Genomic DNA, 56,863 nt, shown 5'->3' with positions numbered 1-56,863 from the left:
CGTCCTCAAGGCGGTGTTCTGCTTCGCCTTCCTGATGGTGACCGTGCTGTTCTCCATCGTGTGGGAGCGCAAGGTCGTCGCCTGGATGCAGCTGCGCATCGGCCCGAACCGGCACGGCCCCTGGGGCATGCTCCAGTCGCTCGCCGACGGCATCAAGCTGATGCTCAAGGAAGACGTCATCGTCAAGCGCGCCGACAAGGCGGTGTACGTCCTCGCGCCGGTCGTCGCGGCCATCCCGGCCTTCATGGCGATCGCGGTGATCCCCTTCGGGCCGGCCGGCAACGAGGTCTCGATCTTCGGCCACCGCACCGCCATGCAGCTCACCGACCTGCCGATCGCGATGCTGTTCATCCTGGCGGTCGCCTCGGTCGGCATCTACGGCATCGTGCTCGCCGGCTGGAGCTCCGGATCGACGTACCCGCTGCTCGGCGGATTGCGCTCGTGTGCCCAGATGATCTCCTACGAGATCGCGATGGGCGCCGCGTTCGCCTCGGTGTTCCTCTACTCCGGTTCGATGTCGACCTCGGAGATCGTCGCCCAGCAGGACGACCGCTGGTACATCGTGTTGCTGCCGGTCTCCTTCATCCTCTACATCGTCACGATGGTCGGCGAGACCAACCGCGCCCCCTTCGACATGCCCGAGTCCGAGGGCGACCTGGTGGGCGGCTTCAACACCGAGTACTCGTCGATCAAGTTCGCGATGTTCATGCTCGCCGAGTACGTGAACATGGTGACGGTCTCGGCGGTCGCCACCACGCTGTTCCTCGGCGGCTGGCGGGCCCCGTGGCCGATCAGCACCTTCTGGGAGGGCGCCAACCACGGCTGGTGGCCGCTGCTCTGGTTCGTGGTCAAGGTCCAGCTGCTGCTGTTCTTCTTCATCTGGCTGCGCGGCACCCTGCCCCGGGTCCGCTACGACCAGTTGATGAAGCTCGGCTGGAAGGTCCTCATCCCGGTCTCCCTGGTCTGGCTGATGCTGGTCGCCACCGTGCGGGCCCTCAGGAACGAGAACTACGGCTTCAGCGACATCGCCCTCTACATCGGCGGCGGCGTCCTGGTCCTGCTGCTGTTGTCCTTCCTCGTGGACATGTACCGCGACAAGGGCGGCAAGGCCGCCGAACCGCCCGTCGAGGAGGAGGCCGCCTTCGACCCGATGGCCGGCGGATTCCCCGTCCCGCCGATGCCCGGACAGCAGGTGCCGCCGGTGCCCAGGCGCCGTCCCCGCCGGGAGCGGGAGCTGATTGTCAGTGGCGGGCCCGATACTCACAGTGACGGACCTGTGGGCGGATCTACGGATGGAAAGGAGGCGTCCGATGGCTGAGGAACACAAGGAACAGAGGGAGACCACGGAACACGTGGAACACAAGGGGACCGACCCCGGTTTCATGAACCCCGTGGCCGGCTTCGGCGTGACCTTCAAGGCCATGTTCAAGAAGCGGCTGACCGAGCAGTACCCGGAGCAGCAGAAGACCACCGCTCCGCGCTTCCACGGACGGCACCAGCTCAACCGCCATCCGGACGGCCTGGAGAAGTGCGTCGGCTGCGAGTTGTGCGCCTGGGCCTGCCCCGCCGACGCCATTTACGTCGAGGGCGCGGACAACACCGACGAGGAGCGCTACTCGCCGGGCGAGCGGTACGGCCGCGTCTACCAGATCAACTACGCCCGCTGCATCCTGTGCGGCCTGTGCATCGAGGCCTGCCCCACGCGCGCGCTGACGATGACCAACGAGTTCGAGCTGGCCGACTCCAGCCGCGCCAACCTCATCTTCACCAAGGAGCAGCTGCTCGCCGGTCTGGAGGAGGGCATGGTCGACTCGCCGCACGCCCTCTACCCCGGCACCGACGAGCAGGACTACTACCGGGGTCTGGTGACCGAGGCCGCGCCCGGCACGGTCCAGCAGGTCGCCCACTCCAAGGGGGAGGTCGTCCAGGAGGGCGACTCCACCTTCGGCGGGACGGAACCGGCGTCGGAGGAGGTGATCCGCCGATGAGCGCGCAGCTCGCCGCCTACTCCACTTCCACCGGAGAGGCCGTCCAGTTCTGGATCCTCGGCACCGTCGCGGTGATCGGCGCCCTGTGCACCGTCTTCATGAAGAAGGCCGTGCACAGCGCGCTGTGCCTCGCCGGGACCATGATCGTCCTGGCGGTCTTCTACCTCGCCAACGGCGCCTACTTCCTCGGCATCGTGCAGATCGTCGTCTACACCGGCGCCATCATGATGCTGTTCCTGTTCGTGGTGATGCTCGTCGGCGTCACCGCGGCGGACTCGCTGAAGGAGACCATCAAGGGGCAGCGCTGGCTGGCCCTGCTGTCCGGGCTCGGCTTCGGCATCCTGCTGATCGCCGGCATCGGCAACGCCTCAGTCACCGAGTTCACCGGCCTCGCCCAGGCCAACGCGAACGGCAACGTGGAGGGCATCGCGTCCCTCATCTTCACCAAGTACGTCTTCGCCTTCGAGATCACCGGCGCCCTGCTCATCACGGCCGCCGTCGGCGCCATGGTGCTCACCCACCGCGAGCGCACCGAGCGCGCACGGACCCAGCGCGAGCTGTCCGAGCAGCGCGTCCGCGACGGCAAGTACCTGCCGCCGCTGCCGGCCCCCGGCGTGTACGCCCGGCACAACGCGGTCGACATCGCGGGCCTGCTGCCCGACGGCACCCCGTCCGAGCTGACCGTCAGCAAGACGCTGCGCGAGCGGGGCCAGATCCGCGACGTGTCGATGGAGGCACTGGGCGACCTGAAGGCGCTGGAACAGCGGGCCGAGGAGCGGCTGGAGCGCAAGGCCGTCGGCCCGGCGGGCTCCGGACGGCGCGAGACCGGGCGGTCCGACTCCCAGCGGTCCGAGGAGGCGTCGAAGTGAATCCCGTCAACTACCTCTACCTCGCGGCCCTGCTGTTCACGATCGGCGCCACCGGCGTGCTGATCCGGCGCAACGCGATCGTGGTCTTCATGTGCATCGAGCTGATGCTCAACGCCTGCAACCTCGCGTTCGTCGCCTTCTCCCGCATGCACGGCAATCTCGACGGCCAGATCATCGCCTTCTTCACGATGGTCGTCGCCGCCGCGGAGGTCGTGGTCGGGCTCGCGATCATCGTGTCCCTGTTCCGTTCCCGCCACTCGGCCTCGGTCGACGACGCCAGCCTGATGAAGCTGTGAGGGGCTGCTGAAACGTGGAGAACCTGATTGCGCTGCTGGTGGCGGCGCCCCTGCTAGGAGCGGTCGTCCTGCTGTGCGGCGGACGCCGGCTGGACCGCGTCGGCCACTGGATCGGCACCCTGCTGGCCGCCGTGTCCTTCGTGCTCGGCGTCGTCCTCTTCGCCGACCTGCTCGGCAGCGGCGCCGAGGACCGCACCCTGACGCAGCACCTGTTCAGCTGGATCCCGGTGGAGGGCTTCCAGGCCGACGTCGCCTTCCGGCTCGACCAGCTGTCCATGACGTTCGTCCTGCTGATCACCGGCGTCGGCTCGCTCATCCACCTGTACTCGGTCGCGTACATGGAGCACGACGAGCGCCGCCGCCGCTTCTTCGGCTATCTGAACCTGTTCCTCGCGGCGATGCTGATCCTCGTCCTCGCCGACAACTACCTGCTGCTGTACGTCGGCTGGGAGGGCGTCGGTCTCGCCTCCTACCTGCTGATCGGCTTCTGGCAGCACAAGCCCAGCGCCGCCACCGCCGCGAAGAAGGCCTTCCTGGTCAACCGCGTCGGCGACATGGGCCTGTCCATCGGCATCATGCTGATGTTCCTGTGGTTCGGCACCTTCGCCTTCGGGCCGGTGCTCGGCGGTCACGGGGAGGCCGGGCTGGCGGCCGGGGCGGACGAGGGCAAGCTCACCGCGATCGCCCTGATGCTGCTGCTCGCCGCCTGCGGCAAGTCCGCCCAGGTGCCGCTCCAGTCCTGGCTCGGGGACGCGATGGAGGGCCCGACCCCGGTCTCGGCCCTCATCCACGCCGCGACCATGGTGACGGCGGGCGTGTACCTGATCGTCCGCTCCGGCGCCATCTTCAACGGCGCGCCCGACGCGCAACTGGTGGTCACCATCGTCGGCGCGGTCACGCTGCTGTTCGGTGCGATCGTCGGTTGCGCCAAGGACGACATCAAGAAGGCGCTGGCCGGTTCGACCATGTCGCAGATCGGCTACATGGTGCTCGCCGCGGGCCTCGGCCCCATCGGCTACGTCTTCGCGATCATGCACCTGGTGACGCACGGCTTCTTCAAGGCCGGGCTGTTCCTCGGCGCCGGTTCCGTCATGCACGGCATGAACGACGAGGTCGACATGCGCCGCTACGGCGGACTGCGCAGGTACATGCCGGTCACCTTCGTCACCTTCGGCCTCGGCTACCTCGCCATCATCGGCTTCCCGGGCCTGTCTGGCTTCTTCTCCAAGGACAAGATCATCGAGGCGGCGTTCGCCAAGGGCGGCACCGAGGGATGGATCCTCGGCGCCTGCGCCCTGCTGGGCGCGGCCATCACCGCGTACTACATGACGCGCGTGATGCTGATGACGTTCTTCGGCGAGGAGCGCTGGCGCAACGCCCCGACGCCGTCGCCGGCCAAGCCCGACGTGGAGCCCGCCGCCGAGACGCGCGGCGCGTACGAGCCGCCGCACCCGCACGAGTCGCCGGGGCTCATGACGATCCCGATGATCGTGCTGGCCGTCGGATCGGTCGCGGGCGGTGCCTTCTTCAGCATCGGCGACCGCTTCCTGCACTGGCTGGAGCCCATCACCGGCCACAGCCACGGCGACGCGCCGATCAGCGCCGGTACGGTCACCGGGGCGACGGTGGCCTGCATGGTCATCGGCGTCGCCGTCGCCTGGGCGCAGTACGGGCGCCGTCCGGTCCCGGCCGTCGCCCCGCGCGGTTCGCTGCTCACCCGGGCCGCCCGCCGCGACCTGCTCCAGGACGACTTCAACCACGTGGTCCTGGTCCGCGGCGGCGAGCACCTCACGCGCTCCCTGGTCTACGTCGACCACACCCTGGTCGACGGAGTCGTCAACGGCACGGCGGCCTCGGTCGGCGGCCTGTCCGGGCGGATGCGCAAGCTGCAGAACGGCTTCGCGCGCTCGTACGCGGTCTCGATGTTCGGCGGTGCGGCGCTCCTCGTCGCCGCGACCCTGCTGATGAGGGCGGTCTGATACCGATGTCCTTTCCCTTGCTGACAGTCACGGCGGCCCTCCCGGCCGTCGGGGCGATCGCCACGGCAGCCGTGCCGGCCGCGCGACGCACCGCGGCCAAGTGGCTGGCGCTGCTGGTCTCGCTGGCCACGCTCGCGCTGGCGGTCACGGTCCTGGTCCGCTTCGACCCCGGCGGCGACCGCTACCAGCTCACCGAGTCCCACTCCTGGATCGCGGACTTCGGCGTCCGGTACGAACTGGGCGTGGACGGCATCGCGGTGGCGCTGATCGCGCTGACCGCCCTGCTGATCCCGTTCATCATCCTCGCGGGCTGGCACGACGCCGACCCGCTGGAGACCGGCAGCAGCCGGTGGCGGCCGACGCAGGGCTTCTTCGCCCTGATCCTGGCCGTCGAGGCGATGGTGATCATCTCTTTCGAGGCCACCGACGTCTTCCTCTTCTACATCTTCTTCGAGGCCATGCTGATCCCGCTGTACTTCCTGATCGGCGGCTTCGGCGACCGGGCTCACGAGCACGGCGAGAAGACCGCGGCGACCCAGCGGTCGTACGCGGCCGTGAAGTTCCTGCTCTACAACCTGGCCGGCGGTCTGATCATGCTGGCCGCGGTGATCGGCCTCTACGTGGTCGCCGGGAACTTCTCCCTCACGGAGATCGCCGAGGCGCGGGCCAACGGTTCGCTGGACATGGCGACCAGCACCGAGCGGTGGCTGTTCCTCGGCTTCTTCTTCGCCTTCGCGGTGAAGGCGCCGCTGTTCCCGCTGCACACCTGGCTGCCCAACGCCATGGGGGAGGCGACCGCGCCGGTCGCCGTGCTCATCACGGCGGTCGTCGACAAGGTCGGCACCTTCGCGATGCTCCGCTTCTGCCTCCAGCTCTTCCCGGAGGCCAGCAAGTGGGCGACACCGGTCATCCTGGTCCTGGCGGTCATCAGCATCATCTACGGCGCGCTGCTCGCGGTCGGCCAGCGTGACATCAAGCGGCTGATCGCCTACGCGTCGATCTCGCACTTCGGCTTCATCATCATGGGCATCTTCGCGATGACCAGCCAGGGCCAGTCCGGCGCCACGCTGTACATGGTCAACCACGGCATCTCGACCGCGGTGCTGATGCTGATCGCCGGATTCCTGATCTCGCGGCGCGGCTCGCGGCTCATCGCCGACTTCGGCGGTGTGCAGAAGGTCGCCCCGATCCTGGCCGGCACCTTCCTGATCGGCGGCCTGGCGACCCTGTCGCTGCCGGGACTCGCGCCCTTCGTCAGTGAGTTCCTGGTCCTGGTCGGCACGTTCACGCGCTACCCGGTGATCGGCATCATCGCCACCCTGGGCATCGTCCTCGCCGCGCTCTACACCCTCGTCCTCTACCAGCGGACGATGACCGGCCCGGTGAAGGCCGAGGTGAGCGGGATGCCCGACCTGCGGGTGCGCGAGCTGGTGGTGGTGGCACCGCTGGTGGCGCTGCTGATCTTCCTGGGCGTCTTCCCGAAGCCCGTGACGGACATCGTCAACCCGGCGGTGGAACAGACCATGTCCGACGTACACAAGACGGACCCCCAGCCTGAGGTGGAGGCGGCCAAGTGAGCGCAACAGCCGTCCACAGCCTGTGGACAACGGCGGCGACGGCGGCCGACCCGATCGCCAAGATCGACGCGCCGAAGATCGAGTACGGGCAGCTGTCGCCCGTCCTCATCGTCATCGGCGCGGCGATCATCGGCATCCTGGTCGAGGCCTTCGTGCCGCGCAGGTCCCGTTACTACGTCCAGATGTTCGTGTCCGCCGTCGCCCTGATCGCGGCGTTCGCCGCGGTCGTCGCGCTCGCCGCGCGCGGGTACGGCACGACCAAGGCCGGCATCACGGCGATGGGTGCCGTCGCCGTCGACGGACCGGCCCTGTTCCTTCAGGGCACCATCCTGCTGACCAGCCTGGTCGGCCTGTTCACCTTCGCCGAGCGGCGCCTGGACCCGGAGGTGCACGGCAACCGCGTCGACTCCTTCGCCGCGCAGGCGGCGGCCGTACCGGGCAGCGAGAGCGAGCAGAAGGCGGTCAAGGCGGGCTTCACCACCACGGAGGTGTTCCCGCTCCTGCTCTTCGCCGTCGTCGGCATGCTGGTCTTCCCGGCGGCCAACGACCTGCTGACGCTCTTCGTGGCCCTGGAGGTCTTCTCTCTCCCGCTGTACCTGCTGTGCGCGCTGGCCCGCCGCAAGCGGCTCATGTCGCAGGAGGCGGCGGTCAAGTACTTCCTGCTCGGCGCCTTCGCCTCCGCGTTCACCCTGTTCGGCATCGCCCTGCTCTACGGCTACGCGGGCTCCATGTCGTACGGCACGATCGCCCAGGTCGTCGACGGCACCGTCCAGAACGTCACCCCGGCGCTCGCCGACACCATGGGCAACGACGCGCTGCTGCTCGTCGGCTCCGCGCTGATCGTCATGGGCCTGCTGTTCAAGGTGGGCGCCGTGCCGTTCCACATGTGGACGCCGGACGTGTACCAGGGCGCGCCGACGCCCGTGACCGGCTTCATGGCGGCGGCGACCAAGGTGGCCGCCTTCGGCGCCCTGCTCCGCATCCTCTACGTCGTCCTGCCCGGCCTGCGCTGGGACTGGCGGCCGGTGATGTGGGGCGTGGCGATCATCACGATGCTGGGCGGTGCGATCGTCGCGATCACGCAGACCGACATCAAGCGGCTGCTGGCGTACTCGTCGATCGCCCACGCGGGCTTCATCCTCGCCGGTGTCATCGCGACCACGCCGGAGGGCATCTCGTCCGTCCTCTTCTACCTGGCCGCGTACTCCTTCGTCACGATCGGCGCCTTCGCGGTCGTCACGCTGGTGCGCGACGCGGGCGGCGAGGCGACGCACCTGTCGAAGTGGGCCGGGCTCGGCCGCAGGTCGCCGCTGGTGGCGGCCGTCTTCGCGGTGTTCCTGCTGGCCTTCGCCGGCATCCCGCTGACCTCCGGGTTCTCGGGGAAGTTCGCCGTGTTCAAGGCGGCGGCGGAGGGCGGCGCGGCCCCGCTGGTCGTGATCGGTGTGATCTCGTCGGCGATCGCGGCGTTCTTCTACATCCGGGTGATCGTGCTCATGTTCTTCAGCGAGCCGCGCCCGGAGGGCCCGACGGTCGCGGTGCCGTCCCCGCTGACGATGACGGCGATCGGCGTCGGCGTGGCGGTCACGGTGGTGCTCGGCGTGGCGCCGCAGTACTTCCTGGACCTGGCAGGTCAGGCGGGGGTGTTCGTGCGCTGACGCCGCGCCTGCGGCGCTGCGGTATCGCGGATGTGGTCCGGCCCTCTTCCCGGGGGTGCCGGACCACAGCCGTGTGGGTGGGGGGGGGCTACTCGCCGCCGCGGCGCGCTTTGATGGCGGTCAGATCCAGGTCTACCGGGAAGGGCGCGCTCACCTTCATGCGTTCGCGGAAGATGCCGACGCTGGTGTAGGCGCCGGTGGTGGGCTCCAGCTCGAAGGCGTGGACGACGGCGAGCCCCTTCTCGTTCTCCACCCGCCAGTAGTGGGCGATACCGGCCCGGGAGTACTTCAGGGGCTTGGTCTCGCGGTCGCGAGAGACGGAGTCCGGCGAGGTGACCTCCACGGCCAGCACGACCTCGGCCGCAGGTACGCGGGTCTGTTCGAGGCACGTCAATGCCGCTTCCCGTAGGACGATCACGTCAGCCTCCAACCGGTTCTGCCGGTCCACGTCGATGCTGAACCTGCACAGAACGTCGAGCCCCTGTACGGCGGCCGTGGAGAGCCGCCGTCCGAAGAAGCTCGTGGCCCGCTCGTGAAAGGCCGACTGCGGGCAGGGGAAGACGAGCACCGCGTCGAGAAGTTGCGTGTGCAGGGGCAGGCCGGGAAGGCGGTCCAGGTCGTCAGCGGTCCAGCCGCCATCAGGAGGCACCGGCCATTCAGTGGGCGGGGCTTCGCGCGCCATTCTCACTCGTCCCTGCTGATAGGAGGTGGACGGTGCAGCAGGTTATCGGTTATCGGCTCGTAGCTTTCTGTGACGGACTGCGCCTGTGGATAACTCCCGGGCTGTCGGCGCGGGCCCCTATCGTTGAGGCAGTGGTCGGGGCAGGACGGACCAGGCAGACCGGACGGGCGAGGCAGTATCCACGGGGGACGAGACGATGGGCGGGACGGGCGTGATCGGCGAGATGGCAGGGACGGCGCAGGTGAGGGACGGGGACAGCGAGGCGCTGGCCACCCTGCACCGGGTCTTCGGGTACGACGCTTTCCGCGGCGAGCAGGAGGCGGTCGTCGAGCACGTGATCGCCGGTGGTGACGCCGTCGTGCTCATGCCGACAGGCGGCGGAAAGTCGCTGTGCTACCAGATTCCGTCCCTGGTCAGGCCCGGGACGGGCATCGTGGTCTCGCCGCTGATCGCGCTGATGCAGGACCAGGTCGACGCGCTGCGGGCGCTCGGTGTGCGGGCCGGGTTCATGAACTCCACCCAGGACTTCGACGAGCGGCGCGTGGTGGAGGCCGAGTTCCTCGCCGGAGAGCTGGACCTGCTCTACCTGGCGCCCGAGCGGCTGCGCCTGGACAGCACCCTCGACCTGCTCTCCCGCGGCAAGATCTCCCTCTTCGCCATCGACGAGGCGCACTGCGTCTCCCAGTGGGGCCACGACTTCCGGCCCGACTACCTCGCCCTGTCGCTGCTCGGCGAGCGCTGGCCGGACGTGCCCCGGCTCGCGCTCACGGCGACGGCCACCGACGCCACCCACCGCGAGATCACCGAGCGGCTGAACATGCCGGCGGCGCGGCACTTCGTGGCCAGCTTCGACCGCCCCAACATCCAGTACCGGATCGTGCCGAAGTCCGACCCCAAGAAGCAGCTCCTGGGCTTCCTGCGCGAGGAGCACCCCGGGGACGCGGGCATCGTGTACTGCCTCTCGCGCAACTCCGTCGACAAGACCGCCGAGTTCCTCTCGCGCAACGGCATCGAGGCGGTGCCCTACCACGCGGGCCTGGACGCGGGCACCCGCGCGGCGCACCAGTCGAGGTTCCTGCGCGAGGAGGGCCTGGTGGTCGTGGCGACCATCGCCTTCGGCATGGGCATCGACAAGCCGGACGTGCGGTTCGTCGCCCACCTGGACCTGCCCAAGTCGGTCGAGGGGTACTACCAGGAGACCGGCCGTGCGGGGCGGGACGGCCTGCCCTCCACGGCCTGGATGGCGTACGGCCTCAACGACGTCATACAGCAGCGCAAGCTGATCCAGTCCGGCGAGGGCGACGAGGCGTTCCGCCGCCGGGCCCAGTCCCACCTGGACGCCATGCTCGCCCTGTGCGAGACCGCCCGGTGCCGCCGCGGCCAGCTCCTCGCCTACTTCGGCCAGGACCCGGACCGGGCCGGCTGCGGCAACTGCGACACCTGCCTGGCCCCGCCCGAGACCTGGGACGGCACGGTGGCGGCGCAGAAGGTGCTGTCGACGGTGGTGCGGCTGAAGCGGGAGCGCGGGCAGAAGTTCGGCGCCGGGCAGATCATCGACATCCTGCTGGGCAAGCGCACCGCCAAGGTGATCCAGTTCGACCACGACCAGCTCTCCGTGTTCGGCATCGGTGAGGAGCTGACCGAGGGCGAGTGGCGGGGCGTCGCCCGGCAGCTGCTCGCCCAGGGCCTGCTCGCCGTCGAGGGGGAGTACGGCACGCTGGTGCTGACCGAGACCAGCGGCGAGGTCCTGCGGCGGGAGCGGGAGGTGCCGCTGCGCAAGGAGCCCAAGAAGCCCGTCACGGCCAGGTCGACCGGCGGTGGACGCGGCGAGCGCAAGGCGAAGGCCGCCGCGGCCGAGCTGCCCGCGGAGCTGGTCCCCGCCTTCGAGGCGCTGCGCGCCTGGCGTGCGGAACAGGCCCGCGAGCAGGGCGTCCCGGCGTACGTCATCTTCCACGACGCCACCCTCCGGGAGATCGCCACCGTCTGGCCCACCTCGGTGGCGCAGCTCGGGGGCATCAGCGGCGTCGGCGAGAAGAAGCTGGCGACGTACGGGGAGGGCGTGATCGAGGTGTTGGCCGGACTGGAGGGACCGGGTTCCGCCCCGGCGCCCGACCCGGCCCCGTCGGCCCGCCCGGGCACCGGGCCCGCTTCGCACTCCGGGGCGGACGACTGGCCCGAGCACGAGCCGGAGCCCGAGCCCGACGACTGGATATAGGGGCTCGCCGGGGGGAAGCCCTCGTGTCCGTCCGTGGCGTCACAACGCCCGGGTCGCGTACGCCCTGACGTCGGCGTCCGTGTCGCCGGTGACGGTCGCGAGCGCCGTCCGGGCGTCCTCGGTGGTCGCCGTGTGCCGGGTCAGGGCGAGGACGGCCGCCTTGCGGACGTCGGCGTTCCGGTCGGCGAGGGCCTTGGCGAGGACGGGGACCGCGCGGTCGGGACCGGCGGCGGACAGCGCGGTGGCCGCGCCCGCCCGCACCTGCCAGGCGGGGTCGGACAGCGCGGTGACCGCACGGGCCGCCAGTGGGGCGGGGCAGCCCGTGTCCGCCAGGGCCGCGAGAGCGGCGCCGCGGACCAGGACGTCGGGGTCCTCGGTGAGCCGGTCGAGGGCGCCGCCGGTGCGGGGCGCCGCCCGCAGCGTCCCCAGCGCCTTGGCGACCGCGACCCGCACCTCCCGGGACGGATCGGCGGCGGCCGGGGAGAGGGCGTCCGCGGCGTCCAGCGAGACCAGCCCGCGCACCGCTTCGATGCGCACCGGGACATCGGCGTCGCGCAGGGCCGTGGCGAAGGTTCCGGCGCTGCCCAGCCGCAGGATGCGCAGCAGGTCGAGGGCGGTGGCCCGGACCACGGGGTCGGGCTGGGCCAGTGCCTCGGCGAGGGGCTCGCCCAGGGCGGGCTCGGGCGTCAGCGTCTCGGCCAGTTCACGCAGCGAGGCGGCCGCGGCCGAGCGCACCTCGCCGTCCGGATCGGACAGGGCGGCGGCGAGCGCCGGACCGGTACCGGCCGGGACGGTCTCGGTGAGCATGGTGACCGCCGTGCGCCGGACGCCCGGTTCGGGATCGGACAGGTACGGGCGGAGGGCGGAGAGTTCGGGCTCGCTCTCGGCCAGGGCGAGCAGCTCCAGCAGCCGGGGAGAACCGGCGGCGCCCGGCTCGGCGGTCGCGGTGACCGCGGTGGCCGTGGGGCGGATGCCGTTGGCGAGGGGCGCGGCATCGCGGGCCCCGGCCGTCGCCACCTGCTCCGGGTGCACCTCGCCGAGGTGCCGGGAGGGGCCGCCGACCGGCGTGAACTCGTCGATCGGCACCAGATAGGGAGCCACGGGACGAGCCGTGAACTCCATCGCACCGGAGGGGGACTTGTGCAGATCGAGGTGGTGGAACCAGGACGCGTCGTCCCGCTCGGGGATGTCGACCCGCTCGTGGTACAGGCCCCAGCGGGACTCCGTGCGGGCCAGGGAGGCCCGGGCGGCCATCTCCGCGCAGTCGCGGATGAAGGTGACCTCGGCGCAGCGCATCAGCTCGTGCGGGGTGCGGGCGCCCATCGCCGCGATGTCCGCGCGCATCCGCTCGAAGGACTCCAGGGCGAGCGACAGCCGGGCGCCGGACTTCGGCGGCGCCACATAGTCGTTGACGAAGCGCCGCAGTTTGTACTCGACCTGCGGCTGCGGCGGGCCGTCGGGGTTGCGCAGCGGGCGGTAGACCAGCTCGTGCGCCTCGCGCAGCTGCTCGGCCGGCAGTTCGCCCGCGTAGGGCGTGTACCGGGCGGCGTCCGCGCCCGCCAGGTCGCCGAAGACGAACGCGCCGATCATGTAGTTGTGCGGTACGCAGGCCAGGTCACCGGCCGCGTAGAGGCGGGGGACGGTGGTGCGGGCGTGGTCGTCGACCCGGACGCCGGAGGCGGAGTGGCCGCCGCACAGGCCGATCTCCGAGATGTGCATCTCGACGTCGTGGGTGCGGTAGTCGTGCCCGCGGCCCGCGTGGAAGGTGCCGCGTGTCGGCCGTTCGGTGGAGTGCAGGATGGATTCCAGGGCGGAGACGGACTCCTCCGGGAGGTGGCTGAGCTTCAGGTACACCGGGCCGCGGTCGCTGGCGACCTCCGCCGCGAACTCGGCCATCATCTGGCCCGACCAGTAGTCGGAGTCGACGAAGCGCTCGCCGTGCCGGTTGACCTGGTAACCGCCGAAGGGATTGGCGACGTAGGCGCACGCCGGGCCGTTGTAGTCCTTGATCAGCGGGTTGATCTGGAAGCACTCGATGCCGGTCAGTTCGGCGCCCGCGTGGTAGGCCATGGCGTAGCCGTCACCGGCGTTGGTGGGGTTCTCGTAGGTGCCGTAGAGGTAGCCGGAGGCGGGCAGACCGAGCCGGCCCGCGGCGCCGGTCGCGAGGATCACGGCACCGGCGCGGACGGTCACGAACCGCCCCGTGCGGGTGTTGAAGCCCGCCGCGCCCACCGCCCGCCCCTCCGCGGTCAGGACCCGCACCGGCATCACACGGTTCTCGATGCGGATGCGTTCGCGCATCTCGCGCCGCCGCAGCTGCCGGTACAGGACCTTCTTGACGTCCTTGCCCTCCGGCATCGGCAGCACGTAGGAGCCGGACCGGTGCACCTGGCGGACGGCGTAGTCGCCGTGCTCGTCCTTCTCGAACTTCACCCCGTACGACTCCAGCCGCTGGACCATGGCGAAGCCGCGGGTGGCGGTCTGGCGGACGGTGGACTGGTCGACGATGCCGTCGTTGGCGCGGGTGATCTCGGCGACGTAGTCGTCGGGTTCGGCGCGGCCGGGGACGACGGCGTTGTTGACGCCGTCCATGCCCATGGCGAGGGCGCCGGAGTGACGGACGTGGGCCTTCTCCAGCAGCAGCACGTCCGCACCGTGCTCGGCGGCGGTCAGCGCGGCCATGGTGCCGGCGGTGCCGCCGCCGATGACGAGGACGTCGCAGGAGAGTTCTTCGGCGTCGGTGAGCGCGGGGATCTCCACCAGGTGGCCTTTCAGGTGCCGAGGGATGTCAGGACGTCGCGCCGCAGCGCCACGCGGGCCGGGTCGTCGTGCGCGGCGCGGTCCCGGGGGCGGGGCACGTCGCGTACGGCGGTCAGGCGGCCGGCGCCGAGCAGGGCGACGCGGTCGCCGAGGAACAGGGCCTCGTCCACGTCGTGGGTGACGAAGACGACGGTCGCGCCCGTGCCGTGCAGTACCTCCACCAGCAGGTCCTGCATGCCGGCGCGGGTCTGGGCGTCGAGGGCGCCGAAGGGTTCGTCCATCAGGACGGCGCGGGGACGCCCGGCCAGCGCACGGGCCAACTGGGCGCGCTGGCGCTGTCCCCCGGAGACCCGGTGCGGCAGCTGCCCGGCCTGTGCGGCGAGGCCGACCCGCTCCAGCCAGGCCGTCGCCTGTTCCCGGCGTTCGGTGCGGGGCAGGCCATGGATGGCGAGGGGGAGTTCGACGTTGCCGCGCAGGGTGCGCCAGGGCAGGAGGGCGTCCTCCTGGAAGACCAGCGCCCGGTCCGCGCCCGGGCCCACGACGGGGCGCCCGTCCTGTTCCGCCGTTCCGGCCAGCGGCGGCAGCAGGCCGGCCAGGGTGCGCAGCAGCGTCGACTTGCCGCAGCCCGAGGGCCCGACCACGGTGAGGATCTCGCCGGGGGAGACGTCGACGTCCACACCGCTCACCGCGGCGGCGTCCGGGCGCCCGAGGGTGGCGTCGCGCAGCGCGAGCCGCGCACCGCGGCCGGCCGCCCCGCCACCGGCCGGCGGCCGGGCCCCGGTACCGGCCCCAGCCGCGACCCCGGCCCCGGTACCCGTTCCGGTCTCGGCGTCGGTCCCGGTCCCGGTCTCCGTCTCAATCCCGGTCTCAGTCTCAGTCTCGGACGAGGTACTCATCGCGTGCCTCCTCGGAGTGGGCGCGGGTGTCCTTGCGTACGGCGGCGCGGGCGGGCGACGGCGGCGCACCGGCCCGTGCGGGTTTCGGACGGGCGGTGGGGACGTACGCCGTGCGCGGCAGCCAGCGGGTGAGGCGGCGGCCCAGCAGTTCCACGGCCGTGGAGGTCAGCCAGCCGAGCGCGCCGATGGTGACCATGCCGACGAAGACGCCCGGGTAGTCGACGACCGTGTAGTCCTGCCAGGTGCGGTACCCCACGCCGTACTGACCGGAGATCATCTCGGCGGAGATCACACAGATCCACGAGACGCCGATGCCGACCGACAGACCACCGAAGACACCGGGCAGCGCGCCCGGCAGAACAACCGAGCCGAGGACCCGCCACCGGCCGCCGCCCATGGTGCGGACCGCCTCCTCCCACACCGGGGTCAGCGCGCGTACCGCGTGCCGGGTGGAGACCAGGACGGGGAAGAAGGCGGCGGCGCAGGTGATGAAGACGATGCCCTGTTCGTTGGACGGGAAGAGGAGGATCGCCACGGGGACGAGGGCGATGGCGGGAATGGGCCGGATCACTTCGAGGACCGGGCCGAGCAGGTCCTCGGCGAGCCGCGAGCGGGCCACCAGCACGCCCGTGGCCACGCCCAGGACGGCGGCGAGCAGGAAGCCGGTGAGGATGCGGGTCAGGCTGTCGGTGAGGTCGGTCCAGTAGTCCGCCCCCGCCAGCCGGTCGGCGAAGGTGTGGGCCACGTCGGTGACGGTGGGGAACTGCGAGAAGCGCAGCCACAGGTCGATGTCCTGGGCGGTCAGCAGCTGCCACAGGCCCAGGGCGACGGCGAGCGAGGCGATCCGCAGGGCGTAGCGGGCGTAGCGGTTCACGACGCCCGCTCCAGTGCCTCGGCGTACGGGACGACGCGCGCTCCGCCGTGCCCGGCGACGTACGCCCGCGCGGTCTCGGGTGCGACGAAGGGCAGCAGGTCACCGCCGTCGGCCACCCACACCGCCTGGTCGGCGAACCACAGGGTGCCGGTGGTGCTGTCGGGCACGTAGGCGGCGCGGACCTCGTCGCGATGCCCGGCCACGTGCCGCAGCAGCGCGGCGGGGGAGGAGAAGGACAGGGTCTTCTCCGCGCCCTGGGGCCAGACCTCGCCGGCCGGTTTCGGGGGCGTGGCGGCGAGCCGCTCGGCGTACTCGGCCGGTCCGAGCGCCTTCTTCACGTACTGGTCGTCGACGAAGGCGTCCACGTCCACGTCGCCGGTGAGTTTCGCGTCCTTGAGGATCGAGACGTCCTCCTTGAGGGCTTCGACGAGCTGCGGCTTGACCGCCGGGTCGAAGGTGGCGATGCCCTGGGCGCCGTTGTAGAGGTAGACGGTTTCGGCGGGCAGGCCGGTGGCCTTCGCGACCTGCTCCGCGGCGGCCACCGGATGCGCGTTCAGGTAGTCGGTCGCCTGCGTCTGGGCCCTCAGGAACGCCTCCAGCACGGCGGGGTGCTTCTTGGCGAAGTCCTCGACGGCGGTGACGCCGTGGAAGGTGGGCAGGTTCAGCTGCGCTCCGTCGTACAGGGCCTTCGCCTTGCCCTGGTGGGCGAGCAGGCCGGGCCAGGCGACGAACTGCGACAGGGCGTCCGCGCTTCCCGCGTCCAGGGCCGAGGCACCCACGGCGGGCTGCTGGTTGAGCTTCTCGATGTCCTCGGCGGGGTCGAGACCGGCGCGTTGCAGGGCGCGGACAAGGGTTCCGTCGGCGGCCGAGCCGACGCTCGTCGAGACCTTCTTGCCCTTCAGGTCCTTCAGGGAGGTGAGAGAAGAATCGGGTGGGACGACGATGGTGTTGAGGCCGCCGCGGAGGTTGTAGCCGGTGACCGAGACCAGACGGGTCGGCCTGCCGAGCTGCTTGCCGCGGGCCGCGTTGATGAGCAGCGGGAAGTCGCCCATCGAGCCGATGTCGATCTTCCCGGCGGTCATCTGGGCGGTGATGGGCGCACCGGTCGCGTAGTCCTGCCAGTCGACCTTGTAGGTGATGCCGTCGCCGAGGGAGTTGAGCTGCTTCTCGAAGGAGCCGAGGGAGCGCAGGAGGGTGCCGGCGGTGACCGTGTTGATCGTCCTGGACTGGTAGCCGACCGTCACGGTGACCGTGGAGCCGTCCCCGTCGGCGGACGCGTCGCCGCCGCAGGCGGTGAGGGGGAGGAGCAGGGCCACGGCGGCAGCGGCGGCGGTGACGGGGAGCGGGGTGCGTTTCGCCTTCATGGGGAGTCGGCCTCTCACCGGAGCAGGTAGGGCATGTTGACCGTGACCGCCCCGGTGGGGCAGCGGGCGGCGCACGGGCCGCAGTACCAGCACTCGTCGACGTGCATGTACGCCTTGCCGTTGCGCTCGTCGATGGCGAGGGAGTCCAGCGGGCACATGTCCACGCAGAGCGTGCAGCCTTCGATGCACTTCGACTCGTCGATGGTCACGGGCACGTCGGCCCGCTGGGGCGCCAAGGGCATGGCTGTCTCCAGGGAGGGTGCGCGAAAGGGGGTTCAGCGGGTCACAGGGACCGGTGCAGCAGACCGCTCATCGCGATGCGGTCGCCGCGGAAGCGGACGAACTCCAGGTCGACGGGGCGGCCGTCGGCGAGGTGGGTGAGCCGTTCCAGCATGAGGACCGCCGTGCCGCGCGGTGCCTCCAGTACGGCGGCGGAGTGCGCGTCGGCGGTGACGGCCTCCAGGGTGATCTCGGCGTGGCCGAGCGGCCGGCCGGTGACGGATTCCAGGAGACGGAACACGTCGGTGTTCTCCAGGTCCGCGCCGAGCAGCGTGGTCCCGATGTCGAGGGGGAGGTAGGTGAGGTCCAGGGAGAGCGGGACGCCGTTGAGGCGGCGCAGGCGTTCGATGTAGAGGACGTCGGCGCTGGGCGGGACGCGGAGGCGTTCGGCGACCGGGGCGGGAGCCGGGACGGGGACGGTGGTACGGACCTCGTTGGTGACGCGGCCGTGTTCGTGCAGGGTCTCCGCGAGGCCCATCAGCCGGTCGAGCCCGTGGGCGTACTTGCGGGCCACGACCACGGTGCCGATCCCGGGCCGGCGGGCCACGAGCCCTTCGGCGCGCAGCAGATCGAGCGCCAGGCGGACGGTGTTGCGGGTGGTGTCGTAGTCGGCGGCGAGGGTGTCCTCGTGGGGCAGGGTGCCGTCGGGGAAGGCGTCGTCGAGGAGCTGGCGGCGGAGCAGGTCGGCCAGTTGCCGGGCCCGGTCGGCGCGCAGCCGACGCCGCGTGCGGTGGGCGGCGACGGTGGTCGCGCCTTGACCGGCGTGGTCTCGGATGCGTGCGGTGGGCGGCATGGCTGGAACCATACCTATCCAGTGGGATTAGTGGTGTTGCGGGAATGTTGCGCCACCTGGGGCTCCGCCGGTTGTGGGGGTGAGCTGGGGTTTCTGCCCGGCGTGGGGGAGTTCTGCCACCGTGGCTCTCACCCCGGCTCTCACCCTGGCTGCCACCGTGGCTCTCACCGGGGCGCCGAGTGGAGGGGTGGGTGCCCGTGGCTGTGGGGTTACGTCAGGGCCGTCAGGCCCGGGGCGAAGGTGATCAGGAGGGGGAGGAGCGGGACCAGGGCCGCTGTCGCCGTGGTCAGGGCGCGGTGGCGGCGGGGCAGACGGGGTTGGGGCTCCAGGAGGCGGTCGACCCGTTCGCCGAGGAGGCGGTGGCTGGAGGCGCAGGACAGGACGCCGCGGTGCTGGTTCAGCTCGATCAGGGCGAGCGCGGTGGTCAGGTGGCCGCAGCGCCGGGAGGCGGTGTCGTCGGCCGAGAGTTCGACCAGGCGGTGGGTCTGGTCGCAGAAGTGGGCGAAGAGCGGGACGCTCGGGAACCCGGTGGCCAGGGCGGTCGACAGGTGCAGCAGCCAGTCGTGGCGGGCCCGGGCGTGGCCGCGCTCGTGGGTGAGGACGGCGTCCAGCTGGTGGTCGGTGAGGCGGTGCAGGGCACCGGTGGTGACGATCAGCTGCGGCGGACTCCCGGGCATCCACCAGGCGTCCGGGTACTCGTCCTCCAGCACCAGCAGCGGCCCGCGGGCGGCGGGCAGTCCGGCGGGCAGGTCGGGGGCGCGCTCGCGCAGATGGGCGCGGGACCGGGCGCGCCGGCGGCGGGCCTCGACGAGTTCGCGCGCGAGCATCGCGGTCGTCCAGGCGGCCCCGGCCGCCAGCAGCAGGGTGAGGACAGCCGCCCAGAACGGACCGGCGGAGAGGTTGTACGCCGCGGTCACCGCGGGCGGCGCCGGTGCGAACAACTGGGCGCGGACCGTCCCGAAGACCGCGGCGGCACCGAGGACCAGAGCCGTCAGACAGCACAGCAGCACGGTGGCGACCAGGCACTGCCACACCCACAACCCGACCACGGGGTCCCGCTCGGGCCACGCGGAACGGGTCAGCGCGCGCGGCACCGGCACCGCGGCGGTCACGGCGACGACGAACAGCAGGAGCAGGCAGACGGTCATGCCACTGGCTCCGGATCCTGGTCGAGGATGGGCGGCTCTGGCTGTACAGGGGCTGTGCTGGGCCGGGCCGTGCGCGGACACCGCCCGACGCCAGTATGACGGGGCCGGGTGGCGGGAGTCAGGTGTCGACGGGCACGGGTTCCGGAATGGGTGCCCCCACCGACCGGTCGGCGGGAGCCTCCCGACCGCACGCGTCGCCGCACGCCGCCGGGGGCACTCCTCGCGTCCGCGTGGCCGCATGTGCCGCCGGGGTCTCGCTCGCGTCCGCGTGGCCGCATGTGCCGCCGGGGTCTCGCTCGCGTCCGCGTGGCCGCATGTGCCGCCGGGGTCTCGCCCGCGCCCGCGTGGCCGCATGTGCCGCCGGGGTCTCGCCCGCGCCCGGTCAGACGTCCCGGCCGACCACCCGCCCGGTCACCTCTCCCAGCCCCACCCGGACCCCGTCCGGTCCCGGGGCCCAGGCCGTGAGGGTCACCACGTCCCCGTCCTCCAGGAACGTCCGCTTGCCGTCGGGCAGTTCCAGCGGGTCGCGGCCGTTCCAGGTCAGTTCGAGCAGCGATCCCCGCTCCCGCTCGGCCGGCCCGCTCACCGTGCCCGAGCCGTAGAGGTCGCCGGTGCGCAGCGAGGCGCCGTTGACCGTCATGTGGGCCAACTGCTGGGCGGCCGTCCAGTACATGGTGGAGAACGGCGGCTCGGAGACGACGTGGCCGTTGAGGGCGACGGAGATCCGCAGGTCGTAGCCGCCGGGGCCGTCCTGGTCGTCGGCGGTGTCGTCCAGGTAGGGCAGCAGCTCGTGCGTGCGCTCGGGCGGCGCCACCCGCGCCTCCTCCAGCGCGTCCAGCGGGGTGATCCACGCCGACACCGACGTGGCGAAGGACTTGCCGAGGAACGGGCCGAGGGGCACGTACTCCCACGCCTGGACGTCCCGCGCGGACCAGTCGTTGAGCAGGCAGAGCCCGAAGACGTGCTCGCGGAAGTCGCCGAGCGCCACCGGACGGCCCGGTGCGGACGGCACCCCCACGACGAAGCCGACCTCGGCCTCGATGTCGAGGCGTACGGAAGGGCCGAAGACGGGAGCGGCGTCGGCCGGTGCCTTGCGCTGCCCGGACGGGCGTACGACGTCGGTGCCGGACACGACGACCGTGCCGGAACGGCCGTGGTACCCGATCGGGAGGTGCTTCCAGTTCGGGGTGAGGGAGTCGGCGGCGTCGGGGCGGAAGATCTGGCCGACGTTGCGGGCGTGGTGCTCGGAGGCGTAGAAGTCGACGTAGTCGGCGACCTCGAAGGGCAGGTGCAGGGTCACCGACGACAGCGGATGGAAGAGCGGTTCCAGGACCTCGCGGTGGGAGGGGACCGTCACCCACGCCGTCAGCGCGCGCCGCACGTCCGACCACGCCGTCCGCCCGGCCGCCAGCAGCGGGTTGAGGGTGGGCCGTGCGAGCAGGGAGGCGTACGGCGAGCCGAGAGCGTGGGCCGCCGCGCCCGCGTCGAGGACGTGGTCGCCGAGCCGGACGCCCACCGTCCGGTCGCGCGAGCCGGGGATCGAGAACACGCCGTACGGAAGGTTGTGCGGACCGAAGGGATCGCCCTCGGGGACATCGAAGGGGGGCATCAGGTGCTGCCTCGCTTTCGTGCTCGCCATGTGCGCCGTGCGCGCCGTGTCTGCGTGGTCGGGCCACACGTTACGGCTGACCCACCGGTCTTGGGCAGTGCGACCGGAGGTGGCGGCGCCCGGGACGGGATCTTGACGCGGTGGTGTGCACGGGGACCGGTGTACAGGCCCTGACCCGGCTTTAGCCGATGATGTGTCAGGTTTTGGGCAGGATCGGGCGCACTCGTGCATCCTCATTCCAGTTCGAGCGCATTCGCTACGCCCTCGTTCGGAAGCGGTCACGGGTGAGTCGGACGGGTGCGGTGTCCGTATTCTCTGATCATGGACCGCACCGCATATTCCCTCGTCGCCACCGACCTGGACGGCACGCTGCTCCGCGGCGACGACACCGTCTCCGACCGGTCGCTGGCCGCGCTGGCGCGGGTCGCCGGGGCGGGGGCGCGGCACCTGGTGGTGACGGGGCGGCCGGCCCCCCGGGTGCGCCCCCTGCTGGACCGGCTCGGCGGCACGGGACTCGCGGTGTGCGGGCAGGGCGCGCAGGTGTACGACGCCGGGGCGCACCGGATGCTGTGGTCGGTCACCCTGGACCGGGAGCTGGCCGAGACCGCGCTCGGCAAGATCGAGGCCGAGGTGGGCCAGGTGCACGCCGCCGTCGACCAGGACGGCGTCGACGGCCTGACGCTCATCGAGCCGGGCTACCTGATGCCCCACCCGACGCTGCCCGCGGTGCGCGTCGAGCGGCGCGAGCAGCTGTGGTCCAGGCCGATCAGCAAGGTGCTGCTGCGCCACCCCGAGCTGACCGACGACGAACTGGCGACGACGGCGCGCGCGGTGGTCGGTTCCCTCGCCACGGTCACCATGTCGGGGCCCGGCACCGTTGAGTTGCAGCCCTGCGGCATCACGAAGGCGACCGGCCTGGCGCTGGCCGCCGAGCACCTGGGCCTCGACCGGCGGCGGACGCTCGCCTTCGGGGACATGCCCAACGACATCCCCATGTTCCACTGGGCGGCCCGCGGCGTCGCCATGGCCGGCGCCCACCCCGAACTCAAGGCGGTGGCCGACGAGGTCACCACGACGAACGAGGACGACGGCGTGGCCGTCGTCCTCGAGCGGATCTTCGGTACCTCTTAGGCGAGGACCGGGCGGCGTACGGCTCAGTACGCGCTGAAGACGTTGTCCATCGAGCCGTAGCGGTCGGCCGCGTAGTTGCAGGCGGCGGTGATGTTGGCGACCGGGTCGTACGGGTCCCAGGAGGTGCCGGGCACGTGGTACGCCTGGAAGGTCGGGTCGATCACCTGGAGCAGACCCTTGGACGGGGTGCCGTTGACGGCGTTGATGTCCCAGTTGTTGATGGCGAGCGGGTTGCCGGAGGACTCCCGCATGATGTTGCGGTGAATGCCCTCGTAGGTCCCGGGGATGCCGTGCTGGGCCATGATGGCGAGCGACTCGCGGATCCAGCCGTCGAGGTTGTCCGGGTACGTCGTGGCCGCCTTGGCGGCGGTCGTGGCGGCGGCCGGGGTGGCCGCGGAGGCGGTGGTGGCGCCGATGAGCGGCAGCGCGAGCACCGCGGCGCCGGTGCCGGCCACCGCGAGCTTGCGGACGAGGCGGCTGGTGCGGGCGTGACGGTTCTGACCGTTGGCAGACATGTGTCCCTCTCCTTACGCCTACGAGGTGAGCTGTCGGGTTCGGGCGGGGAGGTGCCCGGCCGCGCCCCTGACGGGTACGGCTTCACCCCGAGCCGCTCCGGTGGTGACCGGTGCGGCGACTTACCTGGGTCCCCCGCTCCTGCCGGCGAGTGTGTTGGGTGGATGACTGTGCGACGGGCGGTGGCAGGATTCGGCGTCCGCCCGACAGGCCGGGAACGTATGCGAGAGCACATGTCCGGAACAAGTGCAGGAATCACCCAACGTGCCTGTTGACCTTGGTCTGAGGCGTTTGAGGCTCTTGATCCTTTGCTGTTGCCAAGCCTCAACTGGCTTGCGGGGCAAAGGGAGGGCACAGGTTCGGGCGGGGTTGCCTGCGGGCGGCCCGGAGTGAGCCAACTCACTGGCCTCAGTAAGCACGGCAAAACGGGCATTCGACTCAACTAGGCGCCAACCGGCCGCAGGTGGGGACGGCTTCGGGTGTCGAGCGGCGGGAGGAGGGAAGCGGGGTGGGGAGTGGACCGCCGGGGAGGCGCCTGCCGGTCCTGCCGGGCGGCCGTACGCGGACCGGTGCGAGCGGGTGTGCGCGGGCCGGTGCGTGTGGGCCGTTGCGCGCGGACCGGTGCGGGCCGGTACGGGCGCGTGTGGCGATCGGGTGACGTTCTCGAAGTGCGGGCCGTTGGGAGGAGTGGTGGGATCTTCGGTGGCGGCTTCCGGCCCGTCCGCCCTCCTGATCCGGCTCGTCCCCTCTGGCGATATCAATCAAAATCTGCTCATATCACCTGATCAAAAACATACCGTTCATGATCCGATACCGACCAGCCTGTAACGGTGGGCGCTAGCGGTGATCGAAACGTGACCGGATACGCTGACTTGAGTGGTGGCAGCGACCTATCGACAAACCAGGTAATCGCCAGTAGACACCAGCAGACAGGAGACCCCTCGTGACCGTCGTCGGGCCGTTCGGGCTGAGCGTGCGGGACCAGGCTCTGGAAGCCGATGTCCAGGCCGGATTGGTTGCTGTCGAGGAAGGGTTGCTCGAGGCAACCAAAAGCGAGGTGCCGTTCATCACGGAGGCCGCCCAGCACCTGGTGCGGGCCGGCGGGAAGCGGTTCCGGCCGCTGCTGGTGATGCTCTCGGCCCAGTTCGGCGACCCCTACGCCCCCGGGATCGTGCCCTCGGCCGTGGTGGTGGAGCTGACCCACCTCGCCACGCTGTACCACGACGACGTGATGGACGAGGCCGCCGTGCGGCGCGGGGTGCCCAGCGCGAACACCCGCTGGGGCAACTCGGTCGCCGTCCTCACCGGTGACTTCCTGTTCGCCCGCGCCTCGCAGATCCTCGCCGACCTCGGCCCCGAGGCGGTCCGTGTCCAGGCCCTCGCGTTCGAGCGGCTGGTCACCGGCCAGATCCTGGAGACGGCCGGCCCGCAGGACGGCCGCGACCCGGTCGACCATTACCTGGACGTGCTGGGCGGCAAGACGGGATCGCTGGTGGCGGTCTCCTGCCGGTTCGGCGCGATGATGTCCGGCGCCGACGAGACGGTGGTCGACGTGCTGACCCAGTACGGCGAGCGGCTCGGTGTCGCCTTCCAGCTGGCGGACGACGTCCTGGACATCGCCTCCGACTCCGACGAGTCCGGCAAGACGCCCGGCACCGACCTGCGCGAGGGCATCCCCACCCTGCCCGTGCTGCGGCTGCGCGAACGGGCGGCCCGGCGGGGGCTCGCCGAGGACGTCGCGCTGTGCGAGCTGCTCGACTCCGACCTGAGCGACGACGCGCGGCACGCCGAGGCGCTGCGCCTGCTGCGCGCCCACCCCGCGCTGGAGCAGGCCCGCAAGGACACCGTCCGGTACGCCAAGGACGCCCGGGCCGCGCTGGCCCCGCTGCGGGAGTGCGACGCGAAGGCCGCGCTGATCGAGCTGTGCGACGCGGTGGTGCACCGGGCCGGCTGACGGCCCTGCGGCCCGTGGCGCGCCGTCCGTCGCTCGTCGCCCCCTACGGGCCGGTGGACCCGCCGCCCCTCCGTGTCATCCCGCAGGAGTAGGCGGAGTTGAGCCCGCGGTCTGACGCTTGTGCTCCGGTGATTTGGTCAGATAGACACCACGGAAAAACACCAATCCTCACCGATTCGGGTGAGAATGGCGGCTCACGGGTGAACCGAGTGCGAGGTCGCGAGACAGCCGCCGCCGACGACGGAGGTAGGGCACACATGGCACCGATCGATACCGACGACAACACGACCGCCGGGGAGGGCGAGGAGCTGCGGGCCGGACGGCGCAAGGCCGCGCGGTACGTCGTCCCGGTCGCGGTGATCGGAGTGGCGGCCGCGACGATCGGGCTCGTCCCCGCGCTCGCCGACTCCGGCGACCCCGACCTGCCGAAGGTCACGGCGGAGCAGCTCATAGAGAAGATCGCCAAGTCGGACGTCCAGCAGCTGTCCGGCACCGTGCGCATCAACACCGACCTCGGCCTGCCGGACCTCGGCGGGCTGGAGAGCGGCCTGCTGTCCGGAATGTCCGGCGGCCCGGGCTCCGGTGGGGACGGCGAGGGCTCCGCCGCCGACCCGTCGGCCAAGCTCACCGAGCTGGCGTCCGGCAGCCACACGCTGCGCGTCGCGGCCGACGGCCCCGACCGGCAGAAGCTCTCCCTGCTGGAGAACGCCGCCGAGTACAGCCTGATCCACAACGGCAAGGACGTCTGGGGCTACGACAGCGGGTCCAACGAGGTCTACCACTCCACCGCCGCCGACGGCACCGAGCGGCCGGGGAAGGAAGTGCCCGGCAAGGACGCGCCGGGCAAGGACGTGCCCGGGAAGGACGTGCCGGCCACCCCGAAGGACTTCGCCGACCAGGCGCTCAAGGCGATCGACGACACCACGTCCGTGACCGTCGGCGGCACCGCGCAGGTGGCGGGCCGGGACGCCTACCGCCTGGTCGTCGAGCCCAAGCAGGACGGGTCCACGGTCGGTGCGATCACCGTGGCCGTGGACGCCGAGACCGGCACCCCGCTGAAGTTCACCCTGACCCCGGCGAGCGGCGGCGCGGCCGTCGTGGACGTGGGCTTCACCAAGGTCAGCTTCGCGAAGCCGGACGCGTCGACGTTCGACTTCACGCCGCCCGAGGGCGCGAAGGTCACCGAGGCCGACGAGACCGGCCAGAAGGCCAAGGCCCCCGAGCACGGGCGCGAGGCCGAGCGCGACCTCGCCGAGGGGCTGGACGGCCTCAAGGTCATCGGCGAGGGCTGGAACTCGATCGCCACCTTCGACACCGGCGCCGGCGGCGGCCTGCCCACGGCGCCCGCGAGCGGCGACCTCGGCGACCTCGGCGGCTTCCTCGGCTCCTTCGGCGACCAGGTCAAGGGCGACTTCGGCTCGGGTACGGTCTTCAAGACCCGCCTGGTCAACGCCCTGATCACGGACGACGGCAAGGTCTACGCCGGTGCGGTCACCAAGGACGCCCTGGTGAAGGCGGCCGACGCCGCCAAGTAAGGCCGGCGCAGCACCCCCACCCGTACGGCGAAGAGCACGAAAGAGGGAGCCGATGGCCGAACCGTCCGCCGCGGAGCCGGAGCGCCCGGACCAGGAGAGCGCGGATGACGCCGTCATCGCCACCCGCGCGCTCACCAAGCGCTACCGCGGCGGACAACTCGCCGTCGACGGTCTGGACCTGACCGTCCCGGCGGGCAGCGTCTTCGGCTTCCTCGGGCCCAACGGCTCCGGCAAGACCACCACCATCCGCATGCTGATGGGACTGATCGAACCCACCTCGGGCAGCGCCCGGGTCCTCGGCCGGCCCATGCCGCGCGCGTCCCGCACCGTACTGCCCAGGGTCGGCGCCCTCATCGAGGGCCCGGCCCTGTACGGCTTCCTCTCCGGGCGCGACAACCTGCTGCGCTACGACGCCGCCGACCCGACCGCCGACCCGCGCACCCGGCGCGAGCGCGTCGCGGCGGCGCTGGACCGGGTGGGCCTCGCGGCCGCCGGCGGCAAGAAGGCGAAGGCGTACTCGCTCGGCATGAAGCAGCGGCTGGGCCTCGCCGCGGCGCTGCTCCAGCCGCGCCGGCTGCTCGTGCTGGACGAGCCGACCAACGGACTCGACCCCCAGGGCATGCGCGAGATCCGCACCCTCGTACGCGAACTGGCCTCCGACGGCACCACCGTCTTCCTCTCCTCCCACCTGCTGGACGAGATCGAGCAGGTGTGCACCCACGCCGCCGTGATGGCACAGGGGCGGCTGATCACGCAGGGCGCGGTCGCCGACCTGGCGGCCGGGGCGCGCGGCCGGCTGGTGGTGACCACACCGGACGCGGGCGAGGCCGCCCGGGTGCTGAAGGAGCAGGGGGCCGCGGACGTGGTCGTCGACGGGGACCGGGTGACGGCGGAGCCGCCGGAACACGACCTCGCCGAGATGAACGCGGCGCTGGTCGCGGCCCGGGTCCGGGTAAGGGGCTTCGCGCTGGAACGGGCCTCGCTGGAGGACGCGTTCGTGGCGCTGACCGGGGAGGGCTTCGATGTCGCGGGCTGAGGTGCGGGGCGAGCCGGTGGGGGAGTCCGAGCCCACGGCGTCGCGTGCCGCGCCGGACCCGGGTGCCGCGCGGACCCCGAGTCCGCTGTGGTCCCTCGGCCTGCTCCGGAGCGAACTGCTGATCACCTTCCGACGCTGGCGGACCCTCGCCCTGCTGGCCGTGCTCGCCGCCGTGCCGGTCCTGGTGGGCATCGCCGTGAAGATCGAGACGAGCGACGGTTCCTCGCTCGGCGGCGGCGGTGGCGGCGAGGGACCGGCGTTCATCTCGCAGGTCAGCAACAACGGGCTGTTCCTGGTCTTCACCGCGCTCGCCGCGACCCTCCCGTTCTTCCTGCCGATGGCCATCGGCGTCGTCGCGGGCGACGCGATCGCGGGCGAGTCGAGCGCCGGCACGCTCCGCTACCTCCTGGTCGCCCCGGCCGGCCGCTCCCGGCTGCTGCTCACCAAGTACGCGACGGTGATCGCCTTCTGCCTCGCCGCCACCCTGGTGGTCGCCGTCTCGGCGCTCGCGGTCGGCGCGCTGCTGTTCCCGGTCGGTGACCTGACCACCATCTCCGGCACCCGGATCACCTACGCCGAAGGTCTGGGACGGGCACTGCTGATCGCCCTGGTCGTGGCCGCCTCACTCGTCGGCATCGCGGCCCTCGGCCTGTTCGTCTCCACCCTGACCAGCAGCGGCATCGCGGCGATGGCCACCACGGTCGGACTGCTGATCACCGTCCAGATCCTCGACCAGATCCCCCAGCTCGACGCCCTCCAGCCGTACTTCTTCTCGCACTACTGGCTCTCCTTCGCCGACGTGCTGCGCGAACCGGTCTACTGGGACGACCTGGTGAAGAACCTCGGCCTCCAGGCCCTCTACGCCGCAGTCTTCGGCTCGGCAGCCTGGGCCCGCTTCACGACCAAGGACATCACCGCGTAGCCCGGCGCCCGCCTGCTCGTACGGGTACCGTGCGAACGGCGCCTCCGGGCGGCGTGACCTCCTGGAACGAGCCTGTGACACCCCGGTGACGCGAGAACCGGGGGCGAGCGGAGAGACTCGACGGTAGGTGTACGACAGGCATGACAGGCTCTGGACGGCAGGGAACGGGAACCGCCGACGGAAGCCGCCGATGAGTGGGGGAACGATGTCTCGACTCGGCCGCGACAAGCAGCGGGAAGACGAGCGTGCCGAGGGCTCGCCCGGTTCCGCGGCGACGCCGATCGACGTCCGCGTGCCGGAGGGCGACTCCGGGGCACGCGGCGCCACGGTCGACGGTTCACTGGTCGTCGCGGCCCCGGGCGAGGAGATCCAGAACGCCGTCCTGAACCGCCTCCACCGCCTCGCCCTCGCCGCCGGCCACCCCGTCCTCGCCACGATTCACGACCATCGCCTCGGCTACTCCGTGCCCCTCCGGGTCGATCCGGACGGCTCCAGCCACCTCGCGGCGGAACCGGTGCCGACGGCGCCCGAGGAGACTTCGGTGCAGGCACCCACGGAAGCGTCCGTGGAGGCACCTGCCGAGGTACCCGTACCGCAGGACCGGCTCACGCAGGTCCTGCGGTCGGTGGCGCCGGTCCCGGACAGCGTGCCGACGTTCACGCTGCGCGCTCTGCCGGAACCGGCCGGGGGCACGCCGCCCGGAACGGTGGCGCCGCCGACGGGTGAGTTCGGGCCGCCGCCCCGCATGGAGGCCGCTTCCACGGCCGGTGCCTCGCAGGACGCGGGGCCGCGGCCGACGCCAGGCATGCCCGGCCCCTTCGCCATCGCACCGGAGCCGATTCCCGCAGCCGTACCAGCACCAGCACCAGTACCGGTTCCGGAGCCGATACCGGCACCGGCACTCGCCCCCGAGCCGGAAGCCGCCCCCGTCGCCGACCTCGGCCCCCGCCCGGGCCCGTACTCCGATCCCGATCCCAAGCCCACGCCGGCCCGGGGCTTCGACGCCGTGGCCGAGGCCGTGCTCGGGGACGCCCCGCTCACCGCGCCCGGTGACGCCACCGCCCCCGCCCTGCTCGCGGAGCCGACGGTCCGCATCAACGAGGCCGTCAAGGAAGGGCGTACGGAGGTCGCGGCGCGACTGGCGGAGGAGACGGTGACGGAGGCGTCGAGCACGCTGGGGCCGGAGCACCCGGAGGTACTCCGGCTCCGTGAACTCACGGCGTACATCGCCTACCTGTCGGGCGACCCGGACCGCGCCTTCCAGGTCTCCCTCGACCTGGCCCGGATACACCGGCGCTCGGGCGACGCCGAGGCCGCGTACGGCAACGTCCAGAGCGCGGCGACCGCCTGGCGTGCCGTACGCGACCCCGCGCGGGGCCTGGAGCTGGGGGACGACCTGGTCGGCCTGTGGGACGAACTCGCCGCCGAGGACGGCCCGGCCGCCGAGGACGCCGAGGAACTGGAGTCCGCCCGTGCCCGCATGGGCCGCCTCACCCGACGCGTCGGCGCCCAGGCGGGCTGACGCCGACCGGAGGGTGCTGGGTGGACCCGCCCCGCCCGGACGGACGACGCCCATGCGGGGCCCGCCGCTCTACTGCGACAGTTCCCAGACCGCGTACGCGATGGCGTCGCTGTTGCGGTCCAGAGCCGTGTCGTTGATGTTGGCGGTCGTGTCGCAGGACGAGTGGTAGCAGCGGTCGAACGGCTGGCCCGCGGTGCCGCCCCACTTGGCCGCCTGCGCGGACGTCTTGCGGTAGTCCGCGCCGCTGAAGAGACCGCCCACGGGGACGCCCGCGTTCTTGAAGGGCGCGTGGTCGGAGCGTCCGTCGCCCTCGGTCTCGATCTCCGTGGAGATGCCCAGACCGGCGTAGTAGTCCTTGAACGTCTTCTCGATCGTGGGATCGTCGTCGTAGACGAAGTAACCGGGATTGGGCGAACCGATCATGTCGAAGTTCAGATAGCCGCTGATCTTCGCTCGCTCGGTGGAGCCGAGGCTGTTGACGTAGAAGCGGGAGCCGACGAGTCCCAGCTCCTCCGCGCCCCACCAGGCGAAGCGCAGGTGCTTGGTGGGCTGGTAGCCGGACCGGGCGACGGCGAGCGCGGTCTCCAGGACGGCCGAGGAGCCGGAACCGTTGTCGTTGATGCCGGGCCCGGAGGTGACGCTGTCCAGGTGTGACCCGGCCATGACAACCTGACGCGCGTCGCCACCGGGCCAGTCCGCTATCAGGTTGTACCCGGTGCGTCCCGAGGCGGTGAACTGCTGGACGCGGGTGGTGAATCCGGCCGCGTCCAGCTTGGCCTTCACGTAGTTGAGGGAGGCCTGGTAGCCGGCGCGGCCGTGGGCGCGGTTGCCGCCGTTCGCCGTGGCGATCGACTGGAGTTGCGAGAGATGGGCCTTGACGTTGGCTATCGGTATGTCGGGTGCGGCAGCGGCAGCGGCAGCGGCGGTGGCAGGAGCGGTGGGGTGCGCGGGCGCGGTGGCCGCGCCCGCGGCCGAACCGCCGGACACCAGGGTGGCGACGGCGACGGCTCCGGCCGTCAGCGCGCGCCCGGACAGGAGGAGCTTCATGTGGGGGGCTCCGAATTCCTAGGGGGTCCCTGGGGAGGGGACTCCGCAGTGAATGGGGTGCCTGGATGGTGCGGGCGGGACTGACCACCCGTCAAGACCGCTATTCGGCCACGGTGTCACACATACCGGAAGCCCCCTGGTCGCACTCGGTCCCAACCAGACCCAACCAGACCCGACCGGTCGCACTCCAACGCGACCGGTCGGCCCCCGCCGGTCGTCCTAGTGCACGCAGAACTCGTTCCCCTCGGGATCGGTCATCACCACCCACTCCCCGCCCGGCTCCGTCACCTGCCGCTGCACGCTCGCCCCCAGTGCCTGGAGCCGGGCGACCTCCTCCTCCCGCCGGCCGTCCGGCGCGTGCACGTCGAGGTGGACCCGGTTCTTGACCGTCTTGGCCTCGGGCACGCGCTGGAACAGCAGCCGCCGCCCCAGCCCGGTGCCGCTCTCCTCCTGGAAGGGGTCGTCGGGGTGGCGTACGGCGGCCAGGTCGCGCCAGGCGCGGCGGCCGTGGGACTCGACCGTCAACTCCGCCGGCACCGCACCGAAGCCCAGCAGTTTCTCGATGAGCGCGCTGTTGTCCTCCACCTCGTAGTGGAGGGCCGCGGCCCAGAAGTCCGCCTGGGCGTGCGGGGCCGCCGCGTCGATGACGATCTTGATGTGCAGGGGAGTGGGTCTCGAGGACGATGTCATACGACCACTTATAAGGCAGGGCGCCTTCTCTCGCCGGGAGATGCCGCACCAGGTGCCGTTACGGCTTCCCCGCCCTGGTGCCGTGCTGCTGCCGGGGCGCGTCGGTGGAACCCGGCACCGGAGTCCCGGAGGCCACCACCCCCGACTCGCGCGCGACGGCGTCCGCCTTGACCGGCGGTACGCCCGCGCGCGCCCGGTCCAGCTGCTCCCGCAGCGCACGCGCGGTCCGGTGGGCCGTGCGCAACGCGTCCCAGGTGAGCAGCGTCAGCGCCAGCCAGACCAGCCCGAAGCCCGCCCAGCGCTCGGGCGGCATGGCCTCGTGGAAGTACAGGACGCCGAGCGCGAACTGGAAGACCGGCGCCAGGTACTGCAACAGCCCCAACGTGGACAGCGGTACGCGGATCGCCGCCGCGCCGAAGCAGACCAGCGGGACCGCGGTGACGATGCCGGTCGCGGCGAGCAGGGCCGAGTGCCCGAGCCCCTCGGTGGTGAAGGTCGACTCGCCCTGCGAGCCCAGCCACAGCAGGTAACCGAGCGCCGGCAGGAACTGGATCGCCGTCTCCGCGGCCAGCGACTCGACGCCACCGAGGTTGACCTTCTTCTTCACCAGTCCGTACGTGGCGAAGGAGAAGGCGAGGCAGAGCGAGATCCACGGCGGCTGGCCGTAGCCGATGGTGAGGACGAGCACGGCCGCGAAGCCGGTGCCGACCGCCGCCCACTGCGCGGGCCGCAGCCGCTCCTTGAGCAGCAGCACGCCCATCGCGATGGTGACCAGCGGGTTGATGAAGTACCCGAGCGAGGCCTCGACGACGTGGCCGCTGTTCACGGCCCAGATGTAGACACCCCAGTTGACGGTGATGACCGCCGCGGCGACCGTGACCAGGGCCAGCTTGCGCGGCTGCCGCAGCAGCTCGCCGGCCCAGGCCCAGCGCCGTACGAAGAGCAGGGCGACGGCGACGAAGCCGAGGGACCACACCATCCGGTGGGCGAGGATCTCCCCGGCCCCGGCGGGCTTGAGCAGCGGCCAGAACAGCGGGACGAGGCCCCACATCCCGTACGCCGCGAAGCCGTTCAGCAGGCCTATTCGCTGATCACTCCTGGACGACCCGGCCACGGGCACCTCCTTCTCGCACACGGCATGCCGGGGACGGGGAGGCATGCCAGGACGAAGGTAGCGCCGCACCCGGCCGCCTGTCATGCCCGTATCGGAATACGGTCATGACAGGCGGGGCGGGCCGGTGAGGGACTGAGGGACGGAGGTCAGCCCTTGAGCGCGGCGGCGACCGCCTCCGCGAGCGGCGTCGTCGGGCGGCCGGCCAGCCGGGACAGGTCGCCGGTGGAGACGACCAGCTCGCCCTTGGCGATGGCGGCGTCCACGCCCGCGAAGACGTCCGCGAGCGGTCCGGGCACCCCGGCGCCGGTCAGGATGCCGGTGTAGTCCTCGATGGAGACGGGGCGGTAGACGATCTCCCTGCCCGTCTGCCGGCTCAGCTCGGCGGCGTACTCGGCGAAGCTCCAGGCCTCGTCGCCGCCCAGCTCGTACGCCGTGTTCTCGTGGCCCTCGCCGGTCAGTACGGCGACGGCGGCGGCCGCGTAGTCGGCGCGGGCGGCGGAGGAGACCCGGCCCTCGCCGGCCGCCTGCACGACGGCGCCGTGCTCCAGGACCGGGGCGAGCTGCTCGGTGTAGTTCTCGTGGTACCAGCCGTTGCGCAGCAGCACGTACGGCACGCCCGAACCGACCAGCACCTCCTCGGTGGCCCGGTGGTCGTCGGCGAGCGCGGCCTTGAGGCTGCTCGGGGCGCTGGTGTAGGCGAGCAGGGCGACGCCGGCCTTCTTCGCCGCGTCGATGACGATCGTGTGCTGCCGTACGCGGCCCTTGTCGAACTCGTTCCCGGAGATCAGCAGGACCCGGTCGCCGGACGCGAACAGGTCGTCGAAGGTCTCGGGGGAGTTGTAGTCGGCGACGGCGAGCCGTACGCCGCGGGCGGCGAGGTCGGCGGCCTTGTCGCGGTCCCGGACGACGGCGGTGACCTGGTCGGCCGGCACCTTTTCCAGCAGTTGCCGCACGACGTGGCGGCCGAGGTGTCCGGTGGCTCCGGTGACGACGATGCTCATGGTGTCAGTGCTCCTTGGGGGGTGTGTTGCCACTAACCCTAGAAGCTGCGCTAACCGAAGGAAAGTGCCCACTTTGAAGTAATGTACTTACCTCTGGGTAAGCCAAAGGGCCCGGACGCTGCTCGTCCGGGCCCTCGTGCGCGGTGAACGCCGGTCCGTCAGCCGACGACCGTCCAGGTGTCGTTCCCGGTCAGCAGCGCGGCGAGGTCGCCCTTGCCGTTCTGCTCGACGGCGGTGTCGAGCTGGTCGGACATGAGGGTGTCGTACACGGGCCGCTCGACGGAGCGCAGCACGCCGATCGGGGTGTGGTGCAGGGTGTCCGGGTCGGCGAGGCGGGAGAGCGCGAAGGCCGTGGTCGGGGAGGCGGCGTGGGCGTCGTGGACGAGGATGTCCGCCTCGTTGTCCGCCGTGACGGTGACGACGTCCAGGTCGCCGGTGCGCGGATTGCGTACGACGCCCTTGGCGCCGTCGGCGCCGAAGCGGACCGGCTGCCCGTGTTCCAGGCGGATCACCGCCTCCTCGGCCTGTTCCCGGTCCTTGAGGGCGTCGAAGGCGCCGTCGTTGAAGATGTTGCAGTTCTGGTAGATCTCGATCAGGGCGGTGCCGGGGTGGTCGGCGGCCTGGCGCAGGACCTCGGTGAGGTGTTTGCGGTCGGAGTCGACGGTCCGGGCGACGAAGGACGCCTCCGCGCCGAGGGCGAGCGAGACGGGGTTGAAGGGCGCGTCCAGCGACCCCATCGGCGTCGACTTGGTGATCTTGCCGACCTCGGAGGTCGGGGAGTACTGGCCCTTGGTCAGGCCGTAGATCCGGTTGTTGAACAGCAGGATCTTGAGGTTCACGTTGCGGCGCAGGGCGTGGATGAGATGGTTGCCGCCGATGGAGAGGGCGTCGCCGTCGCCGGTGACGACCCACACGGACAGGTCGCGGCGGGAGGCAGCGAGGCCGGTGGCGATGGCGGGGGCGCGGCCGTGGATGGAGTGCATCCCGTAGGTGTTCATGTAGTACGGGAAGCGGGAGGAGCAGCCGATGCCGGAGACGAAGACGATGTTCTCCTTCGCCAGGCCGAGCTGGGGCATGAAGCCCTGCACGGCGGCGAGGACGGCGTAGTCGCCGCAGCCGGGACACCAGCGCACTTCCTGATCGGACTTGAAGTCCTTCATGGACTGCTTGCCCTCTGCCTTCGGCACGAGCTGGAGCAGCGCGTTGGCGTCAGTCATCGATGGCCTCCTTCAGCGCCGTGGCGAGCTGCTCCGCCTTGAACGGCATGCCGTTGACCTGGTTGTACGATCGGGCGTCGACCAGGTACTTCGCCCGGATCAGGGTGGCGAGCTGCCCGAGGTTCATCTCGGGGATCACGACCTTGTCGTACCGCTTCAGCACCGTGCCGAGGTTGGCCGGGAAGGGGTTGAGGTGGCGCAGGTGGGCCTGCGCGATCGGCTCCCCGGCCGCCCGCAGCCGCCGTACGGCCGCCGTGACCGGCCCGTAGGTCGAGCCCCAGCCCAGGACGAGGGTGCGCGCGCCGTCCGGGTCGTCGGCCTCCAGGTCGGGGACGGTGATGCCGTCGACCTTGGCCTGCCGGGTGCGGACCATGAAGTCGTGGTTGGCGGGGTCGTAGGAGATGTTCCCGGTGCCGTCCTGCTTCTCGATGCCGCCGATCCGGTGCTCCAGACCCGGTGTGCCCGGCACCGCCCACGGACGGGCCAGGGTGTGCGGGTCACGTTTGTAGGGCCAGAACACCTCGGTGCCGTCGTCCAGCGTCTGGTTCGGGCCCTGCGCGAACTGCACGGTGAGATCCGGCAGCTCGTCGAGCTCCGGGATCCGCCAGGGTTCGCTGCCGTTGGCGAGGTAGCCGTCGGAGAGCAGGAAGACCGGGGTGCGGTAGGCCAAGGCGATGCGGGCCGCTTCCAGGGCGGCGTCGAAGCAGTCGGCCGGGGTGCGCGGCGCGACCACCGGGACGGGGGCCTCGCCGTTGCGGCCGTACATGGCCTGGAGCAGGTCCGCCTGCTCGGTCTTGGTCGGCAGACCGGTGGACGGCCCGCCGCGCTGGATGTCCACGATCAGCAGCGGCAGCTCCAGCGAGACCGCGAGACCGATCGTCTCGGACTTCAGCGCCACCCCCGGGCCACTCGTCGTCGTCACGGCCAGCGACCCGCCGAAGGCCGCGCCCAGGGCCGCGCCGATGCCGGCGATCTCGTCCTCGGCCTGGAAGGTGCGCACCCCGAAGTTCTTGTGCTTGCTGAGCTCGTGCAGGATGTCGGAGGCCGGGGTGATCGGGTACGAGCCCAGGAACAGCGGCAGATCCGCCTGCCGGGAGGCGGCGATCAAACCGTAGGCCAGGGCCAGGTTCCCGGAGATGTTGCGGTAGGTGCCGGGCGGGAACGCCGTCGCCGCCGGCGCCACCTCGTAGGAGACCGCGAAGTCCTCCGTGGTCTCCCCGAAGTTCCAGCCCGCGCGGTAGGCCGCGATGTTGGCGGCGGCGATCTCCGGCTTCTTCGCGAACTTCGACCTCAGGAACCTCTCCGTGCCCTCGGTGGGCCGGTGGTACATCCACGACAGCAGCCCGAGCGCGAACATGTTCTTGCTGCGCTCGGCCTCCTTGCGGCTGAGGTCGAACTCGGTGAGCGCCTCCACGGTCAGCGTCGTCAACGGCACCGGATGCAGGTGGTACCCGTCCAGGGAGCCGTCCTCCAGCGGAGAGGTGTCGTAGCCGACCTTCTGCATCGCGCGCCGGGTGAACTCGTCCGTGTTCACGATGATCTCCGCCCCGCGCGGCAGATCACCCACGTTCGCCTTCAGCGCGGCCGGGTTCATCGCCACCAGCACATTGGGCGCGTCGCCCGGCGTGAGGATGTCGTGGTCGGCGAAGTGCAGCTGGAACGACGAGACACCCGGCAGGGTCCCGGCCGGTGCCCGGATCTCGGCCGGGAAGTTCGGCAGGGTCGACAGATCATTGCCGAACGACGCCGTCTCCGAGGTGAAACGGTCGCCGGTGAGCTGCATCCCGTCGCCCGAGTCCCCCGCGAACCTGATGATCACCCGGTCCAGCCGGCGGACGTCCTTCGCCCCGGCCGGTTTGCGCTGCGCTCCCACGACGGTCTCGTCGGTACCGTCGGCCTGCTCCGCTGGGCTGCTGACCTGGCTGGTCACTTACTGGACCTCCCTAAGGACGGCTGTCCGGGGACTGGTCTTCCGCCGACCGTCCCAGGATCAACCCTACGTCCGCACACCATGACTTCCGGTGGACATTCGCATGATGGACACGACTTCGAGACGGCCCACAGCCCTGGAATCCCACGGTTCTCCCGCCGAGACATGAGCCGGTGATGCCGGAGTCGAGAAGCCGGTGATGTCAGGAGTTGAGAGATGTCAGGAGTTGAGATAGGTGAGGACGGCGAGCACCCTGCGGTGATCACCGTCGCTCGGGGACAGACCCAGCTTCATGAAGATGTTGCTGACGTGCTTCTCCACGGCCCCGTCGCTCACGACGAGCTGCCGGGCGATCGCCGAGTTCGTCCGGCCCTCGGCCATGAGCCCCAGCACCTCCCGCTCCCGCGGGGTGAGCCTCGCCAGCACGTCCTGCTTGCGGCTGCGCCCGAGCAGCTGCGCGACCACCTCCGGGTCCAGCGCCGTACCGCCCTGCGCCACCCGCACCACGGCGTCCACGAACTCCCGGACCTCGGCCACCCGGTCCTTCAGCAGATAGCCGACGCCCCGGCTGGAACCGGCCAGCAGCTCCGTCGCGTAACGCTCCTCCACGTACTGGGACAGCACCAGCACGCCGAGACCGGGATGCGCCTTGCGCAGCCGCACCGAGGCCCGCACCCCCTCGTCGGTGTGCGTCGGCGGCATCCTCACGTCCGCCACCACGACGTCCGGCAACTCGCCCTGGGCGTCCAGTTCGGTGATGGTCTTGATCAGTGCCTCACCGTCGCCGACACCGGCCACGACCTCGTGCCCGCGGTCGGTCAGCAACCGGGTCAGCCCCTCTCGGAGCAGCACTGAATCCTCGGCGATGACCACCCGCACCCTGTCCTCCACGATCTTCGGCCCCCCACAGCCCGTGCACCTCCGCGGTCCGCGCGGCCCACGCCGCGTCCACGAACCGTCCGTGCGACGGGTCCAGCATTCCAGCTTCCGGGGCCGGACGCGCTCCGGCAACGGGAAGAGAACCGGAAGTCCCGGGTTCCCGTCCGGGTTCGGCGCCCGATGGCCGGTTCTCGATCACCCCCCTGGGCCGCTGCCGGGCCGCCGCGGTGTCCCTCGGCCCGTGCCGCTCCGGCCCGTGTCGCTCAGCCCCTCCCCGCTGGGGCGTGCTCCGGGGGCGGAGTGGCTCCGGTGTCGGGGTGACGCCGAGGGAGGGCAGGACGACGTCGGGAGGGGGACAGGGCGGCGCCCGGGGGACGGGGCGGCGCCGGCCCCGTCGGATCAGCCGGTGACCGGCTCGTTCCGCCACGGCAGCTCCGCCGTGATCCGCGTCGGCCCTCCGGCCGGCGAGTCCACCACGAGGATCCCGTCCACCGCGTCGAGCCGTTCCGCCAGACCGGCCAGCCCGGACCCGGGCGACGCCTGCGCGCCACCCACGCCGTTGTCCACCACCTGGAGCATCAGCCGGTTCTCCACCCGCCACACCTCGACGGCGGCCCACGTGGCCCTCGCGTGCTTGCTGATGTTCTGCAGCAGCTCCGAGACGGTGAAGTAGGCGATGCCCTCGATCGCCGACGCCGGCCGCTCCGCCAGGTCGACCTCCACCCGCACCGGCACGGTGCAACGCGAGGCGACCGAGGAGAGCGCCGCGTCCAGACCGCGGTCGGTCAGCACCGCGGGGTGGATGCCCCGAGCCAGGTCCCGCAGCTCCTGGAGCGCCGTCTTCACCTCGCCGTGCGCCTCGTCCACCATGACGGCCGCGGCGCGCGGGTCCTCCTTCAGCTTCTCCTTGGCCAGCCCCAGGTCCATGGCGAGGTTGACCAGGCGGGCCTGTGCCCCGTCGTGCAGGTCGCGCTCGATGCGCCGCAGGTCGGCCGCGGCCGTGTCGACCACGACCCCCCGGTCCGACTCCAGCTCCACTACCCGCGTCGCCAGCCGCGAGGGGCCGAGCAGCCCGTGCACCATGACCCGGTCCACCGTGGTCAGCGCCCGCACCAGCCACGGCGTCGCCAGGGTGAACAGCAGACCGACCAGCGAGGTCACGGTGATCTCGAAGGGGTTGTCCAGGTAGACCCGGTGCGTCTCGTCGCCGTACAGCTGGAGCCCGTCCTGGCCGGCGTACATCGGGAACACCCAGAACCACAGCGGGTACGTCAGCATCGCCCACCCGACCGCCCACACGTTCAGGGCGACGACGAACGAGAACACGGCCCACGGGAACTGCAGCACCGCGTACATCAGGCTCCGCCACGAGGTGCCGCTCTTGAGCACGGCGCCCATCCAGCCCATCGCGCCCTGCTTCTTCAGCCGCAGCGGCTCCGGGTCGTCCACCCGCAGCCCCAGCAGGGCACGGGCCCGGGCCCGCTCCATCGCCCCGAAGCCCCGGCACCCGGCGAGTGCGGCCGCCAGCACCGGCACCCCCAGGAACGTCACCAGCAGGCCCGCCCCCAGCGACACCATCGTCACGGCGTAGGCGAAGAGCAGGATGCCGACCGGCAGACCCACCAGCACATAGCCGAACTCCCGCCAGCTGCGCGCCTCGAACGGTGCCCGCAGTCCCGCCGGCAGCCGGTGGTGCCGCGCACCGGTGTCCCCGGGGAAGCCGGACCCGCTCCCGAGCCCGTAACCCTGTCCGTATTCCGTGGCCATCGGTGCCGTCCTTCTCCTCGTCGTCTGCGGCTGTGCTGTCGTACCTCCACCCTCCTCGGCCGCACCGCCAGGGCCAATGGAGCCCGTCGGCGTCTGGGGAGGGGGGTTTTCCCTACCTCCTGGCGACAGCGCCGGCCGCGTCGGCCTCCGTGCGGTCCCGCCACGGCAGCTCGGCCGTGATCGTCGTCGGGCCGCCCTCCGGCGAGTCGACGACGAAGAGACCGTCGACGGCGGACAGCCGGTCGGCGAGGCCCTTCATCCCCGTGCCGCCGTCGAGGCGCGCGCCCCCGTGGCCGTCGTCCCCCACCTGTATGAGCAGTCGGTCGGACGACCGCCACACCTCCACGGAGGCCGAGTCGGCCCCGCTGTGTTTGCTGACGTTCTGGAGCAGCTCCGAGACCGTGAAATAGGCGATGCCCTCGATGGCGGCCGCGGGGCGCTCCGCCAGGTCGACGGTCACCCTGACCGGCACGGTGCAGCGGGAGGCGACCGAGGAGAGCGCCGCGTCCAGACCGCGGTCGGTCAGGACGGCCGGATGGATACCGCGCGCCAGGTCCCGCAGCTCCTGAAGGGCCAGCTTCACCTCGCCGTGCGCCTCGTCGACCATGGTCGCCGCCGTGTCGGGGTCCTCCAGGAGCTTCTCCTTGGCCAGGCCCAGACCCATGGCGAGGTTGACCAGGCGGGCCTGTGCCCCGTCGTGCAGGTCGCGCTCGATGCGCCGCAGGTCGGCCGCGGCCGTGTCGACCACGATCCCCCGGTCCGACTCCAGCTCGGCGATCCGCCGCTCCAGCTCGTCGGAGGGCGACAGCAGCCCGCGCACCATGGCCCGGTCGACGTTGGCCAGGCCCCGCGCGATGAACGGCAGCACCGGCCACAGCGCGAACAACGACGTCAACGTGACGACGAAGGTGGCAGTGCTCCAGGGCAGCCGGATGATCTCGTACAGGACCGTGCGCCAGCCCACCGGGTCCTTCAGGGACATCCACAACTGTGCGAAGAAGCCGCGTCTGCCCCGCATCGGCAGCGGGCTCGGCTCGTCCACCCGCACGCCGAGCAGTGCCCGGGCCCGCGCCCGCTCCAGCTTGCCCAGCTGCCGCGCGCCCAGCAGACCGGCCGCCAGCAGCGGGAGCCCGATCACCGTCACCGTCAACCCGATACCGAAGGACAGCATCGTCACGACGTAGGTGAAGCCGAGCAGCGCCACCGGAAGATTCGCCAGCAGGTGGGCGATCTCCTTCCAGGTGTGCCGGTCGTAGGCGAAACGGGCCGGCGGCAGGCGGTCGTCGGCCGCTGCGCCGGTGGTCCCGGCGAGGCTGGATGTCGAGAGGCGTTCGGTCATACCCGTCAGCGTGCCGTGCGGCGCGGTGCCGCGCCATGAGGCGGACCGCCGGGCCGCACTGAGGAAAACCCCACCCCCGCGTCTCAAGGTGCGACGGGCTGCTTACCGTCCCTTTATCAGGCCCTAGACTCCCGTGCGTACAGATCGTCGAACAGCAACGTTCACGACGTCCACGACAGGGAGCGAGGGGCGCACGTGCCGGAACCGACCGTCGGCGACGCGACCGCCGGCGCCGTGACCACAGCCGATGCGACCGTGGGGCTCGCCGCGGACTACTTCCAGTCCTACTCGGTCGTCGGCCTGCTCGCCGTCGTGGGCGTGCTCTTCGTCGCCGTGGCCTTCGGCGCCGGACGGCTGCTGCGACCGGTGGTCCCGACGCCCGAGAAACTGCTCACGTACGAGTGCGGCGTCGACCCGGTGGGGGAGGGCTGGGCGCACACGCAGGTCCGCTACTACGTCTACGCCTTCCTCTACGTCATCTTCGCGGTCGACTCGATCTTCCTCTTCCCCTGGGCCACGGTCTTCGCCGACCCTGGTTACGGGGCCACGACCCTCGTGGAGATGTTCATCTTCCTCGGCTTCCTCGCCGTGGGTCTGTTGTACGCATACAAGAAGGGCGTCCTGTCGTGGACGTGAACCCCGCCGAGCCCGCACCCGTGCCGCTCCCCGAGCCCAAGAGGCTGGGCACGCTCGCCCGCCTCGCCCCGGAGCCGATGAAGGTCGTCCTGAACTGGGGCCGCCGCTACTCGCTCTGGGTCTTCAACTTCGGCCTCGCCTGCTGTGCGATCGAGTTCATCGCCGCGTCGATGGCCCGCCACGACTTCATCCGGCTCGGCGTGATCCCGTTCGCGCCCGGCCCCCGCCAGGCCGACCTGATGGTCGTCTCGGGCACGGTGACCGACAAGATGGCACCGGCCGTCAAGCGCCTGTACGAGCAGATGCCCGAGCCGAAATACGTCATCTCCTTCGGCGCCTGCTCCAACTGCGGCGGCCCCTACTGGGACTCCTACTCCGTGACGAAGGGCGTCGACCAGATCATCCCCGTCGACGTCTACGTCCCCGGCTGCCCGCCGCGCCCGGAGGCACTGCTCCAGGGGATTCTCAAGCTCCAGGAGAAGATCGCGCGGGAGTCGCTGGGGGAGCGGTACGGCACCTCGCCCCGGCCGTCGACGGCGGCACTGCGGAGCGGTCTGGTACGACCGCCGGCCTCGGCCTCGGCTCCGGCTCCGGCCTCCGACGCCGAGGAGGGCCGATGACCGCGGTCGGCTGGCTGCCCGCGGGCGCCGAGGAACTCTTCGGTCCGGACGCCACGGCAGCGGAGTCGTACGACCTGCTGACCGTCGACGTGCCGCCCGCCTCCTGGATCACCGCCCTGGAGACGGCGCGTGACCGGCTCGGCTGCACGTACTTCGACTGGCTGAGCGCGGTCGACGAGCCGGGCACCGGGTTCCGCGTCGCGGCCCACGTCGTCGCGCTGGGACCGGTGCGCAGGCTGCTCCTGCGTACGACCGTCCCGCACGACGCCCCGGTGCTGCCCACCGCCGTCGCGGTGTACGCGGGTGCGGCCTGGCACGAGCGCGAGACCCACGAGATGTTCGGTGTCGCCTTCGCGGACCACCCCGGGCTGGACCACCTGCTCCTGCCGGAGGGTTTCGAGGGCCACCCGCTGCGCAAGGACTTCGTCCTCGCCGCCCGCGTCGCCAAGGCCTGGCCGGGGGCCAAGGAGCCCGGCGAGTCCGATCACGGCGGTCCGCGTCGGCGCCAGATGCTGCCGCCTGGCGTTCCTGATCCCAACGAGTGGGGCCCGCTGAAGGGTCAGATGCCTCCCGCTCCGGCGCGCCCGGCGCGGGGCGCGGGGCGTGCGGCGGGGGAGCGCCCGCTCCGCGGGGCGGGGGAACGCCCCGCCCGCCGGACCCGTACGGCCGCCGAGGGCTCCGTCGGGCAGACGGCGCCCGACAGCGAGACCCCGGCCGCGCCGCGCCGCTCGCGCACGGCGACCGAGGGCTCGGTCAGCCAGACCTCCCCGGCCGGCGAACCGACGGCCGCACCGGCACCGCGGCGGTCGCGCAGTGCGAGCCAGGGCTCCGCCTCCCAGCGAGCGGCCGGCCCGGCGGACGGGCCCACCGCCGGTACGCCTGCCGGGCAGCGTGACGCCGCCGGTACCGCCGGCCCCCGGCGTGCCCGGAGCGCGTCGCAGGGCTCGGCGAGCCAGCGGGACGCCGCCGACGCCGGACGGCCGGACGACGCGGGCCCCGGCAGCGACACCCCGGACGGCAACGCCACCGGCACCCCCTCCTCACCCACCGGGGAACCGGCCACCAAGCCGACGCCCTCGGCACCGCGCAGCCCGGACGCCCCGTGGCACCACGCCCGCCCGGCGTTCGAGGAGCCTGCCGCCGCCGAGGAGCCGGGGGCTTCCGAAGCGTCACCAACCGCCCCCGACGACGGGCCAGAGCCTCCCCGTGAGCCGGAGGCATCCGGCGAGCCGGAAGCCTCCCGTGAGCCGGAGGCTCCCCGTGAGCCGGAAACCCCCCGTGAGCCGGAGGCTCCCCGCGGGCCGGAAGCTCCCCAAGAGCCCGACGCCCCCGGTGACCCCGACACCCCGCCCGATCCGCCGCACCCCCCAGGAGGCCCGCAGTGAACGACGCGCTCGACGTCACCCTGCGCCTGCTGGTCGTCTTCGTCGTCTTCCTCGCGTTCCCCCTGATCGTCGGCCAGACCGAGCACAAGGTGATGGCCCACATGCAGGGCCGCCTGGGCCCGATGTACGCCGGTGGCTTCCACGGCTGGGCCCAGCTCGTCGCGGACGGGGTGAAGTTCGCGCAGAAGGAGGATGTGGTCCCCGCCGACGCGGACCGCCGCATCTTCCAGCTCGCCCCGGCCGTGGCCCTGCTCCCGTACCTCCTGGTCCTCCTCGCCATCCCGGTCGGGCCCGGAGAGGGCGCGGTCGGTCAGGTCGTCGACGCGGGCGTCTTCTTCGTCCTCGCCGTCATGGGCGTCGGCGTCCTCGGCTCTCTCATGGCCGGCTGGTCCTCCGCGAACAAGTTCTCCCTCCTCGGCGGCCTGCGTACCGCCGCCCAGCTCCTCGCGTACGAACTCCCGATGCTGCTGACCGCGGCCTCCGTGGCCATGGCGGCCGGCACGGTCTCCCTCGTCGGCATCCTCGACGCCTTCGAGTGGTGGTGGCTGCCCTGGCAGATCGTCGGCGCGATCGTCTTCTTCGTCGCCGGGCTGGCCGAACTGCAACGCCCGCCGTTCGACATGCCGGTCGCCGACTCGGAGATCATCTTCGGTGCCTACACCGAGTACACCGGCCTGCGCTTCGCCCTGTTCCTCCTCGCCGAGTACGCCGGGATCGTCGTCCTGTGTGGTCTGACCACCGTCCTCTTCCTGGGCGGCTGGCACGGCCCGTGGGGCGCCGACGGCCTGGGCTGGGTGTGGACCCTGCTCAAGGCGGCCGTCCTCGCCTTCGTCGTGATCTGGCTGCGCGTCACCTACCCGCGGCTGCGCGAGGACCAGCTCCAGAGACTGTCCTGGACGCTCCTCGTCCCCCTCTCCCTCGCCCAGATCGCCCTCACCGGCATCGTCAAGGTGGTGATCGCGTAATGGCCCCCGTCCCCGGCAGCGGCCTGGCCAAGGGTCTGGCCGTCACCCTGCGCACGATGACGCGGAAGACCGTCACCGAGCAGTACCCGGATGCCCAGCCCGAACTGCCGCCCCGCACCCGCGGGGTGATCGGCCTGTTCGAGGAGAACTGCACGGTCTGCATGCTGTGCGCCCGCGAGTGCCCCGACTGGTGCATCTACATCGACTCCCACAAGGAGACGGTCCCGGCGGCCACCCCCGGCGGGCGTGACCGCAGCCGCAACGTCCTCGACCGTTTCGCCATCGACTTCTCCCTGTGCATGTACTGCGGTATCTGCATCGAGGTCTGTCCTTTCGACGCCCTGTTCTGGTCCCCGGAGTTCGAGTACGCCGAGACCGACATCCGCGAGCTCACCCACGAGCGGGACAAGCTCCGCGAGTGGATGTGGACCGTGCCGGCCCCGCCCGTCCTCGACCCCGGCGCGGAAGAGCCCAAGGAACTCGCCGCCGCCCGCAAGGCCGCCGACAAGCTGGCCGCGCAGCCGCGGCCGGACCAGCCCGGACAGGAGGACCAGGAGTGACCCTCGCCGCCGCGTCCCACGGCTTCCTGTCCCCGACCGGCGTGGAGATCGCCTTCCTCCTCGTCGGCCTGGTCACCCTCGGAGCCGCCGTCGTCACCGTCACCACCCGCCAGCTCGTCCACGCCGCCCTGTGGCTCGTGGTGGCTTTGGGCGGCCTCGCCGTCGAATACCTGCTGCTCACCGCCGAGTTCATCGCCTGGGTCCAGGTCCTCATCTACGTCGGTGCCGTCGTCGTCCTCATCCTGTTCGGGCTGATGCTCACCAGGGCGCCCATCGGCCGGTCCCCGGACGCCGACTCCGGCAACCGCTGGGCCGCGCTCACCGTGGCCGTGGCCGCCGCCGTGGCCCTGGTGTGGGTCGTCGTCGACGCCTTCCGCACCACCTGGATCGACCTGGACGGCCCGGCCGCCGGCTCCACCGCCGTCACCGGAGCGAGCCTGTTCCAGAACTGGGTCCTCCCCTTCGAGGCCCTCTCGGTCCTCCTCCTCGCCGCCCTGGTCGGCGCCATCGTCCTGTCCCGCAAGGCCAAGGCGGCCCGCGCGGGCGAAGCCTCCCGACCCGGAAGCCCCCAGTCCGGAAGCCCCCAGTCCGGCACTTCCCGGGCCGGTACCTCCCGGACGGGCGGTGTCCGCTGATGCACCTCGCCTATCCCGCCGTCCTCTCCGCCCTCCTGTTCTGCACGGGCCTCTACGGCGTGCTCGCGCGCCGCAACGCGATCCTGGTCCTGATGTCGGTCGAGCTGATGCTCAACGCCGTCAACCTCAACCTGGTCGCCTTCGACGTCTGGCTCAGCAGGGCCGCCGAGGAGACCCTGCACTCCGGCCAGGCCCTGACCCTGTTCACCATCGCCATCGCGGCCGCCGAGATCGGCATCGGCCTGGCGATCGTCCTCGCCGTCCACCGCAACCGCGGCACCGCGGACATCGACAAGCTCCGCGACACCGCCGAGGGCCACGAGCCCGACGGCCCCGACACCGACACTCCCGCGACCGGGACGGCCGCCGAGAAGGCTGAGGCCACCGCGTGACCACGACCACCCTCGCCGTACTCGTCCCCCTCCTTCCCTTCCTCGGGGCGGCCGCCGGTCTCCTGCTGGGCCGGTCGGCGCCCGGATTCGTCCGCCCCCTCGCCGTCCTGCCGACGCTGGCGGCCCTCGTCCTCGCCGTACTCGTAGCGGCCCGCCAGGGCGGTGGCCGGGCCGTCGACGCCGTCACGGAACTGACCCCCACCGGTTCGGTCCCGGTCGAACTCGCCCTGCACATCGACGGCTTCGCCGCCCTCGTCGCCCTCCTGGTCGGCACTGTCGCCGTCTGCGTGCAGATCTACTCGACGGGCTATCTGCGCGACGACCCGCGCTACGCCTCGTACGCCGCTCTCGTCTCCCTGTTCACCTCCGCCATGTTCCTCGTCGTGTACTCCGGCGACCTGATGGTGCTGCTGGTCGGCTGGGAGGTCATGGGCATCTGCTCGTACTTCCTGGTCGGCCACTACTGGGAAACTCCCGAGGCGCGTGCCGCCTCCCTGAAGGCCTTCCTGGTGACCAAGCTCGGCGACGTCCCCTTCCTGATCGGGCTGCTCGCGCTGGCGACCGAGGCCGGCTCCTTCCGCATCACCGAGATCCTCGGCGCGGTGGCGCGTGGCTCGCTCGACCACCCGACGCTGATCGCCCTGCTGCTCCTGGCCGGTGTGGCGGGCAAGTCGGCGCAGTTCCCCCTGCACACCTGGCTCCCCGACGCGATGGCGGGCCCGACGCCCGTCTCCGCGCTGATCCACGCCGCGACGATGGTCGCCGCCGGTGTGTACTTCGTCGCCCGGCTCCTTCCGCTCTTCGAGGCATCACGGGCCGCGATGGCCGTCCTCGCCGTCATGGCCGCCGTCACGATGGTCGGCTCCGCGCTCGCCGCCCTCGCCCAGGACGACATCAAACGCGTCCTGGCCTACTCGACGATCGGACAGCTCGGCTACATGACCGGCGCCCTCGCCACGGGCGACCGGGGTGCCGCCGTCTTCCACCTCCTCGCGCACGGCGCCTTCAAGGCGCTCCTGTTCCTCGCCGCCGGCGTGATCATCCACGCCGCCGGCACCAACTCGCTGGCCGCCATGTCCCGCATGCGGGGCCTGCGCGAACGCGTCCCGGACGCCTACTGGACAATGACCGTGGCCCTGCTCGCGCTCGCCGCGATCCCGCCCTTCAGCGGCTTCTTCTCCAAGGAGTCCGTCCTCGGCGCCGCGGAGCACGTCGCCACCGGCCACACCGAGCACGCGCCCGGCGCCGCGGGCTGGACCGTGCTCGTCGCCGGGCTGATCACGGCCCTGCTCACCGCCGCCTACGCCACCCGCCTGTGGCTGCTGGCCTTCCGCGGCCGAGGCGCCGAGGCCCCCGACCACGGCAAGCAGCCGCTGGTCATGAACGCCGTGCTCTGGGTGCTCGCCATCCCCTCACTGGCCCTGGGCGGACTCGCCTTCCGACTGCTGCCCGACTGGTTCGACGGCCACGACCTCACCCCGACCCTCACCACCTCCGTGCTGGGCACGGGAGTGGCCCTGGCGGGCGGCATCGTCACCTACGCCGCCTGGCAGCACACCTCGGCGCTGGCGGCCCGCACCCCGCTGGGCGCCGTCGCCGCCCACCCCGAGGGCGACGCCGCCCTGGTGGAGGCCGAGGCCATCGCCGTCCACCGGCCCGCCTACGGAGACCTCGCCTCCGCGCCCGACCCGGCGGACCCGGGGCGACTCCTGCTGGGCCCGGTGCATCGGCACGCGGCCGCGGGCTTCCACCTGGACGCGGTGTACACGACCCTCTTCGTCCGCCCGGTCCGGGCAGGCGCACGCCTCGTCCGGTTCCTGGACCGCGAGGTCGTCGACACCTACGTACGTGCGGCGGGCGGGCTGCCCCGCTTGCTCGGGGCCGCCGTACGGCGTGCCCAGACCGGCAATGTGCAGACCTATGTGAGCGCGCTGCTCGCCGGCACCGTCGTCCTCGCGGTCGCCGCCGTCCTCGTCGCCACGGGAGCGTGAGCAGGCGTGATCGATATCAACGAGTCCGTGATGCAGGTCCTTCTCGCGTTCATCGTCGTCGGCCCGCTCCTCGGTGCCGTCGCCGCCCTCCTGCCGGCCCCGCCCGGGCTGAAGGGGAAGTCACCCGAGCAGGCCGTACTCCGGCACGGTGTCACCGTCACCGGCGCGGTCCTCCTCGCGGCGGTCGTCCTCGTGCTCGGCTTCGACCACGACCATCCGTCGAAGATGCAGGCCAGCACGGACATCAGCTGGATCCCCGCACTCGACGTGCGCATCCACCTCGGCATCGACGGCATTTCCCTCCCCCTGCTGGTCCTGACCGCGCTGCTGACTTTCCTCTGCGCGCTCTACTCGTACGCGAAGATGCCGTCGGGCCCGAGCCCGAAGGCGTTCGTCGCGCTGCTGCTCGTCCTGGAGTCCGGCACCCTCGCGACCTTCGCCGTCCTCGACCTGATCCTGTTCTTCCTCGCCTTCGAGACGGTCCTCATCCCGATGTACTTCCTCATCGCCCGCTGGGGCGGCGAGGGACGGGCCGGGGCCGCCTGGAAGTTCATCCTCTTCACGCTCCTCGGCTCCGTCGTCATGCTGCTCGGCCTGCTCCTGATCGGAATCACGGCGGGCACATTCGACATGGTGGCACTCGCCACTGACAACGGCCGGTCGCTCACCACATCCGTGCAGGTCATCGCCGTTCTGGCGATCGGGATCGGGCTCGCGGTCAAGACCCCGATGTGGCCGCTGCACAGCTGGCTGCCCGACGCCCACACCGCCGCGCCCACCGTCGGCTCGGTACTGCTGGCCGGTGTCCTGCTGAAGATGGGTACGTACGGGTTCGTCCGGATCCTGCTCCCGGTCGCGCCGGAGGGCTTGCGCACCTTCGCGCCCTACCTCGCCGCCTTCGCCGTCATCGGCATCATCTACGGCTCCCTGGCCTGCCTGGCCCTCGCCAGAAGGGGCGCCAAGGGCGACCTCAAGCGCCTCATCGCCTACTCGTCCGTCGGCCACATGGGCTTCGTCCTGCTCGGCGTCGCGACCATGACCCCGACCGGCGTGAACGGCGCCCTCTTCGCCAACATCGCTCACGGCCTCATCACAGGCCTGCTCTTCTTCGTGGTCGGCGCGCTCAAGGACCGCACCGGGACCACCGACCTCGACGCCCTCGCCGAGGAGTCCGGTCACGCCCTGTACGGCAAGGCACCGCGCCTCGGCGGACTGCTCGCCTTCGCCGCGGTCGCCTCGCTCGGCCTGCCGGGCCTGGCCGGGTTCTGGGGCGAGATGCTCGCCCTGTTCGGGGCCTTCGACCCGCACGACGACCTCAGCCGCCCCGCCTTCCTCACCTTCATGGCCATCGCCGCCTTCGGGACCCTGCTGACCGCCGCGTACATGCTGATCGTGGTCCGCCGCGTCTGCATGGGCGCCGTGCCGCAGGACGCCCCGCAGCCGAACCTCGCCGACGTGCGCACCTACGAGTTCGCCGCCTGGACGCCGCTCGTCGCCCTCACCGTCGTCGCCGGACTGTGGCCCAGGACCCTCCTCGGGCTGACCGATCCGGCCGTGCAGCAGCTCCTCTCAGGAGGCACCCGATGAGCTCCCCGGCCCAGCTCCTCGCCGAGCCCCTGACGCAGTCACCGACCCAGAACCTCGTCCAGTCCGTCGACTGGCTCGCCATCGCGCCGCCCACCATCACTGCGGTCGTGGGACTCGTCGTCCTCGTCACCGACCTGTTCGTCAAGGACGCCCGCAAGTCCCTGCTCGGCTGGATCTCGGTCTCCGGACTCGCCGCCTCCGCCGTCATGCTGCTGCCCCTGGTGAACGACGACCGCTCCACCTTCTGCCTGGCCGGCGAGCCCGGCGTGTGCAGCTACACCGCGGACACCTTCACCCTCGCCGTCCAGTTCCTGGTCCTCGGCGGCGCCCTCCTGACCGCCCTCCTGTCCGTCACCGCGGTGAAGGACGCCGACCGGGGACTGCCCGAGGGCGAGTTCTGGTTCCTGCTGCTCTCCTCCGCGGCCGGCGCGGCCCTCCTGCCCGCCTCCCGCGACCTCGCGACCCTGGTCGTCGCCCTGGAGGTCGCCTCCCTGCCCGCCTTCGCCCTCGTCGGTCTCCGGCAGGGCGACCGCAGGTCCTCCGAAGCCGCCCTGAAGTTCTTCCTGTCCTCGGTCACCGCGACCGCGGTCAGCCTCATGGGCATCAGCTTCGTGTACGCCACCACCGGCACCCTCTACCTCACCCAGGTGGCCGACCGCATCCAGCACGTCGACGGGCAGTTCACGACCCTCGCCCAGACCGGCGTGGTCCTCACCCTCGTCGGCTTCGCCTTCAAGACGGCCGCCGTCCCCTTCCACTTCTGGGTGCCCGACACCTACGTCGGCGCCCCCTTGCCGATCGCGGCCTACCTGTCCGTGATCGGCAAGGCGGTCGGCTTCTCCGGCCTCATCCTGGTCACGGTCGTCGCCCTGCCCTCCTACGCGGACGTCTGGGGCCCAGCCCTCGCGGCACTGGCCGCGCTCACCATGACCGTCGGCAACGTCGGCGCCCTCCGGCAGCAGGCCACGCGCGCGTACAGCGCGGTACGCCTGCTCGCCTGGTCGTCCGTCGGCCAGGCCGGCTACCTCCTGGTGCCGATCGCCGCCGCCGCGTACTCCGACGACCCCGAGCGCTCGATCGGCTCCACCGTCGCCTACGCCCTCATGTACGCCGCGGTGAACCTCGGCGCCTTCGCGGTGGCCGCGCTGGTGGGCCGCACGCGAGCCCTCAACCGCGTCGCGGACTACCGCGGCCTGTACGCGTCCAACCCCCTCACCGCTCTGCTGCTGGCGTTCTTCCTGCTCTGCCTCGCCGGACTGCCGCCCGGCGTCATCGGCCTCTTCGCCAAGGTCACGGTGTTCACCGCGGCCGTCGACGCCGGACTCGGCTGGCTGGCCGTCGTCATGGCCGTCAACGTCGTGATCGCGCTCTTCTACTACCTCCAATGGACGGCTCTGCTGTTCCGGGCGCCCGAGGAGGCGCCCGCCGGCCACCGCGCCCCCGGCCCCCTCACGGCCGCGATCGCCGCGACCGCGGTCCTCGCCGTCGCCCTCTCCGGAGCACCCCAGCTGATCCTGCGCTTCGCCGACACCGGGCTCTTCTGAACCCACCCGTCCGCACACGCGCGCGTGCGGCACCCGGCTCCACGCGCGCGTGCCGCCCGTCGCGCCCGTCGCGGCCGTCACCCGTACGGACCACACGTGCCGCGCCGCGGCCCGGGGAACTGGTGGCCTTCGCCTGGCGTTGACCAGTACGGAAGGGTCCACTGGACGTGTCACCCACGGCACCGGTGGCACCGGAGACCAGGAAGCAACCACAGCGAGCGAGACCAGCAAGCAAAGGGTTCCCCTGCTGCACGACTTGGAGGGCGTACCGTGCACCGCCGGCACAACGGGCTCAGGACCGCAGTTCTCCTCGGGGGACTGTCCGCGCTCATCATCGTCATCGGCAGCTTCTTCGGCCGAGCGGGGCTCGTCGTCGCGGTCCTCGTCGCCCTGGGCACCAACGCGTACGCGTACTGGAACAGTGACAAGCTCGCACTCCGCGCCATGCGCGCCCGCCCGGTCAGCGAGTTCGAGGCCCCGGCGCTGTACCGCATGGTCCGCGAGCTCTCCACTCAGGCCCGCCAGCCGATGCCCCGCCTGTACATCTCACCGACGGAGGCGCCGAACGCCTTCGCGACCGGCCGCAACCCGCGCAACGCGGCCGTGTGCTGCACCGAGGGCATCATGCGCCTGCTCGACGAGCGCGAACTGCGCGGCGTGATCGGCCACGAACTCAGCCACGTCTACAACCGCGACATCCTCATCTCCTCCGTCGCCGGCGCCCTCGCCTCGGTGATCATGTTCCTGGTCAACTTCGCCTGGCTGATCCCCGTGGGCCGGTCCAACGACGACGACGGACCCGGTCTGCTGGGCATGCTCCTCATCATGCTGCTCGGACCGCTCGCCGCCACCGTCATCCAACTGGCGATCAGCCGTTCCCGGGAGTACGAAGCCGACGCGTCCGGCGCCCAGCTGACCGGCGACCCGCTCGCCCTGGCCGACGCCCTGCGCAAACTGGAACTCGGCACCAAGCAGCTTCCGCTCCCCCCGGAGCCCCGGCTCGAGACCGCCAGCCACATGATGATCGCCAACCCCTTCCGGCCGGGGCAGGGACTCTCGAAGATGTTCTCCACCCACCCGCCGATGGCGGAGCGAATCGCCCGGCTCGAAAAGATGGCAGGTCGTCAGCAGTGAAGACCATCCTCAACGTCATTTGGCTCGTGCTCAGCGGCTTCTGGCTGTTCCTCGGCTACCTGCTGGCGGGCGCGCTGCTCTGCATCACGATCATCGGAATCCCCTTCGGCATCGCGGCCTTCCGCATCGGCGTCTACGCCCTGTGGCCCTTCGGGTACACGGCGGTCGAGCGCCGCGACGCCGGAGCACCCTCCTGCATCGGGAACGTGCTGTGGCTCGTCCTCGCCGGCTGGTGGCTGGCGCTCGGGCACATCGTCACCGGTATCGCGCTGTGCGTCACGATCATCGGCATCCCGCTCGGTCTCGCCAACTTCAAGCTGATCCCCGTCTCGCTGCTCCCGCTGGGACGCGAGATCGTGCGCACGGACCAGCCGTTCACCGCTGCGGCAGCGTCGCAGCGGACCGGCTGGTAACGGGTGTTCGTGGGCCGTCGGGGCCCACGTTGTCCACAGCCTCCCGGTTGTCCACAGGCCCGCCCGGATGTCAGTGGCGGGCCGCATGATGAATCCATGAGCGAGAACGAGCAGTTGCTGGAACGGGTGGCCGCCAAAGCGCGGAACACCCGCCCGTGGGGCTGGGCCTCTCTGCCCGAGCCCGTGGACGGGGAGACGTCGGCCCGCGCCGAGGCCGCCCTGGGCTTCCCTCTTCCCGCACTGCTCGCCGAGCTGTACCTGCGCATAGGAGACGGCGGATTCGGCCCGGAGTACGGCCTGTTGCCCCTGCTCGACAATCCGCCGTCGGGCGAGCCCGCCGCCGTCGCCCAGTACCTCGCCAACCGCGACAGCGCTGCGAAGGACCCCGACTGGCCCTGGCCCGAGGGCGTCCTGCCCATATCCCACTGGGGTTGCGCGATGTACGCGTGCGTCGACTGCCGCTCCCCGCAGGCCACCGTCCTCCTCTTCGAGCCCAACGCCGGTGACGCGGGCCATGCCTGGTACGTCGACGCCCCGAGCCTCGCCGACTGGCTGAGGGCCTGGGTCGAGGGCACGGGCTGGTACGAGGAGGCCCACGAAGGCCCGGAACCGCCCCCATGGAGCGACTTCCCCATACGCACCGGCAGAGCACCCAGAGGACCCGTGACGACGCGTACGCCGCCCACACCGGCGTCCTGAGGGCAACCGGCCGAGCCCCCACCGCGGAACACACCACACCCACGGTGCCGATGCCCGACCACCTCGGCGCGCCCTCAGCCGCCGTCTACCGCGGGACTTGCTGCCCCCGCACCCCGTACGCCACCACACCCACCGCCAGCACGCCCACCCCCACGACGACCGACAGCGCCGGGAGCGAGACGGCGAGCAGCACACAGCCCACCAGTCCCAGCGCCGGTACGAGCCGCGACACCCGTGAAGGGTCGAGCGTCCAGGCCGACGCGTTGGCCACGGCGTAGTACACCAGCACACCGAAGGAGGAGAAGCCGATCGCCCCACGCACGTCCACCGTCGCCGCCAGGACCGCGACCACCGCGCCCACGGCCAGCTCCGCCCGGTGCGGCACCTGGAAACGCGGATGCACCGCGGCCAGCGCCCGGGGCAGATGACGGTCCCGGGCCATGGCCAGCGTCGTCCGGGACACGCCCAGGATCAGCGCTAGCAGGGAGCCCAGCGCGGCCACGGCGGCACCCACCCGCACGACCGGCGCCAGCGCCGGCACGCCGGCCGCGCGTACCGCGTCGGCGAGGGGCGCCGTCGCCTGCCCCAGACCGGCCGGGCCCAGCACGGAAAGGACAGCCACCGCCACCCATCCGTACACCGCCAGGGTGAGCCCCAGCGCCAGTGGGATCGCGCGCGGGATCGTGCGCCGCGGGTCCCGCACCTCCTCACCGAGGGTCGCGACGCGCGCGTACCCCGCGAACGCGAAGAACAGCAGGCCGGCCGCCTGAAGGACGCCGCCGACACCGCCCGACAGGCCGATGTCCAGCCGCCCGGCGTCGGCCCGCTCCGAGCCGAGACACGCCACCACCACGGAAGCGAGGACAGCGAGAACCACCGCCACGATCACCCGTGTCAGCCAGGCGGACTTCCGGATCCCGCCGTAGTTCACCGCGGTCAGCGCCACCACGGCGGCGACCGCCACCGCGTGCGCCTGCTCCGGCCAGACGTACGCGCCCACCGTGAGCGCCATGGCGGCACAGGAAGCCGTTTTCCCGACGACGAACGACCAGCCCGCGAGATAGCCCCAGAACTCCCCGAGCCGCTCACGCCCGTAGACGTAGGTGCCACCCGAGGCCGGATACCGGGCGGCGAGCCGGGCCGACGACATGGCGTTGCAGTAGGCGACCACGGCTGCCACGGCGAGGGCGAGAAGCAGTCCCGAGCCGGCGGCCCGCGCCGCCGGTGCCAGGGCGGCGAAGACCCCGGCACCGATCATGGAACCGAGCCCCACGACGACGGCGTCGCCCAGACCAAGGGTGCGACGCAGCCCCGAAACCGCAGGTGTCATGGGTCGCACCCTACTGATCGGCGCAACCACCCGACGCGGACGGAACGTCCCCTTCACCAAGAGGACATGAACACCGCGCGGAGGAACGGCCCGCAGCACCGGCACAGCGTGGGCACAGAGAGAAAGGGCAGGGTCACGGCATGACCGTCATCAGCTGGATCATCCTCGGACTGCTGGCCGGAGCCATCGCCAAGTTCCTGCTGCCGGGCCGCGACCCCGGAGGTCTCGTCGGCACCACCCTCATCGGTGTCGCGGGCGCGTTCATCGGCGGCTGGATATCGGCCCGCTGGCTTGACCACCCGATCAGCAAGGACTTCTACGACGGCGCCACCTGGGCGGCGGCGATAGGCGGTTCGCTGGTGCTGCTCATCGCCTACCGGCTCCTGTTCGGCAACTCGCGCGACTGAACGCGCGGACCGGACGAGAAAGGGTGGGCACCGTCGGGGTGCCCACCCTTTCTCGTCCCGGCTCAGCGGATCACCGGTAGTTGACGAACTGCAGCGCGAAGTCGAAGTCCTGGCCCTTCAGCAGGGCGATCACGGTCTGCAGATCGTCCCGGCTCTTCGAGGAGACCCGCAGCTCCTCGCCCTGCACCTGGGCCTTCACGCCCTTGGGGCCCTCGTCGCGGATGAGCTTGGCCACCTTCTTCGCGTTCTCCTGGGAGATGCCCTCCTCGATCGACGCGAAGATCTTGTACTCCTTGCCGGACAGCTGCGGCTCGCCCGCGTCCAGAGCCTTGAGCGAGATGCCGCGCTTGATCAGCTTGGACTGGAAGACGTCGAGGACTGCGTTCACCCGGTCCTCGGAGTTGGCCTCCATGAGGATCTTCTCCCCGGACCACGAGATCGAGGCGCCCACGCCCTTGAAGTCGTAACGCTGCGAGATCTCCTTGGCGGCCTGGTTGAGGGCGTTGTCGACCTCCTGCCGCTCGACCTTCGAGACGATGTCGAAACTGGAGTCGGCCATGTCCTGTGGCTCCTTGTATCTGGGTGCGTGTCGGGCCGCGTATCGGGTCCGTACCGGCATACGTCGTCGGCCGCCGGGCCCGGCGGGGTCCTCGGCCGCATCCGGACAAGCCTAGCCACCCGCCGCGGTCGGGGCGGCGATCAATCGGGTGGCGAAGCACCCCTCCACATCAGGTATTGTTTACGTCGTTGCCACGGAGCACCGCCCACCAGCGGTACGACGGGCAGCGAACCCCGGCGGTGTGCCCGAGCGGCCAAAGGGAGCAGACTGTAAATCTGCCGGCTCAGCCTTCCCAGGTTCGAATCCTGGCGCCGCCACACGACCGAAAGGGTCTGTGACCAGCAGCAATGCTGATCACAGACCCTTTCGTCGTTCCCCGGTCCGGGTTCGCTGCGGCGGCGTGGCGAAGATCATACGGGCGCTTCATGCCGCCTCGTGCCGCGGCCAGGCCAGGCCAGGCCAGGCCAGGCCGGTCCGGACCCCTCACTGCTCCCTGAGCGCGGTTTCCAGTCGATGCCGGAACGACAGGATCTTCTCCTCGGCTGAGGCTACGACCTGCCGCAGGGTGTCTGAAACGGTCAGCAACTCGACAAGGTTTCCACGGGTTGGATTGCTGTCGATGAGTATGGACAGGTATCCGTCCGCTTCTTCCCATCGCGACATCAGGCAATGGACGAGGAAGAGGTTCCCTTTGTCGGATATATGGTTTCTGGCACTGCACAGTTCGATGGTGCGCGCGACGCACGATTGGCACTCGGGGTGGTGTGTCGCGTAAAGGGCAACCGATCTCTCGTAATGCGTCCAGCCATTGTCGGGTTCGAGTGCGAGAGCGCGGTCGAAGTCGGCCAAAGCCTCTTCGTATCGCCCCAGAACGCGGTAGGTGACGCCCCGACTCGTCATAGCGTACGTGCTCGCGGTATCTATTTCGATGGCGCGATCGAAGGCGGCCAAGGCTTCCGTGTATCGGCCCTCAAGGCGCAGTATGTGACCGCGGTTGGCGATGGCCCAGACGTACTCCGGGTTGATCTCGATCGCTCGATCGAAGTCGGCCAGGGCTTCTTCGGGCCGTCCCATGGACAGGTGGAGCTGACCGCGATTGGTGATGGCCCAGACGTACTCGGGGTTGATCTCGATGGCTCGGTTGTAGTCCGCCAGGGCTTCCTCGTACCGGCCTGTGGAGTCGTAGGTCTGGCCGCGGCTTGCGATGGCCCAGGCGTAGTCGGGGTTGCTTTCGATGACGTGATCGAAGTCGGCGAGGGCTTCCTCGTACCGGCCCGCAACGCGGTACAGCTCGCCCCGAGCGGAGAGGATCCAGGACGTTTCGGGCGCGATCTCGATGGCTCGGTTGTAGTCCGCCAGGGCTTCCTCGTACCGGCCTGTGGAGTCGTAGGTCTGGCCGCGGCTTGCGATGGCCCAGGCGTAGTC

50 protein-coding genes, 1 tRNA gene and 1 riboswitch (1 of these 52 only partly in view) are annotated in these 56,863 nt (G+C 71.3%); of the genes, 29 read left to right on the top strand and 22 right to left on the bottom strand.

Features of this window, described 5'->3' with window-relative positions; translation table 11 throughout:
• The 7 genes in view from nuoH to nuoN are tightly spaced (at most 14 nt apart) and all read left to right on the top strand, a layout consistent with a single transcriptional unit that may run on beyond the window.
• Positions 1 to 1,318, top strand: partial view of an NADH-quinone oxidoreductase subunit NuoH gene (nuoH, locus tag ACIRGB_RS32350; protein WP_403872438.1) — the 3' portion only. 62 nt of this gene lie to the left of the window's left edge; only the last 1,318 of its 1,380 coding nucleotides appear in the window; the start codon falls outside the window, past its left edge; its stop codon occupies positions 1,316 to 1,318.
• Positions 1,311 to 1,988, top strand: coding sequence for an NADH-quinone oxidoreductase subunit NuoI (gene nuoI / locus ACIRGB_RS32345; protein ID WP_403872436.1), 678 nt, complete (start codon positions 1,311 to 1,313; stop codon positions 1,986 to 1,988). The genes nuoH and nuoI overlap by 8 nt, the downstream gene beginning before the upstream one ends.
• The gene (locus ACIRGB_RS32340; protein WP_403872434.1) at positions 1,985 to 2,857 is read left to right on the top strand and encodes an NADH-quinone oxidoreductase subunit J; all 873 of its coding nucleotides are present in this window, start codon (positions 1,985 to 1,987) and stop codon (positions 2,855 to 2,857) included. Before nuoI ends, ACIRGB_RS32340 begins: the two co-directional genes overlap by 4 nt.
• Positions 2,854 to 3,153, top strand: a complete 300-nt coding sequence (gene nuoK / locus ACIRGB_RS32335) for an NADH-quinone oxidoreductase subunit NuoK (RefSeq protein ID WP_003974374.1) — start codon at positions 2,854 to 2,856, stop codon at positions 3,151 to 3,153. Before ACIRGB_RS32340 ends, nuoK (ACIRGB_RS32335) begins: the two co-directional genes overlap by 4 nt.
• Positions 3,154 to 3,167: 14 nt before the next feature.
• Complete coding sequence (gene nuoL, locus ACIRGB_RS32330) at positions 3,168 to 5,132, top strand: NADH-quinone oxidoreductase subunit L (protein WP_403872433.1); 1,965 nt, start codon at positions 3,168 to 3,170, stop codon at positions 5,130 to 5,132.
• Between the two features lie 5 nt (positions 5,133 to 5,137).
• Complete coding sequence (locus ACIRGB_RS32325) at positions 5,138 to 6,709, top strand: NADH-quinone oxidoreductase subunit M (RefSeq protein ID WP_403872431.1); 1,572 nt, start codon at positions 5,138 to 5,140, stop codon at positions 6,707 to 6,709.
• On the top strand, positions 6,706 to 8,364 hold the full coding sequence (gene nuoN, locus ACIRGB_RS32320) for an NADH-quinone oxidoreductase subunit NuoN (protein ID WP_403872430.1): 1,659 nt from the start codon (positions 6,706 to 6,708) through the stop codon (positions 8,362 to 8,364). The genes ACIRGB_RS32325 and nuoN overlap by 4 nt, the downstream gene beginning before the upstream one ends.
• 88 nt (positions 8,365 to 8,452) lie before the next feature.
• Here the strand turns inward: nuoN and ACIRGB_RS32315 are convergent, their stop codons facing one another.
• Entirely contained in the window at positions 8,453 to 9,052 is a 600-nt protein-coding gene (locus ACIRGB_RS32315; protein ID WP_403872428.1) for a Uma2 family endonuclease, read from the bottom strand.
• Between the two features lie 190 nt (positions 9,053 to 9,242).
• On the opposite strand from ACIRGB_RS32315, the gene recQ reads away from it, so the two are divergent.
• Entirely contained in the window at positions 9,243 to 11,261 is a 2,019-nt protein-coding gene (gene recQ / locus ACIRGB_RS32310) for a DNA helicase RecQ (protein WP_403872426.1), read from the top strand.
• 39 nt (positions 11,262 to 11,300) lie between these two features.
• Here the strand turns inward: recQ and ACIRGB_RS32305 are convergent, their stop codons facing one another.
• From ACIRGB_RS32305 to fahA, 8 genes are all read right to left on the bottom strand, one after another.
• On the bottom strand, positions 11,301 to 14,021 hold the full coding sequence (locus ACIRGB_RS32305) for a fumarate reductase/succinate dehydrogenase flavoprotein subunit (RefSeq protein WP_403872424.1): 2,721 nt from the start codon (positions 14,019 to 14,021) through the stop codon (positions 11,301 to 11,303).
• Between the two features lie 11 nt (positions 14,022 to 14,032).
• Complete coding sequence (locus ACIRGB_RS32300; protein WP_403872422.1) at positions 14,033 to 14,917, bottom strand: ABC transporter ATP-binding protein; 885 nt, start codon at positions 14,915 to 14,917, stop codon at positions 14,033 to 14,035.
• Positions 14,895 to 15,791, bottom strand: a complete 897-nt coding sequence (locus ACIRGB_RS32295) for an ABC transporter permease (protein WP_403872421.1) — start codon at positions 15,789 to 15,791, stop codon at positions 14,895 to 14,897. Before ACIRGB_RS32295 ends, ACIRGB_RS32300 begins: the two co-directional genes overlap by 23 nt.
• Positions 15,788 to 17,155 (bottom strand): ABC transporter substrate-binding protein, encoded by a 1,368-nt coding sequence (locus ACIRGB_RS32290; protein WP_403872419.1) that lies wholly within the window; start codon positions 17,153 to 17,155, stop codon positions 15,788 to 15,790. The genes ACIRGB_RS32295 and ACIRGB_RS32290 overlap by 4 nt, the downstream gene beginning before the upstream one ends.
• 14 nt (positions 17,156 to 17,169) lie before the next feature.
• Positions 17,170 to 17,397, bottom strand: coding sequence for a ferredoxin family protein (locus ACIRGB_RS32285; protein ID WP_030145386.1), 228 nt, complete (start codon positions 17,395 to 17,397; stop codon positions 17,170 to 17,172).
• 41 nt (positions 17,398 to 17,438) lie between these two features.
• Positions 17,439 to 18,227 (bottom strand): GntR family transcriptional regulator, encoded by a 789-nt coding sequence (locus tag ACIRGB_RS32280; RefSeq protein ID WP_403872417.1) that lies wholly within the window; start codon positions 18,225 to 18,227, stop codon positions 17,439 to 17,441.
• Positions 18,228 to 18,436: 209 nt separating this feature from the next.
• The gene (locus ACIRGB_RS32275; RefSeq protein WP_403872415.1) at positions 18,437 to 19,375 is read right to left on the bottom strand and encodes a M56 family metallopeptidase; all 939 of its coding nucleotides are present in this window, start codon (positions 19,373 to 19,375) and stop codon (positions 18,437 to 18,439) included.
• 382 nt (positions 19,376 to 19,757) lie between these two features.
• Positions 19,758 to 20,984 carry a fumarylacetoacetase gene (gene fahA, locus ACIRGB_RS32270; protein ID WP_403872413.1) on the bottom strand — a complete coding sequence of 409 codons (1,227 nt, stop codon included), beginning with the start codon at positions 20,982 to 20,984 and terminating at the stop codon, positions 19,758 to 19,760.
• 321 nt (positions 20,985 to 21,305) lie between these two features.
• Here fahA and ACIRGB_RS32265 point away from each other — a divergent pair, with 321 nt between their 5' ends.
• Positions 21,306 to 22,115 carry an HAD family hydrolase gene (locus tag ACIRGB_RS32265; RefSeq protein WP_403872412.1) on the top strand — a complete coding sequence of 270 codons (810 nt, stop codon included), beginning with the start codon at positions 21,306 to 21,308 and terminating at the stop codon, positions 22,113 to 22,115.
• A gap of 23 nt (positions 22,116 to 22,138) precedes the next feature.
• Here the strand turns inward: ACIRGB_RS32265 and ACIRGB_RS32260 are convergent, their stop codons facing one another.
• Entirely contained in the window at positions 22,139 to 22,630 is a 492-nt protein-coding gene (locus ACIRGB_RS32260) for a transglycosylase SLT domain-containing protein (protein WP_403872410.1), read from the bottom strand.
• A 1-nt stretch (position 22,631) separates the two neighbouring features.
• A riboswitch (cyclic di-AMP (ydaO/yuaA leader) is annotated at positions 22,632 to 22,788 on the bottom strand.
• A gap of 783 nt (positions 22,789 to 23,571) precedes the next feature.
• On the opposite strand from ACIRGB_RS32260, the gene ACIRGB_RS32255 reads away from it, so the two are divergent.
• The 5 genes from ACIRGB_RS32255 to ACIRGB_RS32235 all read left to right on the top strand — a co-directional run bounded on the left by ACIRGB_RS32255 (position 23,572) and on the right by ACIRGB_RS32235 (position 29,597).
• Entirely contained in the window at positions 23,572 to 24,582 is a 1,011-nt protein-coding gene (locus ACIRGB_RS32255) for a polyprenyl synthetase family protein (protein ID WP_403872408.1), read from the top strand.
• Positions 24,583 to 24,839: 257 nt separating this feature from the next.
• The gene (locus ACIRGB_RS32250) at positions 24,840 to 26,117 is read left to right on the top strand and encodes an outer membrane lipoprotein carrier protein LolA (RefSeq protein WP_403872406.1); all 1,278 of its coding nucleotides are present in this window, start codon (positions 24,840 to 24,842) and stop codon (positions 26,115 to 26,117) included.
• A 52-nt stretch (positions 26,118 to 26,169) separates the two neighbouring features.
• A complete protein-coding gene (locus ACIRGB_RS32245) occupies positions 26,170 to 27,153 on the top strand; it encodes an ABC transporter ATP-binding protein (RefSeq protein ID WP_403872404.1) in 984 nt (327 codons plus the stop codon).
• The gene (locus ACIRGB_RS32240) at positions 27,140 to 28,075 is read left to right on the top strand and encodes an ABC transporter permease (protein ID WP_403872402.1); all 936 of its coding nucleotides are present in this window, start codon (positions 27,140 to 27,142) and stop codon (positions 28,073 to 28,075) included. Before ACIRGB_RS32245 ends, ACIRGB_RS32240 begins: the two co-directional genes overlap by 14 nt.
• Positions 28,076 to 28,280: 205 nt before the next feature.
• A complete protein-coding gene (locus ACIRGB_RS32235; protein ID WP_403872400.1) occupies positions 28,281 to 29,597 on the top strand; it encodes a tetratricopeptide repeat protein in 1,317 nt (438 codons plus the stop codon).
• Between the two features lie 69 nt (positions 29,598 to 29,666).
• On the opposite strand, the gene ACIRGB_RS32230 is transcribed toward ACIRGB_RS32235, so the two are convergent.
• The 9 genes from ACIRGB_RS32230 to ACIRGB_RS32190 all read right to left on the bottom strand — a co-directional run bounded on the left by ACIRGB_RS32230 (position 29,667) and on the right by ACIRGB_RS32190 (position 40,581).
• A complete protein-coding gene (locus ACIRGB_RS32230; protein ID WP_403872398.1) occupies positions 29,667 to 30,644 on the bottom strand; it encodes a M28 family metallopeptidase in 978 nt (325 codons plus the stop codon).
• Positions 30,645 to 30,863: 219 nt separating this feature from the next.
• Entirely contained in the window at positions 30,864 to 31,334 is a 471-nt protein-coding gene (locus ACIRGB_RS32225; RefSeq protein ID WP_403872396.1) for a VOC family protein, read from the bottom strand.
• Positions 31,335 to 31,392: 58 nt separating this feature from the next.
• Positions 31,393 to 32,448 (bottom strand): EamA family transporter RarD, encoded by a 1,056-nt coding sequence (gene rarD / locus ACIRGB_RS32220; protein WP_403872395.1) that lies wholly within the window; start codon positions 32,446 to 32,448, stop codon positions 31,393 to 31,395.
• Positions 32,449 to 32,594: 146 nt separating this feature from the next.
• Positions 32,595 to 33,449, bottom strand: a complete 855-nt coding sequence (locus ACIRGB_RS32215; RefSeq protein ID WP_403872393.1) for an SDR family oxidoreductase — start codon at positions 33,447 to 33,449, stop codon at positions 32,595 to 32,597.
• 158 nt (positions 33,450 to 33,607) lie between these two features.
• Complete coding sequence (locus ACIRGB_RS32210) at positions 33,608 to 34,666, bottom strand: 2-oxoacid:ferredoxin oxidoreductase subunit beta (RefSeq protein ID WP_403872391.1); 1,059 nt, start codon at positions 34,664 to 34,666, stop codon at positions 33,608 to 33,610.
• Positions 34,659 to 36,596, bottom strand: coding sequence for a 2-oxoacid:acceptor oxidoreductase subunit alpha (locus tag ACIRGB_RS32205; RefSeq protein ID WP_403872390.1), 1,938 nt, complete (start codon positions 36,594 to 36,596; stop codon positions 34,659 to 34,661). Before ACIRGB_RS32205 ends, ACIRGB_RS32210 begins: the two co-directional genes overlap by 8 nt.
• Before the next feature lie 219 nt (positions 36,597 to 36,815).
• A complete protein-coding gene (locus tag ACIRGB_RS32200; protein WP_403872566.1) occupies positions 36,816 to 37,475 on the bottom strand; it encodes a LuxR C-terminal-related transcriptional regulator in 660 nt (219 codons plus the stop codon).
• 399 nt (positions 37,476 to 37,874) lie between these two features.
• Positions 37,875 to 39,242, bottom strand: coding sequence for a sensor histidine kinase (locus ACIRGB_RS32195; RefSeq protein WP_403872388.1), 1,368 nt, complete (start codon positions 39,240 to 39,242; stop codon positions 37,875 to 37,877).
• A 112-nt stretch (positions 39,243 to 39,354) separates the two neighbouring features.
• Positions 39,355 to 40,581, bottom strand: a complete 1,227-nt coding sequence (locus tag ACIRGB_RS32190) for a sensor histidine kinase (protein ID WP_403872387.1) — start codon at positions 40,579 to 40,581, stop codon at positions 39,355 to 39,357.
• Between the two features lie 195 nt (positions 40,582 to 40,776).
• On the opposite strand from ACIRGB_RS32190, the gene ACIRGB_RS32185 reads away from it, so the two are divergent.
• The 13 genes from ACIRGB_RS32185 to ACIRGB_RS32125 all read left to right on the top strand — a co-directional run bounded on the left by ACIRGB_RS32185 (position 40,777) and on the right by ACIRGB_RS32125 (position 53,142).
• The gene (locus tag ACIRGB_RS32185; RefSeq protein ID WP_059299971.1) at positions 40,777 to 41,217 is read left to right on the top strand and encodes an NADH-quinone oxidoreductase subunit A; all 441 of its coding nucleotides are present in this window, start codon (positions 40,777 to 40,779) and stop codon (positions 41,215 to 41,217) included.
• Positions 41,208 to 41,837, top strand: coding sequence for an NADH-quinone oxidoreductase subunit B (locus ACIRGB_RS32180; RefSeq protein ID WP_403872385.1), 630 nt, complete (start codon positions 41,208 to 41,210; stop codon positions 41,835 to 41,837). Before ACIRGB_RS32185 ends, ACIRGB_RS32180 begins: the two co-directional genes overlap by 10 nt.
• A complete protein-coding gene (locus tag ACIRGB_RS32175) occupies positions 41,834 to 43,222 on the top strand; it encodes an NADH-quinone oxidoreductase subunit C (protein ID WP_403872383.1) in 1,389 nt (462 codons plus the stop codon). The genes ACIRGB_RS32180 and ACIRGB_RS32175 overlap by 4 nt, the downstream gene beginning before the upstream one ends.
• Positions 43,219 to 44,187, top strand: a complete 969-nt coding sequence (locus ACIRGB_RS32170) for an NADH-quinone oxidoreductase subunit H (protein WP_403872381.1) — start codon at positions 43,219 to 43,221, stop codon at positions 44,185 to 44,187. Before ACIRGB_RS32175 ends, ACIRGB_RS32170 begins: the two co-directional genes overlap by 4 nt.
• Positions 44,187 to 44,747 carry a NuoI/complex I 23 kDa subunit family protein gene (locus tag ACIRGB_RS32165; protein ID WP_403872379.1) on the top strand — a complete coding sequence of 187 codons (561 nt, stop codon included), beginning with the start codon at positions 44,187 to 44,189 and terminating at the stop codon, positions 44,745 to 44,747. Before ACIRGB_RS32170 ends, ACIRGB_RS32165 begins: the two co-directional genes overlap by 1 nt.
• Positions 44,744 to 45,382, top strand: coding sequence for an NADH-quinone oxidoreductase subunit J (locus ACIRGB_RS32160; RefSeq protein WP_403872377.1), 639 nt, complete (start codon positions 44,744 to 44,746; stop codon positions 45,380 to 45,382). The genes ACIRGB_RS32165 and ACIRGB_RS32160 overlap by 4 nt, the downstream gene beginning before the upstream one ends.
• A complete protein-coding gene (gene nuoK, locus ACIRGB_RS32155; RefSeq protein WP_403872376.1) occupies positions 45,382 to 45,774 on the top strand; it encodes an NADH-quinone oxidoreductase subunit NuoK in 393 nt (130 codons plus the stop codon). Before ACIRGB_RS32160 ends, nuoK (ACIRGB_RS32155) begins: the two co-directional genes overlap by 1 nt.
• Positions 45,771 to 47,765 carry an NADH-quinone oxidoreductase subunit L gene (locus ACIRGB_RS32150; protein ID WP_403872374.1) on the top strand — a complete coding sequence of 665 codons (1,995 nt, stop codon included), beginning with the start codon at positions 45,771 to 45,773 and terminating at the stop codon, positions 47,763 to 47,765. The genes nuoK (ACIRGB_RS32155) and ACIRGB_RS32150 overlap by 4 nt, the downstream gene beginning before the upstream one ends.
• Positions 47,766 to 47,771: 6 nt before the next feature.
• The gene (locus tag ACIRGB_RS32145) at positions 47,772 to 49,352 is read left to right on the top strand and encodes an NADH-quinone oxidoreductase subunit M (RefSeq protein ID WP_403872372.1); all 1,581 of its coding nucleotides are present in this window, start codon (positions 47,772 to 47,774) and stop codon (positions 49,350 to 49,352) included.
• A complete protein-coding gene (locus tag ACIRGB_RS32140) occupies positions 49,349 to 50,896 on the top strand; it encodes an NADH-quinone oxidoreductase subunit N (protein ID WP_403872370.1) in 1,548 nt (515 codons plus the stop codon). The genes ACIRGB_RS32145 and ACIRGB_RS32140 overlap by 4 nt, the downstream gene beginning before the upstream one ends.
• A gap of 270 nt (positions 50,897 to 51,166) precedes the next feature.
• Positions 51,167 to 52,030, top strand: coding sequence for a zinc metalloprotease HtpX (gene htpX / locus ACIRGB_RS32135; RefSeq protein ID WP_403872368.1), 864 nt, complete (start codon positions 51,167 to 51,169; stop codon positions 52,028 to 52,030).
• Positions 52,027 to 52,443, top strand: coding sequence for a YccF domain-containing protein (locus ACIRGB_RS32130; RefSeq protein ID WP_403872366.1), 417 nt, complete (start codon positions 52,027 to 52,029; stop codon positions 52,441 to 52,443). The genes htpX and ACIRGB_RS32130 overlap by 4 nt, the downstream gene beginning before the upstream one ends.
• A 96-nt stretch (positions 52,444 to 52,539) precedes the next feature.
• The gene (locus ACIRGB_RS32125; RefSeq protein ID WP_403872364.1) at positions 52,540 to 53,142 is read left to right on the top strand and encodes an SMI1/KNR4 family protein; all 603 of its coding nucleotides are present in this window, start codon (positions 52,540 to 52,542) and stop codon (positions 53,140 to 53,142) included.
• An 85-nt stretch (positions 53,143 to 53,227) separates the two neighbouring features.
• Here ACIRGB_RS32125 and ACIRGB_RS32120 read toward each other — a convergent pair whose 3' ends face one another.
• Entirely contained in the window at positions 53,228 to 54,472 is a 1,245-nt protein-coding gene (locus ACIRGB_RS32120) for an APC family permease (protein WP_403872362.1), read from the bottom strand.
• Positions 54,473 to 54,612: 140 nt separating this feature from the next.
• On the opposite strand from ACIRGB_RS32120, the gene ACIRGB_RS32115 reads away from it, so the two are divergent.
• A complete protein-coding gene (locus tag ACIRGB_RS32115) occupies positions 54,613 to 54,879 on the top strand; it encodes a GlsB/YeaQ/YmgE family stress response membrane protein (protein ID WP_403872360.1) in 267 nt (88 codons plus the stop codon).
• 70 nt (positions 54,880 to 54,949) lie between these two features.
• Here ACIRGB_RS32115 and ACIRGB_RS32110 read toward each other — a convergent pair whose 3' ends face one another.
• Positions 54,950 to 55,438, bottom strand: a complete 489-nt coding sequence (locus tag ACIRGB_RS32110; protein WP_386312539.1) for a YajQ family cyclic di-GMP-binding protein — start codon at positions 55,436 to 55,438, stop codon at positions 54,950 to 54,952.
• A 235-nt stretch (positions 55,439 to 55,673) separates the two neighbouring features.
• On the opposite strand from ACIRGB_RS32110, the gene ACIRGB_RS32105 reads away from it, so the two are divergent.
• A tRNA-Tyr gene (locus tag ACIRGB_RS32105) sits at positions 55,674 to 55,755 on the top strand.
• Between the two features lie 166 nt (positions 55,756 to 55,921).
• On the opposite strand, the gene ACIRGB_RS32100 is transcribed toward ACIRGB_RS32105, so the two are convergent.
• Positions 55,922 to 56,863 (bottom strand): tetratricopeptide repeat protein (locus tag ACIRGB_RS32100; RefSeq protein ID WP_403872358.1); only part of this gene is annotated, 942 nt, incomplete at its 5' end.

It is taken from the genome of Streptomyces sp. NPDC102490, assembly GCF_044765285.1.
Classification (GTDB): Bacteria; Actinomycetota; Actinomycetes; order Streptomycetales; family Streptomycetaceae; genus Streptomyces.
The sequence above is the reverse complement of the archived record's forward strand: the minus strand, read 5'-3'. Positions and strand labels throughout refer to the sequence as shown.

Coding starts and splice junctions, on each gene's coding strand:
- ACIRGB_RS32190 (WP_403872387.1), bottom strand. CDS start 40,581: ATGACCGAACGCCTCTCGACATCCAGCCTCGCCGGGACCACCGGCGCA.
- ACIRGB_RS32290 (WP_403872419.1), bottom strand. CDS start 17,155: ATGAAGGCGAAACGCACCCCGCTCCCCGTCACCGCCGCCGCTGCCGCC.
- ACIRGB_RS32195 (WP_403872388.1), bottom strand. CDS start 39,242: ATGGCCACGGAATACGGACAGGGTTACGGGCTCGGGAGCGGGTCCGGC.
- ACIRGB_RS32215 (WP_403872393.1), bottom strand. CDS start 33,449: ATGAGCATCGTCGTCACCGGAGCCACCGGACACCTCGGCCGCCACGTC.
- ACIRGB_RS32140 (WP_403872370.1), top strand. CDS start 49,349: ATGAGCTCCCCGGCCCAGCTCCTCGCCGAGCCCCTGACGCAGTCACCG.
- fahA (WP_403872413.1), bottom strand. CDS start 20,984: ATGCCCCCCTTCGATGTCCCCGAGGGCGATCCCTTCGGTCCGCACAAC.
- ACIRGB_RS32115 (WP_403872360.1), top strand. CDS start 54,613: ATGACCGTCATCAGCTGGATCATCCTCGGACTGCTGGCCGGAGCCATC.
- ACIRGB_RS32300 (WP_403872422.1), bottom strand. CDS start 14,917: ATGAGTACCTCGTCCGAGACTGAGACTGAGACCGGGATTGAGACGGAG.
- ACIRGB_RS32285 (WP_030145386.1), bottom strand. CDS start 17,397: ATGCCCTTGGCGCCCCAGCGGGCCGACGTGCCCGTGACCATCGACGAG.
- ACIRGB_RS32275 (WP_403872415.1), bottom strand. CDS start 19,375: ATGACCGTCTGCCTGCTCCTGCTGTTCGTCGTCGCCGTGACCGCCGCG.
- recQ (WP_403872426.1), top strand. CDS start 9,243: ATGGGCGGGACGGGCGTGATCGGCGAGATGGCAGGGACGGCGCAGGTG.
- nuoK (WP_403872376.1), top strand. CDS start 45,382: ATGCACCTCGCCTATCCCGCCGTCCTCTCCGCCCTCCTGTTCTGCACG.
- ACIRGB_RS32260 (WP_403872410.1), bottom strand. CDS start 22,630: ATGTCTGCCAACGGTCAGAACCGTCACGCCCGCACCAGCCGCCTCGTC.
- ACIRGB_RS32120 (WP_403872362.1), bottom strand. CDS start 54,472: ATGACACCTGCGGTTTCGGGGCTGCGTCGCACCCTTGGTCTGGGCGAC.
- ACIRGB_RS32125 (WP_403872364.1), top strand. CDS start 52,540: ATGAGCGAGAACGAGCAGTTGCTGGAACGGGTGGCCGCCAAAGCGCGG.
- ACIRGB_RS32280 (WP_403872417.1), bottom strand. CDS start 18,227: ATGCCGCCCACCGCACGCATCCGAGACCACGCCGGTCAAGGCGCGACC.
- nuoI (WP_403872436.1), top strand. CDS start 1,311: ATGGCTGAGGAACACAAGGAACAGAGGGAGACCACGGAACACGTGGAA.
- ACIRGB_RS32265 (WP_403872412.1), top strand. CDS start 21,306: ATGGACCGCACCGCATATTCCCTCGTCGCCACCGACCTGGACGGCACG.
- ACIRGB_RS32340 (WP_403872434.1), top strand. CDS start 1,985: ATGAGCGCGCAGCTCGCCGCCTACTCCACTTCCACCGGAGAGGCCGTC.
- ACIRGB_RS32240 (WP_403872402.1), top strand. CDS start 27,140: ATGTCGCGGGCTGAGGTGCGGGGCGAGCCGGTGGGGGAGTCCGAGCCC.
- ACIRGB_RS32250 (WP_403872406.1), top strand. CDS start 24,840: ATGGCACCGATCGATACCGACGACAACACGACCGCCGGGGAGGGCGAG.
- ACIRGB_RS32210 (WP_403872391.1), bottom strand. CDS start 34,666: ATGACTGACGCCAACGCGCTGCTCCAGCTCGTGCCGAAGGCAGAGGGC.
- ACIRGB_RS32165 (WP_403872379.1), top strand. CDS start 44,187: ATGGCCCCCGTCCCCGGCAGCGGCCTGGCCAAGGGTCTGGCCGTCACC.
- ACIRGB_RS32245 (WP_403872404.1), top strand. CDS start 26,170: ATGGCCGAACCGTCCGCCGCGGAGCCGGAGCGCCCGGACCAGGAGAGC.
- ACIRGB_RS32235 (WP_403872400.1), top strand. CDS start 28,281: ATGTCTCGACTCGGCCGCGACAAGCAGCGGGAAGACGAGCGTGCCGAG.
- ACIRGB_RS32325 (WP_403872431.1), top strand. CDS start 5,138: ATGTCCTTTCCCTTGCTGACAGTCACGGCGGCCCTCCCGGCCGTCGGG.
- ACIRGB_RS32225 (WP_403872396.1), bottom strand. CDS start 31,334: ATGACATCGTCCTCGAGACCCACTCCCCTGCACATCAAGATCGTCATC.
- ACIRGB_RS32110 (WP_386312539.1), bottom strand. CDS start 55,438: ATGGCCGACTCCAGTTTCGACATCGTCTCGAAGGTCGAGCGGCAGGAG.
- ACIRGB_RS32230 (WP_403872398.1), bottom strand. CDS start 30,644: ATGAAGCTCCTCCTGTCCGGGCGCGCGCTGACGGCCGGAGCCGTCGCC.
- ACIRGB_RS32175 (WP_403872383.1), top strand. CDS start 41,834: ATGACCGCGGTCGGCTGGCTGCCCGCGGGCGCCGAGGAACTCTTCGGT.